The sequence below is a fragment of the Staphylococcus schweitzeri genome (genome assembly GCF_002902405.1).
GTDB lineage: Bacteria > Bacillota > Bacilli > Staphylococcales > Staphylococcaceae > Staphylococcus > Staphylococcus schweitzeri.
In genome coordinates, this window is sequence record NZ_PPQS01000048.1 from 1 (window position 1) to 54,276 (window position 54,276).

The following is a 54,276-nucleotide window of genomic DNA, read 5'->3' on the forward strand; positions in this document are numbered from 1 at the left end:
AGAACCTTTTCTGAACCATACGCATAGCGTATGGTTTTCTTTTCATAATAAAAAACTACGTCATCTTAATTGAAATTAATTAAAATGACGTAGCTATGTTCATATGCGCTATCCTAACTGACAACTATATTATCTATTAATATGTTAAGGTATTGAGAAAAGTTTTGGAAATCTGCCCGTATTCTAATTTAACGGATTTAATGGTACCTCATTACCTGGGCTTTCTATTTGCGGCTTTTCTTCAGTTTGTACCCCTGAAGAAGATGTGTTTCGACTTAGGAAAAGTAATACTTTTTTGATGTTTTCAATTGATTCAGGTTTATCCAAATGAAATTGATATTGATGATGTAAATGATGTGTACCATCATAAAATAATGAATCTACAGGTACCCCTAGTTCGTCTAACTTTTTACTAAATTCAATGTTTTGGCTCTCAAAAGGATCGCTATCTCCTACAGACAAATATGTTGGTGGATAATCAATTGTAGCTTGTTTAACGGTCGACATTTGAGAAACATTTTTAAAACCTTTTTCCCAATCCTGTTCGCCAGTATAGCTTTTCATAAATAACTGTATTCTAGGAAATTCAGTTTTTCTAACAGTTTGCATGTTATAAAATCCACCGAAAAATATAGCCCCTTTAATTTGTGATGGTTTAAATACTTGGTCAAATTGCATTGCTTTTCTTAATTGACTATTCGTTTGAATAGCTGTAAATTGACTAGCTAACTGAGCACCTGCTGAATCACCACCAATGATAACTTGATCAAAGTCGATAGGTAAATTCATCTTATTTTCTTTAATAAACTTAGTGGCTTGGCTCATTTGGATTAATGGTGTTGGATATTTATATTGTGGTGCTAAAGCATAATTTACATTAACTACGATATAACCTTGTTCAGCAATTTTGGCTAGCAATGGATTCTTATATTGTTTATCACCTGCAATGTACCCACCGCCATGCATCCAAAAAATGACTGGCAATTTAGTATTAGAGGACATATCAGATGGCGTAATAATATCTAACTTGCTATTTGGAAATACTCTGTTATATGTAATATTTTGATAAATGTGCACATTTTTATTCTTAATATTGATTTTATCTTTGTTGGATTGGTTCTCTATTGTAGCTTGGTCATAATGTTGTTTTAAATGAAGTGCTAATACTACACCTACGACAGCTATAATGAGTGCTGTGATTATCGTCCATTTGTTATCTCTATTCATTACATCTTACCTCTCTATTTCTATAGACACTAATGTTAGAAGACTTAGTAAATATAAAAAGCAATTCGTCTAATATGGGTAGAGACGAATTGCTTTTAAGGTTAAAACAAAGTGATTCAATTGTAAAGTTTGGAACATTCGTCATACACTATTAAGCAATATGCTTTTTGTCCGCATTTTTACGTTTGAAATATTTTATTATTACGGCTACTACAATAAATAGACCTACATATCCCATTATTGTGTATAGCTTGTTAATTAATTCAGCAAATCCTACGAAACTTAATAAATAACCTGCTACCATCATTACTATAATAAAAATATGATATTTTTTACTATATGGTTCTGTAAAACGCGCTGCAAATGAATACATAAGCCCTAAAATAGTATTATACATAACTGCAAGCATAATAACTGATAACACCGTTGCTATTAATGGGTGAATGTTATTTGCTAATGTCAAAGTTGGAATTGAAGCATTTTTAATTGTAGGGTATTCACTTTGTAAAGCAAAGTTAATCAATGCTAATAATACGGTATAGATAATACCACCAAACATTGCACCTGCACCAGATACTGTACGTTTATCAGTATCTCCGCCAATTGCAACTATAGTACTAAAACCTACAGAAAATGCTAAACCACCATATATTGTACCGAACCAAATACCTTTCCAAATACTAGCATCAGGTACTACTTGGTTTACTTCTGCTAACGATACATGACCTTTAAATAAATAAACGCCAGCAATAAGTACAACTAGCACAATTAAAAATGGTGTAACAATACCAAGTGCACGTACTATTTTGTTAAAGTCCAATAGCAACGTGATATATATCGCTACTGTCATAATTAAAGCACCTAGCCAAGTAGGTACATTATAACTTTCTTCAAATGTTGCACCAGCCCCCGCAATCATAGTTACAGCTATACCAAATAAGAAGAAAATTAAAATATAATCAAAGATTTTACTAAACTTTTCACCGAATACGTATTGTAGCGTCGATTCATGGTTAGTCGATTCAAATGCAGTACCAATTTTTGCTACTTGGCGCCCAATAAAAGCTAAAATAAAACCAGATATAATCACACCTAAATAAGCCCACAAGCCATATTTAGTGAAAAATTGCATAACTTCTTGTCCTGTTGAAAATCCTGCGCCCACTACAATGCCGACGTAGGCAAATCCAATTTTTGTTGCTTCCTTATTCATCATCATGTGAATAATAGACCTCCTTAATTTTGCACAGTGTGCATTATAACGTACTCAAAATTAATTGCAAGTCGCATAGCTTCATTTTCATTTTTATAAAATCGCTCAATCCATTCACATTATCATGTTCAATGACATTTAAAATTTTTATAAATTTTTCCTTTTATAATGCTGTCATGCGAAATTTTTGTATACGCAAACCTATCAGAAAAACACTGTTTTGAAACCTAATTCAAGATATATTTTCAAACTGATTTTACGTGCAAATGATATTTACTTTACCACCGCTATTTTCAATATTGAGATAGAAAATAGTACCTTTACTCCAATTTTATTAAATTCGTATCATTCAATTATATTAATTGGCTGGCAGTTGTATAATATTTTAAAATATTGCATAAAAACATTTTAAGATGCATATTTTCCTAATAACAAAATTTGTGTATTAAAAAAGGCTGGAACCAATGTCCCAACCCAATCAAATGTTAAAACTATTATTAAGCTAATATAATTGAAATAAAATTAACGTGCATTACGTTGGTGCAATTCATTTATATCAACAACAACGTTGTCCATACGTTTGGCAGTATCTTTTAAGACATTACGAGCAACATTATTATTAGGATCTAATTTTAATATTTGTTTGGCGATATCAAAAGCCTTTTTATCTGAAATAACAGGTGTTGGTATCGCATGCAATAATAACATTTGTAACAAACTTTTAACTTCTTTGCCGTCAGTAAGTTTTATGGAAGCGTCTGCATGGTAATAAGCAGAATCCAAAGCACCTTCATATTCACTTAGTGGATACACAAGCAATAAAAATGCTAGGTCATGCATTTCAGATGATTCTTCATGTTTAATCATATCTAAAATACATGTATAAAACATCATGCTTTCTACTTCATGCGCACTTGAAATATATGCTTCTTCAAATTCCATAAAATCTGTTTCGGACATCAATTGTCGTACTAAATCAAACTCGCCATTCAATACATGTTTTTTTATAAGGTGTTGCATGGCAATGTCCTCCTATTTTCTCCAGATTTTATTAAACATTTACATATATACTATCATATTTTTTGTAAAGTTTCATTTGAAAAAGGTTTACTTTTTTCATTATTAGTAAAATTTAACTAAAATGATTGTTTGATTTCGGCTAATGCATCATCAACATTACCTCCAACAGACAGTCTTACAGCTGCAATAAAACTTCCTTCAACAATTGGTGCATCAACTTTAATTACGCGATATTCTCCCTCATACAGTTCAATTGCCATATCAACATTCATCTCAGATGATCCAATGTCGTAAAAACATAAAGCATCATCATCTAAGTCATTCAAAGCTTCTTGAATTAAGTCAAATGAAGTGCCAATGGATCCATCTGCCAATCCTCCGATAGCTAAAATATCAACGTCACCCGCCATTTGTTGTAACAATGATTTCGTACCGTTTGCTATGTCCTTACTATGACTCACTAATATGATTTTAGCCATTATTTTCATCTCCAATCAAAGCGTTTAGTACATAAACCATACTTTGCGCGCCAGGATCTATATACCCTTTTGATTCTTCACCAAAATATGCTGCTCTTCCTTTTGTCGCAACCATATCTTTAGTATTATCTGCTAATTGCTGTAATTGATTCAGTGATAATCTTTCGCCATTTTCAAGCTTTTCAGCAGCACGAGCCACAACATCATACATTGTTTTTTCATTTAAGGTAACTTTTCCACGTGCCGAAATTGCTTCTGCAAATGTTTTAATTAAGGTGATAATGTCTTGGCGATTCATATCATCTTTTGTTACGGAAGCCATTTTCACAAAGCTAAAGCCATATAATGGTCCCGAAGCTCCTCCTACATTAGACATTAATGCCATACCCGTTGATTTTAGTAGTGCTTGCATTGAACTATCATCAATTTTGTCTTTAACACTGCTAAATCCACGAACCATATTTACACCATGATCCCCATCGCCAATTGCTCTATCTAATTCCGTAAGTTCTGATTCATGTGTTTTAAACGTTTCTTCTAATTGTAATAATCGTGTTTTCATATCGTTAACATTCATTTGTGACACCTCATTAATGTATATTTATTCATATTTAATATCATTTGAAATATTGACTTGTTGTTGGCGCTAAAAACGCCTCTAAATATTCTGGTTTATTAGGTAATATCGTAATTGAAAAACCTTGCATGTCTAGTGAAGTCATATAATCACCAACAAACCATTTATTAACATTAACTTTTCTCGTTACTAAATGATGATGTATATATTTAGTAACAATATTTAATTCAGATAATGGCGTTCCACCCATACCATTAACCATCAAAATAACATCATCATAATTTACTTCCTTATATAATTCATCAAACAATGTTTCTACAATATGTTCAACATCTTTTATTTCTTCTCTATGAATACCTTTTTCACCATGTATACCAATTCCTATTTCCATTTTGTCGTCTTCAATATCAAAGCCATATTTTCCAGTTGTCGGAACGAGTGGTGGTTCAATTGCCATACCTATACTTTTTATTTCTGGTAAAAATGCTTCCACTCGAGATTTAATATCTGATAAAGAATGACCTTTCTCGGCAAGGTAACCTGCTAATTTATGCACAAATACTGTACCTGCTACACCTCGACGCTGTTCTTCATTTGCAACAGCGATATCGTCTCGAACAATCACTGTCTCTACTTTGATACCTTCCATTTCAGCAAGTTCTTGTGCCATTTCAAAATTCATGACATCTCCAGCATAATTTTTCACAACAAGTAACACGCCATCTCCAGTATCTACTGCTTTAATCGCTTCTAATATTTTGTCGGGTGTAGGTGACGTAAATACTTCGCCACATACTGCTGCATCTAACATTCCTTCAGCAACGAAACCAGCATGTGCAGGTTCATGTCCGCTTCCACCACCAGATACAATTGCAACACCTTTTTCTTTTTTGACTTTTTTAACTACAACTGTATTTGCAACCACATCTAGTTCTGGATGTGCAATCAATAGCCCTTCAATCATATCAGTTAAAAATGTTTCTTTATTATTGATTAACTTTTTCATCTTGTTGTACCTCCTTGGTTTTGTCAGTCATAGTATAAAACAGAATAAATGAATGCGCTATCATAACGAGTTGTAATCCTACTCTTTGACTTTAAAAGTTTTATGATATCAATCTATTAACCCATCAGTTTCAATTTCTATGACTCATCATTTATAAAATAAAAAACTATGAAAAGCTTTTTGATAAAGAACTTTTCATAGTTATATAGTTTTAATGACACTATACATTTTTTGTTTTGTACATTAAATATAAGAAATATGGTGCACCAATGATTGCTACAACTATACCGGCTGGTATTCCGCCCGGTTGCAATGCAATTTTACCAATTGTATCTGCTATAACTAGTAGACATGCACCAACTAAAATAGCTATTGGTAAAAACAATTGATGGCGTGGTCCAACGATACGCTTCGCTATATGTGGACCCATCAATCCAATAAATGAAATTGAGCCTGCTACTGCTACTGCTGCAGAAGATAATGACACTGCTATAAAGAATAAAATTAATCGTTCTCTACTTAACCTTACACCTAAACCACGTGCAATATTATCGCCCGTATGAATAATATTAAGTGTATTAGATTTAATTAGTAAATATGGAATAATGATGATAATCCAAGGTAAAAAAGCAATAACGAATGGCCATTCATCACCCCAAATATTACCAGCAAACCACGCAGCAATAAATTCAGATTGATTGTCATCAAATTTAGACATAATTGTAATTGAACCACCATATAACGCGGTTTGTAATCCTACTCCGATTAATACCATACTTGCAGGTGTTACGCCTTCATTTTTATTAAAACTGAAAATAAAAATAATCAGCGCTGTAGTAACTCCACCTAATATACTAATTAAAGGTAGTACATAGACGAAATTATCAGCATTAATTTTACCAATCGCAATAAATAACGCGATGGCAAAACCACCCCCCGCATTAATACCTAATATTCCAGGCTCAGCGATTGGATTTTTCGTGACACTTTGCACAATTGCACCACTAATACTAAGTGCTGCACCCGCTAAAATTGTAATTATCATTCGAGGTAATCTAAAATCTAGTAAGATTAACTCATCTGTAGCATCACCTTGTCCAATTAAAGTTTTGAAAAATCTTTCGACAGGAATATTATATTCACCAGAAGTAATACTCCAAGTGCATCCTAGAAAAAGCAAAACGCTAAATACACCAAGAGCAATCCATTGTTTACGTATATTATTTGAATTTATCATATTGTGCGTCCTCCTTTTTTAACTAAATATAAAAAGTAAGGAACGCCAATAAATGAAATAATTGCACCAACTGGCGCTTCTCCTAGATAGCGTGCTATAACATCAGCAACTAATACGAGTAATCCACCTAATAATGCTGTTAATGGAAGTATTTTAGTATAATCTGTTCCAATTAAAAATCGTGCTATATGCGGTACCATTAAACCTACAAAAGCTACTTGCCCCGCAATTGCAACTGAAATGCCTGCAAGTATCATAGCAATAATCAAGCATATCCCTCTAATCACTGTTACATTTTGACCAAGCCCTGTAGCTAATGATTCACCAAGATTTAAAATAGTTAACTGCTTGCTAAACATTAATATAATGAGTAGCGCTATACCTATTAATGGGATTGCCCACTTAAGGTGCGTCCATGTCGTACCTGCTACACCGCCGGCAGTCCAGAATGTTACAGTCTGATTTAGTCTAAAAGTTAATGCAATACCTTGACTTAGCGCAGTTAACATTGCACTTACGGCTGCACCTGCTAAAATTATTCGCATTGGGTTAAACCCATCACGTCTAGAACGTCCCATCATTAAAACGATAGCGCCACCTAAAATTGCCCCTAAAAATCCTGCAAACATTAGTACTAAAAACGAAGTACCTGGTAATAGCGAATACGTTAATGCTAACGCAAACGATGCACCTGAATTTAGACCTATTAGTGCTGGATCAGCAAGACCGTTTCGAGTAACACCTTGTATAATCGCCCCAGAAACCGCCAATGCCATACCTACAATAACTGCCGCAATATTTCTCGGAATTCTAATTTCATTGATAACATTCTGTTGTTGATTAGATGGGTCATAATTAAAAACAGCCTCTAAAATTGTAGAGGCTTGAATTTTGGCATCTCCCATTAATGTGGAGATAAATAATGCTATAACTAATAAAACACTCAAACCTATTACATAGGTTACGAACTTCAATGTGGTTTGATTCTCTTTTTTTGTCATTTTTATTTTCCTTTTAATCATATTAACTTATTTAAGAATAAGCTCTGCGACACAAATCATAAGTTACAAGTAAAGGTTTGCCAGTTTTTGGATCTTTACTTAATACGACATCTATGTTGAAAACTTTTTCTAAAATCTCTTGTGTTAATACATCCTCTGTAGAACCATGAGCAACAATATCGCCAGATTTCATTGCAATAAGATGATCTGAAAATCGAATTGCTTGGTTAATATCATGCAATACCATGACAATTGTACAACCCTGCTCCTGATTTAACTTTTGAACTAATTCAAGGATTTCTAACTGATGACAAATATCTAAATAAGTTGTTGGTTCATCTAAAAAGATAATATCAGTTCTTTGTGCTAAAGCCATCGCAATCCACACACGTTGTCTCTGACCACCACTTAAATCATTAATTGAACGATGACGAAACGCATCCGTACCTGTCACTTCCATTGCCCAATCAATTTCTTTTTTATCTTCTTCTGTTAACCTACCAAATCCTTTTTGATGAGGGAAGCGTCCATATGATACTAATTCTCCGACTGTTAAGCCATCTGCTACTTCAGGTGATTGAGGTAATATAGCAATTTTTTTAGCAATTTCTTTAGTTGATTGTGTGTGAATATTTTGTCCATCTAAAAATACTTCGCCTTCTTTAACTGCTAATAGACGTGACAAAGCTTTTAATAAAGTTGATTTTCCGCAACCATTAGGACCAATAATGGACGTAACTTTTCCATCTGGAATTTCAACATCTAATTTATTTATTATCGTGCTATCCCCATAACCAATTTTAACTTGTTGTCCATGCAAGCGACTCATAATTTCCCTACTTTCATTAAAAATACTTTAACTTTATATAATAATTTCTATTTAAATTTTTATATTATCAAAGATCACTCAATTGATAATGATTATCATGAACATCATTATAACATTTTTCATTCTTATTGCCTAACATTACTTTTAGACTTAGTCTATATATTTGCCTCACGAGTTTTAAAAATTTTTAAATGTAAAGAGGCCACAGCAAAGTTATCATAGGCAGTGAACTTTACTGTGGCACTATATTTAATATAATTCAAAATTTTATTTATTCATCTGCAAGAAAACCATTTCCATAAACATCACGTACATCATGTATAACTAAGAAGGCATCTTTATCTATGTTTTTAATCAATCGTTTAGCTTTTGATACTTGCGTTTTAGAAATAACAACATATAATACATCTTTTTCTTCGCGAGTATAGTATCCGTGACCGTTTAAAATTGTTAAACCTCTACCAATCTGTTCATCAATTGCTTTAGCTAATTTATCAGGATTTGTAGAAATAATTGTCATCGCTTTTTTCGTATTTAAACCTTCGATGACATATTCCATTACTTTTGTACCTATATAAAGTGAGATTACAGTTTCTAATACTTTGTCGAGTGGAATAACTGTAAGTGAAATTGCTACAACAATCATATCAAAAAAGAGCAAGGCATACGGTGTACTTACATCAAGATATTTCGTAGCGATTCTCGCCAAAATCGTTGTTCCAGCTGTCGTACCACCTGCTAGTATAATTACTCCGATTCCTAATCCAACACTTAAACCACCAAAGATAGCATTTACAATACTATTCCCAGTTTCGACTTGCCATGATTCAGTTAAACTCAAGAAAATTGAAATGAGTACTGTAACTAAAATTGTTAAATACATACTTCTTTTACTTAAAAATTTGTAACCAATTACAATTAATACTGCATTTACCACAAAGTTTGTGATGGCTGGGGAAAGATGAAATGCATAATATAAAATAATTGCTAAACCAGTAACCCCGCCTTCACCTAAGTTACCAGAAATAATAAATGCATTCACACCAGCAGCAAAGATAAATGAACCTAAGACAACTAGAATTAAATCTTTAACTGTTTTATTCACGAAACCATCCCCTTTGTTTTTATTAGACTATAAAAATAGTAGCACAACAAAAATACTGTCACAACTCTATTAAAGTAGTTCTACGAAATAGAGGCAACTAAATTTAATATTGCTTTGTATGCTTGAATCAATTAAATACGACAAGCAACATAATAATTAAAAATATTCTGAATTTTTAATTTACTTTCATTTCATTCTCTGCTATAATGTTTTTAACTTCTTCAATAGAGAAGTTATCTCCTTTGTGTTGTTTATAATAACAAAACAAATTTTGCTCGAAGTACTATGACTGTACCTAGTCCTTACTGTCATATGTACAATAATATTCATTTCCCATAAAAGCCAAGTGCATTACCATGTGCACTTGGTTTTTATAATGCTTCAATTTCGGTAACTTTAAAAATATTTAAATATCTTTATATCAATAATAAAAAAGTCCAAGCATCTCACCTATATCAATAGACGACATGCCTGAACATATTTATTAGTTAAAATGTATTATCATAGTCACTCTTCGACATATTACCATGCAAATAAACCAACGAAAGCTGCTGTTAATAATGAAACTAGAATACCTGACAATAGCATCATAGGCACATATTTAGATACAAAGTCTGATGTCTTTTTATCAACAATTCCTTTCAATGTACCGATAATCATACCAATCGTTGAGAAGTTTGCAAATGAAATTAAGAAAGTTGTAATAACCGCACGATGGTGTGGTGTATAAGATGCAATATCTTTAGAAATTTCACCCATAACTACAAATTCATTTGTAACAATTTTCTTAGCCATTTGTTGTGCTACCAACCACGCTTCATCATAAGGTAAACCGAGTAATAGCGCAAATGGATACATAAACACACCTAAAATTTGATCAAGACCAATACTTCCTTTTATGCCTATCCATCCTGCTATCAATCCTGTAATCAAATTGATAAGTCGATCAAAAAGATCAGCTAATGCTACAAAACTAATAACAAAAGCGATGATGATTAATACTAATTTACCTGCTGCTAATACAGAATCTCCTAGGAATGAGAAGAATGGTTGGCGTTCAACTTCATTGTTTTTAAGACTGTAAATAATATCTTCTTTTTCTTCAACACTTACTGGATTCAACAAGCACGATACAATAATCGCGTTAACGATATTTAGTGGAATTGCCGTTAATACCAGTTCACCTGGTACCATTTGCACATACGCACCTACAATAGCCCCTGATACAGAACTCATCGACATCATCGCGATTGTTAATACACGCATTTCATTCATACGTTTTAGTTGCTCACTTGATACGGCTAATGCTTCAGTATTTCCTAAAAACATCATTTCTATCCCAAAGAATGACTCGAATTTAGGTTGTCTTGTTACTTTAGCTAATAACCAACCAATACCTCCAATAATTTTCGGTAAAATATTAAAGTACATTAAGATATCAAATAATGGCACTATTAATAAAATTGGGAATAAAGCTTGTACAGCCATATCCATCATTTTAACATTTGTCAAACTTGCAAATGCAAAACCTGTACCAGCATGCGCTGACTGAACTACCCAAGCGATACCATTGGCTGCTCCTCTTACTGCTTTTTGACCCCAATCAAAATAAATAAAGAACCATGCTAAAAACAGGTTTAAAACAACTAAGATCCCAATTGATTGCCATTGGATATTTTTGCGATCTCTTGAAAATAGTACCGCAATACCAAGAAATACAATTAGACCAATAATGTTGATTAATAAAAACATTTGGCACCCACCTATGATTTAATTTTTTAAAAATTTAGAAACATTGAAATATCAAATATCTGAACCTCAAATTATATAATCAGTTGATTTACACATGTTATATAAAAATAGAGAATGGCGACAATCGGTTACAGTTTTAATATATGTATGTTTGCTTACAACTTGTATTATACCATGCGGTATTTTTTCTTAAAATAACGATTTCATTTATTTAATAATTAAAATGTCACTCTACTTAAAAATATTTAAAATAGACAAAAGCTTGAAGCAAATTGTTAACATTTTCAACTAATAAATTTTAATAACTTTGTTATATTAGTTGTATTCTTGCTTTTGCTCCAAGCTTAGTATTATATTTACATGAAATTAATCTGTTAATTTTTGAGACACAACGAAGTTTTTATACTTCTCATGTGATGCCATTAATTCTGAATGTGTACCTTTACCTGTAACCTGTCCTTTATCCAAGAATATAATTTGACCTGCTTTTTTAATAGTAGATAAACGATGGGCAATAACAATTGTTGTTCTACCTTCCATTAATGTTTCTAATGCTTCTTGGATTTTCAGTTCACTTTCACTGTCGAGATTAGCTGTTGCTTCATCAAGTAGTAAGATATCTGGATTTTTCACAAAACTTCTAGCAATATCTATACGTTGACGTTGCCCCCCTGAAAGTTTCAAACCTCGTTCACCTACGAGTGTGTCGTAACCTTCATCAAATTGCATAATAAAGTCATGACAGTTTGCCAGTTTAGCGTAGTTAATTAGCTCTTCATCAGTTACATGACGATTAATACCGTATAAAATATTATCTCTAATTGTGCCATTCATCATCGAATTGGATTGCATTACATAACCAATTTTACGGCGCCATTTAGATAACGGAATATCATAGACACTTTCAAGACCATATTTAATATCTCCTGATTCAATTTCATACATGCGTTCTATCAAATTGAATATAGTACTTTTACCAGAACCTGATGGCCCTACAAAAGCACTTACTTGCCCTTGCGGTATTTGGAATGAAACGTCATCCAAAATTTTCTTAACATCATATTTAAAATCTACATGTTCAAATGACAATACGCCATCATCTATTAAAACATTTTTAGAATCCTCAAGATCTTCTGTTGGTTCAATAGGTTCTTGCATTATTTCATAAATTCTACTACTTGCACCAACAGCTTTTTTATAATCTGTAACTAATGTCGATAAATTAATCAGTGGCATCGATAATTGAATAACATAAAATATCATTGCAATTAATGTACCTGCAGTGATTGCACCAGTCGCAATTTCTAATGCACCAAAACCTAAAATAATTGCAATTGTTAGCAACATAACAATACCTGAAATTGGTTGTACAACTGCTGCGATTTTAGCCTGTTTTAAACCTAATTTATAGATTTCATTAAGATTTTTATGGGCATTATCCAATTCAAGTCGCTCTGTATTTGATATTTTAACTAGTCGCATTTCAGTAAGTACTCGACCTAGTAACCCACTAAAGTTTGCAATTTCTGATTGTGTACTTGTCGAAATTTTTTGCATTACACGACCTAAAGGAATCATAATAAGCACAAAAATCGGAATTGTTATAAATGTTAATAATGTCATTTTCCAATCTAAAATAAACAACATAATTAGCGATCCAATTAAAGTAACAATTGATGGTAACAAGTTAGGAAGCTTTTGCGAAATAAATTCGTTAATCACTTTTGTATCGTCAGTTAAACGACTCATTAATTGCCCACTTTCATTTTTATCAAAAAATGGCATTTTCAATTGTATAATGTGTTCCCATAAAACTGAGCGAATTGCATAAATAATTTTCTCACCAATTTTACTTAATAAATATAAACCTAATCCGCTTAATAACGCATTGATGACAAAGATACCACCAAACAATGCGATTAGATTCCAATTGATATGGCTCACGGAAAACTTATCTACAATTCGTCCAGTAAATAGTGGTACTAATAGTCCACTTAAACTCCCTAGTGATGAAATAGTTATAGCTGCAACGATAAGACCCACTGGCCATGAAAGTTTTTTAAATAAGAAAAACAATGGATTTTCTCGTTTCATAATAATACCTCTTCTGTTTGAAATTTATAGTTCATTAATGTTAGATAGATACATGTAATCCTATCAATTTCTTTTCTCCCAAGAAAATTTATAAAATAAAATAAAGCGTTACCCCAAATTACCGTTCATAACATTTATATGATAGAATATTTCTATTGCAATTTTTGTAGAACTAACATGTAAAGCTGTTATCACAATATGAAAATTAATTGCTTTTAAGTAATTTTGTTCTTCGTATAAACATTATAACACCTTTAGCTACGTGAGTAATATATTGGGATTATTTTTCAAATTAACTGCAAAAAACTTAATTTACAGCAATTTAATTAAGGTGAAGTGAATTAGCAATGATTTTCATAATTTGGAATGACCATTGCTTCTAGGGAACATTTAAGAATTGGAAAAGGGAAGATTAACGCTTTATGAAAAATTTAATATCTATAATCATCATTTTATGTTTAACAGTAAGTATTATGACACCATATGCACAAGCTGCTAACAGTGACGTAACCCCTGTACAAGCAGCAAATCAATATGGTTATGCAGGATTATCAGAAGCATATCAACCAACTAGTGCAATCAACGTAAGTCAAACAGGACAACTGTTGTATCAATATAATATAGATACAAAATGGAATCCGGCTTCTATGACAAAGTTGATGACGATGTATTTAACATTAGAAGCTGTAAATAAGGGACAACTTTCATTAAATGATACTGTTACAATGACGAACAAAGAATATATTATGTCTACACTACCTGAGTTGAGTAACACGAAACTATACCCTGGACAAGTATGGACAATCGCAGACCTGTTGCAAATTACAGTTTCTAATTCTAGTAATGCTGCGGCATTAATTTTAGCTAAGAAAGTATCAAAAAATACCAGCGATTTCGTTGATTTAATGAATAACAAAGCTAAAGCTTTAGGTATGACGAATACGCATTTTGTCAATCCTACAGGTGCTGAAAACTCGAGATTACGTACATTTGCTCCAACAAAATATAAAAATCAAGAGCATACAGTAACAACTGCTAGAGACTATGCAATTTTAGATTTGCATGTATTAAAAGAAACACCTAAAATATTAGATTTTACTAAACAATTAGCTCCAACTACACATGCAGTAACTTACTACACATTCAACTATTCACTTGAAGGCGCAAAAATGAGTTTACCAGGTACAGACGGTTTAAAAACTGGATCAAGTGATACAGCAAATTATAATCACACAATAACAACTAAACGTGGTAAATTTAGAATTAATCAAGTAATCATGGGTACAGGTGATTATAAAAACCTTGGCGGTGAAAAACAACGTAATATGATGGGGAATGCATTAATGGAACGTTCATTTGATCAGTATAAATATGTGAAAATATTGTCTAAAGGTGAGCAAAAGATAAATGGTAAGAAATATTATGTTGAAAATGATCTTTATGATGTTTTACCAAGTGATTTTAGTAAAAAAGATTACAAACTTGTAGTCGAAGATGGTAAAGTACATGCGGACTATCCAAGAGAATTTATTAATAAAGATTATGGTCCTCCGACTGTAGAAGTTCATCAGCCAATAATTCAAAAGGCAAATGCTGTTGCTAAAAGTATATGGGCAGAACATCCATTATTCACTATCATTGGTGGTGCATGCCTAGTCGCTGGTTTAGCACTAATTGTTCATATGATAATCAATCGTTTATTTAGAAAAAGAAAATAAAACATACTAAAATGGACAAGTTTCACATTATAAAGCTGCGAAACTTGTCCGTTTTATATTTATTTTATAATAATCTATGTTAATTTATCGTTTAGTATTGATAGTTTAATATGATTTATTTAGCATCTTTACCGTATAATTCTTGTTTGATTTTAGTCGTCGAAATGCCTTCTGTACGTTTTAAATAAATGACTTCACATTTATCCTTTAAGAAGTCGAATTCACCTTCCCAATCATGTCCCATAACAAAAACATCTACATCAAATTTTTCGACATCGTCTTCTTTTTGTCCCCAGCCCTTTTCTGGAATGACTAAATCGACATAGCGTATAGATTCAAGCATCATTTTTCGTTGTTCGTAATCATAATATGATTTTTTATGTTTAATTTGATTAAATTCATCAGTTGATAATGCTACTATTAAATAATCGCCCATCTCTCTTGCACGACGAAGCAATTCGATATGACCATAGTGAAGTAAGTCATATGTGCCATATGTTATTACACGTTTCATTAAGTTATCCTCCTCATATTGTCACATCATACGATTGCAGTTTATGGCCATCAATGTACACGTTATCGTTTTAACATTGATTTTGTTCGATGTGCAAACTTTCTCCCTTTAAGTTGTATCAAGAATTTTTTATAAGTCGGCCTATTAATGCCCACTTGAATTAATGTTTGTCGCCACAATTCGTATGTTTCTCTATCCCAATTCCCACCAACAAATTCTATGGTATTTATAATGTCAAACATATTTTGTGATACATAATCAGAATGCTGCATAGACATAATATAGTCTTTTACGAGTTGAATTGTCGTGTGCGTTACTGCTGGGTGTTCATTCATATAATATTTTAATGAATTATTGAATAAAATACGATCAACCATATCACTATATAATATCCTTTGTTCAGGTAATAGTAACATTTCCATGACTCGTTGTCTTATTTTCATAATTTCTGTGATATATCTATTAAAATCTTCATTGTTACTTGTAGCATGTGTATCTATATCGTTATCTCCGACAATCATCTGTGAAACTAAATGTATATCCGTAGCTTTTTGCATCGCTTTGACAAGTATTTCGTGATTGTAAGTGTTAGCTAAGGTTTCGTCACACTGTAATTCAGCAAATTTAGCACTGAATAACTTTCCGTCAAAAGACATCCTTGATAATAAATCAGGTTGTTCTGTTAATGTAACGATTCGATTTTCTTTAATAAACTCATCACCAGTTTTCAATTTCCATTCACCATGGTAATCGTAAGCTCGCTGCCCTATTACCATATCAATATTATCATTATTTTTGAAGGCTGCAGTTAGCCAATCTAATTTACCTGGCAATACGATTGATGTTGGATTTATGACCATAAATGCGTCACTATCATGCGGATCTGTCATTTTGATATCCATCAAACCTTTATTAATACACTTAGCTATCGAAGCATTTTGTAATTGTATTAATGAAATATGCTTGAGTTCTCTTTGTAACTGTTCAATCATAGGAATTGTTTGATCGGTAGAACCACCGTCAATACAAAGTATTCTAAAGTGTTCTTTACTCTCAATAGATATTAACAATTGTCGAATTGTTGCCTCATTATTACATGTAGGTATGATTATCGTAAGCCTCATTTTGTCACCATCTTATCTATATATTCTATGAGCTGATGTAAACTTTTATCAGTATTATACTTATGCCAATCTTTAAATAACGGACTTAATAGATGCTCTTTTTCTTGTAACGCCATTATTAAATCTTCTTCAGTATACACTTTGTAGCTATCCGGTATTACTTTGTAAAATTGGTTCAGGCCTCTCACCTTATCATATTTTCCTTCATCATACACATAAAATATAGTTGGAATATCTAACAAGCTAGCTTCTATTGGCAGCGAACTATAGTCGCTAATAATTAAATCTGACATTAGCATTAATGTAGACGTGTCGATTGAAGATACGTCATCAACGTCTGAACGTTCAATTGATGGATGTAATTTATTAATTAGTGTATATCCTGGCAAACATTTTTCAAAATAATCTTTATCAATAGCCCTATTATCTGCTTTATCTTCTCTATATGTTGGGACATATAATGCCAACTTATTTGTAATTCCATATTTATCCTTTAACTCTGCCTTAACTGTTGCTCTATCAGCTGTATAATATTTATTAATTCTCGGAAGCCCAAAATACAACATTTGCTCTTCTGTTGCACCTAAAGACTGTTTAAAACATTGTGACATTTGTTCACAACCCACTAAGTAAAAATCAGTCGCTTGATAAACATTACGGTACTGCTGAACCATTGCCTTGTCAGACACATCGACTTGATGATCTGTTAAGCCAAAGTCTTTTAATGCACCACTGGCATGCCAGGTTTGAACAATGTGTTGATCAGAAGTCTTTTTATATCCCCCTAGTAATAGGTAATAATTATCAATAATAATCATCCTCGCACTTTTCAAAGCCTTGATTTGTTTTACTAATGTTCGATTAGTCATTTCTATCAAATCAACATCGTCGCTAAGTTCAGATAAATAAGTCGCTTGTTTTGGTGTTGTTAAAACAGTTATCTGATACGACGAAATATTTAATGCTTTGATGATAGGCTTAATATCTTCTGGAAAAGTCATCATAAATACGATATGCGGTTTATCAATCACTTGAGGCGTAATCATTTTAGAAAGTATTCGAACTACCAAATGATAAAATTTCTTTATTAAAACGTTCATAATACACCAACTTAATATGTTATTTACTTAAATTATAAACAAAAATGAACCCCACTTCCATTTATTAATGGTTAGCGGGGTTTCGTCATATAAATATATTACAAGAAATCTGCAAATTGATCTCTATATTTCATGTGTAAATATGAACCAATCGCGAAGAAAATGGCAACAATACCAAAATTGTATAACATTAATTTCCAATGATCCATGAAATACCATTCGTGATACAAAATTGCTGCACGGTATGATTCAGCAATAAAGTATACAGGGTTATATTTCATCATTTCATGAATTAAACCACTTATACCATGGTTTTTCGGCAACCATAAAATCGGTGAAAAGTAAAATAATATTCTTAATATCGCTTGCATTAACATTTGCGTATCTCTAACTAACACACCTAGTGTTGATGTTAATAACGTCACTGAAGCAGTTAAGAAAAAACAAAACGGTACATATATCAATAATTGAATGATATGTATTGATGGATAAATACCTGTAAACATACATGCGATGATAACAAGTAAAAGTAAACCTAAATGTCCATAAAATCTACTTGTAACAATATATGTAGGTATAATCGATAACGGAAAATTCATTTTCGATACTTGATTAAACTTTTGCGTAATAGCTTTTGTCCCCTCTAAAATACCTTGGTTGATGAAGAACCACATACTAATACCAACCAATAACCAATATACAAAAGGTACGCCATGAATCGGTGCATTACTTCTTATCCCTAATCCAAAAACCATCCAGTAAACCATAATTTGCATAACAGGGTTTATTAATTCCCATGCTACACCTAAATAGTTACTATGATTGATAATTTTAACTTGAAACTGAGCCAGTCTTTGAATTAAATAAAAGTTCTTTACATGTTCTTTAAAAACTGTTCCTATTGCTGACATTCCATTAAACCACACTTTCAAATGTTTAACTATTTCTCTACTTAACTAAATAGTATTATAATAATTGTTGTAAATACTATCACTATACATGGGTATTATCAAAATTATTGTCTAGTTCTTTAAAATATTAGTTTATTACAAATACATTATAGTATACAATCATGTAAGTTGAAATAAGTTTAGTTTTTAAATATCATTGTTATCATTGATGATTAAAACTTTGTGTCATATTACCAACTCTGATAATAACAAAATCTTCTATACACTTTACAACAGGTTTTAAAATTTAACAACTGTTGCGTAGTATATTATAATCTAGATAAATGTGAATAAGGAAGGTCTACAAATGAACGTTTCGGTAAACATTAAAAATGTAACAAAAGAATATCGTATCTATCGTACGAACAAAGAACGTATGAAAGATGCACTTATTCCCAAACATAAAAACAAAACATTTTTCGCCTTAGACGATATTAGCTTAAAAGCTTATGAAGGCGATGTGATTGGGCTCGTTGGCATAAATGGATCTGGTAAATCAACGCTAAGCAATATTATAGGTGGCTCATTATCACCTACTGTTGGAAAAGTTGACCGCAACGGTGAAGTAAGCGTAATTGCCATTAGTGCTGGGTTAAGCGGACAATTAACAGGCATCGAAAATATTGAATTTAAAATGTTATGCATGGGTTTCAAACGTAAAGAAATCAAAGCAATGACACCTAAGATTATCGAATTTAGTGAACTGGGTGAGTTCATTTATCAACCAGTTAAAAAATATTCAAGCGGTATGCGTGCAAAGCTTGGATTCTCTATTAATATCACAGTAAACCCGGATATCCTAGTCATTGACGAAGCTTTGTCTGTTGGTGACCAAACGTTTGCTCAAAAATGTTTAGATAAAATATACGAATTTAAAGAACAAAATAAAACTATTTTCTTTGTTAGTCATAATTTAGGCCAAGTGAGACAATTCTGTACAAAAATAGCATGGATTGAAGGCGGCAAATTAAAAGATTATGGTGAGCTTGATGATGTATTACCAAAATACGAAGCTTTCTTAAATGACTTTAAAAAGAAATCAAAAGCGGAACAAAAAGAATTTAGAAATAAACTTGATGAATCACGATTCGTCATCAAATAAATAAATAAATAAGAACCGAGATTATGCTTCCCCAGCAAATACTCGGTTCTTATTTATTATTGTAAGATTATTTAATCTTTTTATTTTTTCTTTTTATCTTAGCTATTTTATACATAAATATTGGAATGCTCTTAAGTCTACCAATTCGTTTCCAATCAATTAATGCTCGGTACACCCACTCAATATTTAATTTTCTGAAGATAAATGGCGCTCTTTTTTTAGCTCCTGCAAATACTTCTAAAGAACCCCCAACTCCCATCATTACAGTAGAAACAAATTGTTGTTCATGTGCCATAATCCACTCTTCTTGTTTAGGGAATCCCATACCTACAAAAATATAATCTGGTTTAAACAATTTAATGCGCTTAACCACTGTTTCATCTTCTAAATCAATATATCCATGGTGATGTGCAAAAGTAATATTTGGGTATCTTAGTTGTAATGCGTATTGCGCCGCTTCAACTATCTCATTTGTTGCGCCAAGTAAAAAAACTTTTTGATGATTTACATGTGCAATTTTTAAACATTCATCCATCAACTCAATACCTGGAATACGTTGAGATAATGAACGATTCAAGCGACGTGAAGCTTTTACTACACCTGTTCCATCCGCAACAATATAACTTGCTCGATTAATTAATTCTAAATATGCTTGATGAGTTGTCGCATAATTTACTATTTCAGGGTTAGCTGTCACTATAAAAAGATTATTTGTTGTTTGGTGTGCAAAAAATGTTTTAATGTTTTCGACCATCTTTAACATTGTTGTATTATCAAAATTGACCCCTAAAATATCAACTTTAGATGTGTTGCTTGTTTCTTCAACAGTCATAAAAGGAATCTCCTATCTTTTATCATTATTATTTTAGTGTAATTAAAATTAACAAGAATTATACTTATCCCATTTATATCGAAATGATTTTGCTTTATTTTAACACATTATTTCCTTCACAAAAATTAAAATTAGTTTAACTAACGTAAGTCTAAAGTCTAACGCCAATTATGGCATTATCCTTTATAATAAGAGAGAATTAATTTTTAATTTACAATCTTATATGAGGTTACACAATGAATTACTTAACTAATTTTCTAAAAACAACAACAGAACTAAATATTTATATCATTGTTTTCGTTGCAATAATCTATATTGTCGTCCATCAATTTAGACATAAACCTATATTGAATTATTTGGATATCATTTTAAATTATATACCTGTTCTTACACATGAGTTTGGACATGTGTTATTCAATAAAATAGCTGGAGGACGAGCAAAAGATTTAGTTATTGTTACAAGCCCAAGAGAACGACAGCTAACTCTACAACAAGGATTTGCTGTTACGCAATCCAGACATTTAGTCGGTCAATGGCTTACAACTCTAGGTGGTTACTTAATGCCCCCAATGATGTTGCTTATAGGTTTAGCATCAAGTCACTATCAAATACCTAGCATATTTATTTTTAGCTATTTATTGATATTTATCTATTTTCTAATATTAACATCTAGAAAAGGTACGCCTATTATTGTTATTACATTAATTTCAATTATGCTTTACTTTATATTAAAAGATGACAATGTTTTAGCAATCCAAATGATTGTCACTATTAGTTATCAATTTATATTAGGTGTTTTACTAGGTGAAGTCCTTCAGTCTAGTTGGACAATTTCAAAATTAACTTTCCAGCGTCCAAGCCCACAATGGGACGGAAGTGCACTTAAAGATCTTAGCCATGTTCCAATCTTTATTTACAGTACAATTTGGATTATCTTTAACCTTTATACAGTAAATATTTTACTTAAATACACACATCTATTAAGTTAATAAAAAGAAGCCTTAAATTACTATCCGTCAATGTCTACTAGTGCATTTACGTTTAACTTTAAGGCTTCTTTATTTTATTTTTCAGCGAACATGTTCATAGCATTTTCATAGCTAATAATTATAACATTGTCATTACGTTTAATAATAATAACTTTATTCATTTCATCTTTAGACACGATTTCAACTTCATTACCTATCGATATATCTTTACTAGACAGGTACACTAACAAATCCGTTTTATCTCTCACACGTTTGATAGTTACAAGATCACCCGGTTCATAATTTAAAATAGTCGTAACATATTTCTCTTTATATTCATTATTTCTTGGTATAACTCCGCCATGGGGACACGTTTCAGGAAAATTCAATAGACTATCTAATCTCTCTACAAATAAATTTGAGATTCGATGTTCTAAAATTTCTGCTTCTTGATGTACTTCTTCCCAATTATATTTCAATATTTCTATTAAAAATAATTCTAATAGTCGATGCCTCTTAATAATATCAAGTGTATGCATTAAACCATCTTCCGTTAATCTAACACCTTTATATGGTTTTGTTTCGACATAACCTGCTTTTTCAAGACGACCTACCATTTCACTTACAGATGGAGGTTTAATATTTAAAAATTGAGATAAGATTTTATTTGTCACAAAATTTTTATCGCCATTATTTGTAAGAATTGCCTTTAAATAATCCTCTTTTTCTTCAGTTAACATACTTTCACCTCACATACATTCACTTTATTATATCACGAATTTACTTGACATGATAAATATTCTCAGTTTATTATACAATTAATTAGGTTAGCCTAAACTTTTAATTAGGAGGTATATACGTTTGTTAGAAACAAAAGATTTAAATTTGTTTTTAGGTAATAAGCATGTACTTAAAAACATTTCTTTATCGATACCAGTTCGCGGTGAAATTATTGGTATCATGGGCCCAAACGGTGCTGGTAAATCTTCGCTAATCAAATCTTTAATTGGCGAATTTAACGCTACCGGTACAAAATTGTTATATAACAAACCTATACAACAACAACTGCAACACATTACATATATTCCACAAAAAGCACATATTGATTTAGATTTTCCAATAAGTGTGGAACAAGTGATTTTATCAGGTTGCTATAAAGAAATTGGATGGTTTAGACGGCCTAATAAATCAGCAAGGGATAAACTCAAACAGTTATTAAGCGATTTGGAATTAGAATCTTTACGTCATCGACAAATTTCAGAATTAAGTGGTGGACAATTACAACGTGTATTAGTAGCGAGAGCATTGATGTCCGAAAGTGAAGTGTATTTTCTAGACGAACCTTTTGTAGGAATTGATTTTAGTAGCGAAAAATTGATTATGACAAAAATAGAAAATTTAAAACAACAAGGAAAACTTATCTTGATTATCCACCATGATTTATCAAAAGCAAAACAATACTTTGATCGCATTATTCTATTAAATCAAACATTACGATACTTTGGTGATAGTGAAGAAGCTATGAGTGTCACTCGCTTAAATGAAACTTTTATGAGTAGTACAGACTGTAGTGACCCTAGTCAAAGGAGCAATATAACATGTTAGAGTTTGTCGAGCATTTATTTACATATCAATTCTTAAATCGTGCATTGATAACTTCAATTATTGTAGGGATTGTTTGCGGTACAGTTGGTAGTTTGATTGTATTACGAGGTCTTTCATTAATGGGAGATGCAATGAGTCATGCTGTATTACCTGGTGTTGCACTATCATTCTTGTTTGGTATACCAATGTTTGTAGGTGCACTTGTAACTGGTATGATTGCAAGTATTTTTATCGGTTATATCACATCTAGTAGTAAAACGAAACCAGATGCCGCGATTGGAATTAGTTTTACCGCTTTCTTAGCTTCAGGGATAATTATTATAAGCTTAATAAACACAACGACAGATTTATACCATATTTTATTTGGTAACTTATTAGCTATCACAAATAGTGCTTTTCTAACAACAATTGTGATTGGTTCAATTGTCCTAATATTAATCATTATTTTCTATCGTCCATTAATGATTTCTACGTTCGATCCAACGTTCAGTAGAATGAGTGGTCTAAATACTACGTTACTACATTACTTTGTGATGTTATTACTTTCATTAGTAACAGTCGCAAGTATTCAAACGGTTGGTATTATTCTTGTAGTTGCTTTATTAATTACACCTGCATCTACAGCATTTTTAATAAGTAAAAAACTGTACTCAATGATGATTATAGCGAGTTTAATAAGTGTCATAAGTTCGATTGTTGGACTTTATTACAGCTATATTTATAACATTCCAAGTGGTGCAACAATTGTACTTTGTACATTTGTAATTTATATCATCACATTATTTTTCACAAAATTTACGAATAGAAAGAAACGAGGAAGTTTAACATGAAAAAATTAATACCTTTATTATTAGCCTTATTGCTTCTAGTAGCTGCATGTGGTACTGGTGGTAAACAAAGTAGTGATAAGTCAAATGGCAAACTAAAAGTTGTAACGACAAATTCAATTTTATACGATATGGCTAAAAATGTTGGTGGAGACAACGTCGATATTCATAGTATTGTCCCAGTTGGTCAAGATCCTCATGAATATGAAGTTAAACCTAAAGATATTAAAAAGTTAACTGACGCTGACGTCATTTTATATAACGGCTTAAACTTAGAAACTGGTAACGGTTGGTTTGAAAAAGCCTTAGAACAAGCTGGTAAATCTTTAAAAGATAAAAAAGTTATCGCAGTATCAAAAGATGTTAAACCTATCTATTTAAACGGTGAAGAAGGCAACAAAGATAAACAAGACCCACACGCATGGTTAAGTTTAGACAACGGTATTAAATACGTAAAAACAATTCAACAAACATTTATCGACAACGACAAAAAACATAAAGCAGATTATGAAAAACAAGGTAATAAGTACATTGCACAATTGGAAAAGTTAAATAATGATAGTAAAGATAAATTTAATGATATTCCAAAAGCACAACGTGCCATGATCACAAGTGAAGGTGCATTTAAATACTTCTCAAAACAATATGGCATTACTCCAGGTTATATTTGGGAAATTAACACTGAGAAACAAGGTACACCAGAGCAAATGAGACAAGCAATCGAGTTTGTAAAAGCACATAAATTAAAACATTTATTAGTTGAAACAAGTGTTGATAAAAAAGCAATGGAAAGTTTATCTGAAGAAACGAAGAAAGATATCTTCGGTGAAGTGTACACAGATTCAATTGGTAAAGAAGGCACTAAAGGTGATTCTTATTATAAAATGATGAAATCAAACATTGAAACTGTACACGGAAGTATGAAATAACTCGCTGAGTTTTAATGAAGTATGATGAATTGATGTTGATGCAACCTAAAATATTGGTTTTTCCAATATTTTAGGCCATACATCAACATAGCAAAGTCGAAGACTAATAGTCCCATATCGTGCGTTAAATATATATTACCCTCCTATTAATATATACCGTTCCCGATCGCACGATATGGTGGTATTAGAACTTCTCTTTGAACGAGAGAGAAAAGCTAGAAGTTCTTATGCAGTTTTGATTTAAACTTTAAACATTTATCACTCTTTGAATAAAAGAGCAAAGCTAAAAGCTTTATGCAGTTTTGATTAAACTGTCGTTCCCTTCATCTCTTTTAACCATAGAGATGCGTTAGAATTTCTTCTAATACAATTTATATAACGCCATTCCCTACACACTCTTTTAAAGAGATTCACACGCGCGAATAAATTGTATTACATACTAACTTTAAAAAGGCTTTTCTTAATCGTAGTAACAAAGTTTGAGGTTCTTATGTGATTGGACAACTGTTCTCCCTACTAGACTTTTAGCATAGCTGGTTAAAAGTACTATTACAGATTGTTCAATTGTATGCCCCTTTCCTTTGAACGGAATACTAAAAGTTATGTGCAGTAACTTTTAGTAGGCATACCACTTTTGCATCAAGCTATAAATAATCGCATACTTTGATATTTAATCTGGCCTATCAAAGTAAATATCTATGGTTTCCTCCCCCCATAGATCCTCAAGCCACACTCATCCGATGTCATATGAGTGTGGCTATTTTTATGTAAATTAACTTCTCACCTTCTTTAAATGACATAGCAAATCAACTTAATACGAGTTCTCCATCAAATGTGGTGAGTATATAATTTAAAGAACTATTTTAAATTACAACTTTTAGAGTTTTTATTATTAGATAGAGGCAATTGCGCTTTTTGTGTATTAAAAAAAGCAGGAAGTTTTACCTTCCCACCATAAAAGATGAAGTACCTTAATACGCAACTCATATTTAAAAGGGATTGATGAAAAGCCATTATGTTTTTCATCAATCCCTTTTAGCATAGTTACGAACTACGTCATACTATCTACAATAACCATTTCATCATAATTGATTGCCTCTCTTAATTTCAAAGCAGTACCTTCAGATACCTCATCTGTATCAATCAATTCACGTAAAATGCGACGTTGTTCTCGTAAAGCATTTAATTTAATTTTAGTAATCGTATCTTCACTTGCAGAGTTGAAGAAATTAGATGGTGTTAAGTTTTCAATTCTCATTAAATAACCATCACAAACCATCCCTACTTCTAGTGTGTTATCTTTCGTCGTCTCTTTAGATAATCGACTGACAACATTATAATGAACTAACTTATTGATTTTATTTAATTCCATTAAGTTATCTGTAACACTTAACGAAGAAGCAGAATTGACTTTCGTTTGAACTCGTCGTTTTAATAATGCACCACGTAATAAAACTATCATTCTTCTAATTAATGAAGCCTGTTTATATACCTGCGTTCTTTCTGCATAACGCATATAGTTTTCAAGTACACTATTTGTAATTTGTCCTTCATCTACTAAAGATTCTAGCGTTTTCGTTTCAACATTAAACGCAATTTTTTGCAATCGTTCTAATTCTTTTGAGTTTTCATCATCTTTTTCTACTGTTTTTAAAAATGCTAACTTATCATGATACTCTTTAATGACATTACCATATTTATAACTTGTTTCAAAAGTTGATTTCTGATTTAAGTAGTCAATAACATGTTCGAGTATATAAATTCTAGCGACTTTAAACGACATATTGCCAATAACAGTTTTAGGTGCTGGTTTTGTTAACATTGGTAACAAAACTTGAGCAACTACTAAACTAATAATTACCATTCCTGATGCTATAAATAATAAGTCATTTCGATAAGTAAACTCATGGTGCCCAGCTAAAAAGTACGGTAATGTTAAAGCAATTGCTAATGATATTGTCCCATGCACACCACATAAAGTCATAATTAAAGCATATAAACTACGCTTCGGTGGCTTCTCAGTCGTTGGATTATCATCATCATTTTTAGACATCATTTTTTGGAATGGACTGATGGCTAAATAAAAATACGGATATAAGACATAAACCCAAACAAATCTAAATAAGTATACGGCAAATGCAACAACAACTGTTATACCAATTAAAAAGATCAAATTGTGTGGTTCTGTTTTAATAATTTTAATGACAACTTCAGGAACTAAAAAACCTAGTATTGAAAAGACAAAGCCATTCAAAACATAGCCTAAAATATTCCACGTATGATTGTAACTCATTTGTAATTGTGTACGTACTTGCATAATTCTATCTCGTTCAAATCCATGTACTAGACCAGCAACTACTGCTGCAATGATACCTGATGCATGGAATAATTCAGCAATTAAATATGTAACGAACGGTGTTAACAATTGAATTATCGTAAACATATTTATGTTTTCATAGCCTCGACGCATCAATGTCAATCGGAATCTTACTAATGCCATACCTATAAGCAAACCAATGACTGCACCACCTAATGATGCAACTAAAAATAACTGGACTGCATCTACAAGTGAAAATGCACCTGTTACTAATACGCCAACAGCTATTTTAAAAGAAATGATACCAGCAGCATCGTTTAATAATGATTCACCTTCAAGGATAGTCATTGCGCCTTTTGGCAATACTTTTCCTTTAGTGATTGCTTGTACAGCTACTGCATCAGTTGGGCAAAGTATTGCTGCAATAGCAAATGCTGCCCCAATAGGTAAATCTGGCCATATCCAATGTATAAATAAGCCAACGCCTATGACTGTAGTTATTACTAAACCTAATGCCATCATCATTACTGGTTTAATGTACTTTCTTAAATGTACTCTTGATACATTAACACCTTCTACAAATAATAAAGGTGCAATCATTGTTACCATAAATAATTCAGAATCAAAATTAAATTGAACAGGGATTGGGGTAATAAATAGTAACATGCCCAAGAAAATTTGTATAAATGCTAGGGGTACTTTAGGTATGAAAGTATGGACGAAAGAACTTAGTATTACAACAGCTATAAATATAAGTATTGTTTCAAATATTTCCAAACTTTCACCTCTCTAAAAAGTATTGTTTAATTGAAAATTAAGTATCACATCTCGTTGTAATAATACTTTTGAGGATAATTTAATTAACGACCACTAAAGTAATTAAATATAGATTTTGTTCTACGATTGCAGTACTCAAATTTGCAATTATTTAATTTTATTTTATCACTAATTGTTTGAATAAATAAACATCTTGCTTTCTGTGTACCGTATCATTACCAGTGAGTAATTAACAAAATGAGCACTTCGACATAACATTAAATGTCTCGAAGTGCTCATTTGATTATTTATTTTAATAAAATAAGTGGGATTACCTATCTTCTCATTATATTCATCTGTCTTTTTGGTACCATGATTTTCGATGCGCTTCTCTTTTTTTGGCACGAGCTTTTAATGCGTCGCTAGAATTTTGTTCATTAGAACTTAATAGTATAGAAGTATGTGTTTGCTCATCATTTTTTCTATACATGTAAGCCCCATTTCGATATGCAGCTCGAGCTACTAAATGCATCCCTACAGGTGAAGTTAAATTTATAAAAACAAGAGAAAGTATTAATCTTACACTGAAAAAACCTGTATTTACAATAAAATAAATGAACACTCCTATTAACGTTAGTAACACAGAAAGCGTTGAACTTTTAGTAGCAGCATGGCTTCTTAAGAATACGTCTTGAAATTTCACAATTCCTATTGCACTAATAAGCGCAATAATACTACCTAGCAACAACATCACGGCGGCGATAAGACTAAAGATTTCTTTTGTTATTTCCATTAAACACATACCCCCCACCAATAAATCTAGAGATAGAAACAGAACTAACAAACGAAATTATGGCGATTAGCATGATGGAATCTAGAAAGGATACCGTATCCATTAACACACTTAACACTCCAACGATTGACATAACCACTGCGCTAGTAGTATCAAATGTAACTACTCGATCTGCTGTAGTCGGACCTTTTATTAGTCTAAATAAACAAATGATTAATGCGATCCCAAAAATAATGAGCGCGCTAATTATCATCATATTTGTTATTGACTGAATCATCGCGACACCTCCAATATTAAGTCTTCATAATGCTTAATACTTCTTACTAGACTTTCTTTTTCATTCTCAGATACATCAATACTATGAATAAAGAACTTTTTAGAGTCTTGAGAAATTCTTATAACAGTAGATCCAGGTGTAATGATAATTAATATGGTTAAAAATGTAATTGCCCAATCACTTGAGAGCCTTGTTTCATAGGACAATAATCCTGGATTCATATCTTTAGTTTTGAAAAGAATATAATTAATTGTGCTGATACTAGATGTCAATAATTGATATAAATAAACACCTACAAATTTAATTGCCACCCATATTTTTCGAACATAAAAATCATCACTAAAAAATCTGTGTAATATATATATGACAATTAAACCAATTAGATATCCAGAAAAGAAAGTGGAGAATTTAAAATGATCTTCATCTTGAAATAACACCCATAAGAATGCAATGATAATATTTAAAACAATTTGATTCATTTAGTCTTCTCCTTTCAAATGTGGATTAACAAGTTGATGATATAATTGATCATTTGTATTAAGTTCCGTTGCCTCATTTGTAATTTTTAATAATATTGGTGCAGCTATTCCGATAGCAATTACAGCAATGACTAAAATGCTAAGTATACCTTTACGATATTTTGGGATTTTCTTAAAACGAACTTCTTCACCGTCTTTATCTCCAAAATACATATAAAATAAAATTCTAAACAAACTATACATAGCAATTAAGCTTGTAATAATCATCAAACCTAGTCCTACATAATTGCCATTTTGCAATGCACCTTGGAAAATAAGTACTTTTCCTGGGAATCCACTAAACGGTGGTACACCACCAATTGCAAATATCACTATAATAAATGCGACACCAAAAAATGGTTCTTTTTTAGCTAACCCATTTAAATATTGATATTGACGAAAACCTGTAATGTAAACTAAGCTACCAATAATAAAGAACAGTAATGTCTTTACAACAATATCGTTAACTAAATAAAAGATTGCACCGTTAATACCTTCAAAAGTATTTGTTCCTAACCCCAAAATAATAAACCCTATAGAAATAACAACTTGGTATGCTGCAATCTTTTTAATGTCTTTATATGCTAAAACCCCTATCGATCCTATAATCATTGTTATCGAAGCCATAACAGCTATTAACGGATGTATCAAATTGTTGTGCTGGTCAAATATTAATGTAAAGAAACGAATCAATGCATATGCACCAACTTTAGTCATTAAAGCTGCAAACAATGCCGCTAATTCAGTATTTAACACTGCATATGCTTTAGGTAACCACATAAATAAAACAAGTGCTGCTTTACTACTAAATGCGACTAAAAAGATTAGCGAAATTATCGCAACTGTTTTATTATCACCCAGTTCATTTAAGCGTAATGCAATATGTGAAAAATTAAGTGTGCCTACAGTCTTATATAACAATCCTATTCCTAATAAAAACAACCATGAACCGATAATGTTTAATACAACATAGATAATAGCTGCCCTTAATTGCTCAACAGATTGCCCAAGTGTAATTAATACAAATGAAGCGAGTAACATAATTTCAAACATAACATATAAATTAAATAAATCAGATGTTAGAAATGATCCAATCACACCTACACTTAAAAATAATATAAAAGATGGTAAGTGATAGCGATTTGCTTTCTGTTCTCCACGACCAAATCCGTATGCCATGATTAATGTTATGACAAAAGAAGCGGTCGTAACCATAATTAAACTTAAAGAATCTCCTAAAAATTGTATGCCAAATGGTGCTGTCCAACCACCAAAATCTAATGTAATCGGTCGATGATTTTGAACATAAATTAATAATAGTAATGAAATCAATGTTGTAACAGTCATCGTACCTAGATATAAATATTTAGAAATCTTGTCATTGTTTTTTAAAAATACAAGAATCAAAGCACATAGGAATGGTAATAGCATCGGTAAAATCAGTGCATTACTTAGCATCATCATCCCCCCTTAAACCATCAATTTCATCTTCTTTCGTTACTCTGTAGGTTCTATAAACAAGTACAAGTAAAAAGGCAGTCATACCAAATCCAATAACAATCGCAGTAAGTACAATTGCTTGCAGTAATGGATCTACAAATAATTGATTTCCACTTGTAATCAATGGTTCTGATTTGTTAGAACCGTATGTCCCCATGCTCATTATAATTAGATTACCTGCATGCGTGTAAATTGAAATACCAATAACAATACGTATTAAATTAATAGATAAAATCATATAAGTGCCAATAAACACTAAAAACCCTATAACTAATAATAATATTAAATTCATGACCTACCTCCACTAAGTGACAACATTACAGTGACAATAACACCCACTACAGAGAATAATATACCTAATTCAAACAGCGTTATTGTGGACACATGGATATGTCCTAAAATTGGAAGCGCCCATGTTGTTTCATATTGAGACAAGAACGGCTTTCTAAAAAATGTCGGTATAATAGCTGTCATAGAAGATACCAATGCTCCAACTATCATTAATACTCTAAAATCAATTGGCAAACTTTTTAATACTTCATCAACATCAAATGCAAGAAACATTAATATAAATGCTGAACTAAATATCAATCCACCAATAAAACCGCCACCTGGATTATTATGACCGGCAAAAAAGACATAGAATCCGAATGTCAATAATATAAATACAACTAGTTTAGTAACCGTTTTTAGTACAACATCATTCTCTTTCATCTTGTCCCCTCCGATCTTGATAATTTAATAATGTGTATATACCTAGTCCAGTAATGATCAATACTAATCCTTCAAACAAAGTATCTAGTGCTCTAAAATCACCTAGTATCGCATTTACAATATTTTTACCACCTGTTAATTTATCAGCTGTATGGTAAAAATCTGATATAGATGATAGACCATCTGCTTGTTGCGCAATAAAAATAAGTGATACAACTATAATTGCCATCAGCAGAGATACAATAATTTTGATAGTTTCTCTTTTTACATTCGCTTTAGACCTTGGTACGTTTGGCAACCTTGAAAAGCTAACAATAAATAATATTGTCGTAATCGTTTCAACTACAAGTTGAGTCAATGCTAAATCTGGTGCCTTCATAACGATAAAGAATAACGTTACAACAAAACCTATAACACCATTTAAAATTACCATAGTCAGTCTTTGACGGATAAAAATCAATGACATACCTATAATGACAGTGACAATTGCCAAAATAATTTCCATAGGACCAAATTCAGAAACATGTAATTGATGTACTTTAGGAAATCCTATACGGATATAGCCATATCCGATAATAATCATAAAAATAGATAAAGTAATAATAATATATTGATTTAAGCGATCTTGCATGATTAGTTTAAAGGTATTCGTAGCAAATTTTTCAAAATGTCGATAAACAAGTTCATATCCTTTTGAAACTGAAATCTGTCTTATCTTTCCGGATATAATTCTTTTCCAGTCAACTTTTAACGCCATCACAAGTCCAACTAAAATAATTATTAACGTTAATACAAATGGTAAATTAAATCCATGCCATTGTGATATGTGCGGTGCGTATTGATCAATTTGAGGTCCTACTCCAGAAACCGCTCTTAATGCCGGAACAATGATTGCTTGACCAAAAATGTTTGGAATGAAAAATATTAAAGGTATAAGTACTGTTAATACGATTGCTGGAAAACTAAATGGCAATGGTTCATGTATATTTTTTTTAGTACAAACTGAGATGTCGTATTTCCCCCAAAATACTTCTTTAATCATGTAAAGGGCATATGTGAATGTAAAAATACTCGCAATAACACCGATAATAACTAACACAATCTTCAGTACGAAGTTAAATTGAGGTAATTGAACTGCTTGTGTTAAAACATCTAAAAACATTTCTTTACTTAAAAATCCATTTAAGAATGGTATACCTGCCATAGATAAAGCAGCAATTGTCATGACTATATTCATTTTTGGGAATAGATGACGCATCCCGCTTAAAATTCTGATATCTCTAGAACCCGCTTCATGATCTAAAATACCAACACCCATAAATAGTGCACATTTAAAAATTGCATGATTCATTAAATGGAATAACGCTGCAAACAAGGTAAATGAATAAATTGTAGTCACTTCATCATGTGGATGTTGTGCAAAACCGCCACCAATGCCAACTAAAGCCATAATCATACCTAACTGGCTAATGGTAGAATAAGCTAAAATCCCTTTTAAATCCCATTGTTTTAAAGCTATAATCGATCCAAATAACATTGTGGTTAAGCCAACAATCGTCACAATATATATGTACAAATTACTTAGCCCTAATACTGGCGTAAATCTGAGTAATAAAAATATACCTGCTTTAACCATCGTGGCAGAGTGTAAATAAGCACTCACAGGTGTCGGTGCAGCCATAGCTTTAGGCAACCATATGTGAAACGGAAATTGTGCAGACTTTGTAAAGGCTCCTAGTAAAAACATGAAAATTATTGGAATAAATAAAGCATGATTTTTAATATGATCTGCTTGAGCTAATATATCGGATATAGTGTTGGTTCCAGTCACTATATATAACATGATAAAGCCAATTAATAATGCTAATCCTCCAAATACAGTAATCATAAATGATTGCAATGCACCAAATTGACTGTCACCATTGTTATACCAATATGAAATTAAAAGAAATGACGAAACACTAGTTAATTCCCAAAATACATACATCATTATCGTATTATTGGACAACACAATGCCAATCATACTAAACATGAACAGCGTTAAATAAAAATAAAATCTTGGTAAATTATCTTTTCGAGAGGATAAATACTGTGTTGCATAGAAAAAAACAGCGATTCCTATCATTGAAATAATAAGCGCAAACATTAAACTCAAACCATCTAAGCGTAATTCTAAATTAATATCTAATGTAGTAAGCCACGGTATGGAAACAGAAATATATTGTTGCTTTATCACAGATGGTATTTGAATTAAAAAGTAAAAAGATGATATAACTGGTGCAATAATCGCGATATAACCTGCATAGTTAGCCATAGATCGATGACTAACAGTTACTAAAATCATTGCCATAATAACTAATATTGCTATTAATAAATAAACCAAACTCATTATTTGCCTCCCTTTTTATAAATTTAATGTGATATAAATACTGTGTTCACTTTCATTTTCTACCCCTATAAAATTCAATGTTTCTATAGTTGATTGATGTCCTAAATATTTTTGAATAATCACTATTGGTATTCCCTTTTGATATGCGTGGAAAGCAAATGTCTTACGGAGTGTCGTTAAACCAACATGCTCAATGTTAGCTTCTTTTGCAGCCTTATGTATAATTCTATACGCTTGTTGTCTAGAAAGTACTTGATTTGTTCGTAATGATTGGAATAGAAAATCTTCATTTGATAAATTTTTCTGCTTAATATAATGCAGTAATTCCTTCGATAATGATTCTGGTAATTTTATTTTAATTAAGGAATGATAATGTACTTTACACAATTCCGATAGTCTACAATTATCAATAAGAACATTTACTTGTTCAACTGTGAGTGCTAATAAGTCAGACATTTTTAATCCACTATGTATAGCTAGCTTAAAAAATAAATAATCCCGTTCTGACTTATGTTTGAGTACTTGATACATTTTGATAATATCTTCATTTTTCTTTATCGCTTCTACTTTATTCATTGTTGCCTCCTCACTTGAAGTGTCTTAATCATAAACAAATGATATTTTAGTCACATATATCTATTTCCTTTTTTATAGATTTTAAACATAAATAAAATAATTAACCCTTTTTAAAACGCATTTCGATATATAAAGTGAAAGGAGGTATAAAAATGAATAAAACCAATCGCATTACAGTTGTCTTATCAATGTCAACAACGGACGCAAATGGCAAACAAATAGAATATAAACGTCGATTTGCCAACATTAGCCCTGAGTCAACAAATGAGCAAATCAAAGCATTTAGCAAAATCATCGAAAGACTTACTGGAGAATCTTACAGTAATATCGAAGTTATCAAATCTTTCTCAATTTAACTAGGAGGTGTCATTAATGACCAAAACACTTGAATTAAGTTTTAAATCTGCATCTGACAAACCAGTCAAATTGCTATTACCACAATTAAATAATCTCGTAACAGAGCAAATTGCACGAGATAATATGAACGCTTTAGTAAGTTTAAATATATTACAATCTAATAGTGGTTCAATTACAAAAGTACATGCTGCTCAAATTGTTGATAAAACAACAACTGTATTATTTGAAGAAAAGAAATAGCACTTTGATGACATAATGATATAAATGGTCATAATAACACCGCAGATTTTCATAATGAAAGTCTGCGGTGTTCTTTGATATCATTAATTTAACTCTTAAAACATAGTTGTATATTCTAACATTAATGGTAAGGTATTCTTATCGTTCATTTATAAAATAGAAAGCGTGGTTTATCAAATATGCTCTTACTTTATTTTTTAGGCATTATTGTTGGAATGCTTATCCCTATTCAAACATCAGTTAATTCGAGATTATCTCTTTATACTAAATCACCTTTCTATACTTCATTAATTTCATTTTCAGTTGGGACATTGTGTTTAGTCATTTTAAATATTGTAATTAATCCAGAAGTATTTACGACTCATTTTTATAGTAATCAAACGTTTAATTACACATGGATCGTTGGCGGGATATTAGGCGTTAGTTTTTTAACTGGAAATTTATTATTATTACCGAGATTAGGTGCAACATTAACTGTTATTGCCACTGTAGCAGGCCAAATTATAATGGGTGTCCTTATTGATACCTTTGGCTTATTCGGTGCTTCTATTCATGAATTTAATTTAATAAAAGCATTTGGAGTATTATTGTTACTTTTCGGGATAATATTAATGAACCAATTTAATAAAAAAAACTTATTATTAGTAAACCAAAATCATATAATATTATGGTTAGTTCTCGGCTTTATATTCGGATTCCTACCACCGATTCAAACAGCCATTAATAGTACCCTTGCCTACAATACGCATTCACCAACATTCGCTTCACTCGTTTCTTTTTCAATCGGGACGATAACGTTATTTATTTTAACAATAATTTTTAATCGCTCATTAAAAATAACTACAAAACATGAACAAATTGGAAATTTGAAACTCATTTATTTCGTCGGTGGAGTTCTTGGAATGGCATTTGTAACAGCTAATATTATATTGATGCCCCACCTAGGCGCAGCATTGACTACAATGATTGGTATGTTCGGACAAATTCTAATGGGTATATTGATTGATTATTTTGGATTATTTGGTTCACCCAAAATAAATATGACATTAAAAAAATCGATTGGTTTGTTAAGTATCATATCCGGTATTATACTTTTGAGATTATTTTAAAATTTAGTCTAGTTTATCATTTTAACTTGTAATTTTTTCTAAAAATGATAAGCTATTTTTTTGTGCTCTAAAAATGTTTGAATAAGCTATGATTCTAAATCAAATGATATGTAACAACTATTATTAATTTGTAGATTTTAATAGACAACTCATTCTTTAGTCCTAAATTTATGTTATTTTGCAATAATGTGAACCATATTAATAGCAAAATTTATGTTATTCGTGCTAATATTTCATAGTTGGTTATTCAATTAATTAAAAATAAGTCAAAATATGCAACAATTTATAATTCATTGAGTCGAAATTATAAATTGAAGATGTTCTTAACATTTATAATTATCGTACTATCTACTATTGATTCCTAAGTATCAATCGGATTACCAATTAGTTACTTTAACGTGCTATAGTTTGATTTTTTGATGAAAATTAAAGCGTTTTCTTTTAAATTGAACTACTATGGGAATTACTAAATTAAAAAAATTATAATAAATTTTCTTTTTTAGTGATAAAAGTTTGAAAAATGGGTATAAATAGTAGAAGAAGTTAACTTGAAAGAAAGATTCTATAACAAGAGATTACTTAGATTCACATTGAGTATTGGAACATTTAATTGCGCTAAATCGTTTCATTAAAAAAATAACCTTTTCAAGCTTATTAAATTAAGGCAAATTTTAAAAAAAGGTGATATTTTTGACTGTACAAATTGCTACCTCAAAAATACAATCAATGTATCTAATGAATAATTTGTTTTATAAACACTTTTTTGTTTACTTCTCATTTTTAATTAGTTATAATTAACTAAATAATAGAGCATTAAATATATTTAATAAAACTTATTTAATGTAAAATTATGACTAACATATCTATAATAAATAAAGATTAGATATCAATATATCGGGCAAATGTATCGAGCAAGATGCATCAAATAGGGAGGTTTTAAACATGGCAATTACAAAAATTAATGATTGCTTTGAGTTATTATCAATGGTAACTTATGCTGACAAATTAAAAAGTTTAATTAAAAAGGAATTTTCAATTAGCTTTGAAGAATTCGCTGTATTGACATACATCAGTGAAAACAAAGAAAAAGAATACTATCTTAAAGATATTATTAATCACTTAAACTATAAACAACCACAAGTTGTTAAAGCAGTTAAAATTTTATCACAAGAAGATTACTTCGATAAAAAACGTAATGAGCATGACGAAAGAACTGTTTTAATTCTTGTTAATGCACAACAACGTAAAAAAATCGAGTCATTATTAACTCGAGTAAATAAACGAATCACTGAAGCAAATAACGAAATTGAATTGTAATTTTGTTTAGCGCAATTTGGTGAAGTTTGATAGATGATAAATTCTATTAAACTTCCTTTTTTTATACCCTTTTTTATCTTTGAGTGGCAAAACTTTAGTAAGATTTTCATATACGCTTATAATTTAAACAAAAATATCATATTCACATATGAATACATTTTGGATAACTTGAATAAAATCCACACAACACTCTCTTTTTCTCTTAATCAACGAAAATTTTACCGCATAAAAATATCCCCCATAAATTAGATAATAATCTAACTTATGGGATACATGTCACATATCACGATATGTCTTTAATAAAATTCAAATAGTAATCTAAAAATGCTTTAGGCTCTTCAATATGTGGTGCGTGACCAGAATGCTCAAAGATTTTTTTAGTTACATTTAAAAAGTGTGATTCTAATTTAAAATGCAATTTATCTTGAATTAATGGATCATGTTCACCATTAATTAATAAAGTTGGTACGCACGTGCGCTTTTTCATATATATTGGTTCATCTTTGTGTAAAATTAATGAACGAATTGCCACCGCACTATCATCTTCAGACTTAGTACTATATATTTTTTGCTTTTGATACCATTTCATCGTATTTTCTTGATTTTTAAACAACTTTGAAAACAATAAAATATAAGCTTCTGATTTATTAAAACCAGCTACTTCATCTTGGTATTTAATTAATAACTGTGTAAAACTGTGAATCAAATCATCCTTTTTTGCAGCTATGGTGGTTAATGATTTGACACGATAGGCATATTTATCTGTAAACAGCTTAGCGACGACACCACCTAAATCATGTCCAAGTATGTGTGCCTCATGAATATTTAATTTCTCCATTAAAACTTTCAAATCCTCAACGTGATCGTTTAATTCATATGACTCACTTTTAGAAGACTTACCGTGACCTCTTAAATCATAACTAATAACTTTAAATGATGTTGCAAGTTGATGTTGTAAATCTTCAAATCCAGCTAAATTACCATCTAAACCATGTAACAAAATAATTGGTTCCCCTTTACCCTTCATTTGATAAGTTAATTGGATTTGAGGATTAATAGTGACTTTATTCATTGTGACACCTCCCTCAATAAACTATATACCCAACCTGCTTTCTAAATACGCTTTCATTTTATAAACAATTTTTTTAAATTATTTATAAATTTCTAAATACTACTCCACTATTAAAAAAACTATTCATCTAAATTTATACATTAAATCAGACGAATAGTTAATTAATATTTATACTCTTGTACGTGAAGATAAACGAATTGTAAAATAAATAACTAGAATAACTAGTAAGATCCATATTATGAGTGAAAAAACTTGTGCAGTTTGCGGATTATGAATCATTGCATCAATCGTTTTTTGACAGAAAAGTAATCCGATTCCTGAAAATTCAAGGTGTTTATAAAAAATACCGACAATTACTAAAATAATACCAACAAAAAAGAAAAATTGATGTCCAAAATTAGTAATTGGTATAACTCCCCATGCAACATTAAACGCTTGTAGTACAATTAGAAATAATGAAATAATAGCGATTACTGTTCCCATGATCATTTCTAATTTATTACTACGCAAATAGTTCTTTTTCGATACCCTTAAACAAACAACGATTGTCATCGGAAAAATAATTAAACAATAAAATAAACTCATACCTGTTATGGCTTGAAATTGCACATATTGCTTATCATATAAATATGAAATAAGGATAAAGTTAAGGATAAAGAATATAACTGGATTCAACTGTAGTGCAAATAAATTTCTTTGAATCATTAATATTATTTGAGCCGGTGATTTACCCTTATATTCTATATAATCTTGATCTTGCTTTTCAGAATTTTTAATATCTGTATTTACTTTCTCTTTAATATCATCAATCAAATGCGGTGATAAACCCTTATGATTAAAGTAATCTTCTATATTATCTAGTAAAATTTTATCATTAATGCGCATTGGTAATACTCCTTTAAAATGAAACATCTTTATTTATTCTATCCTTTGAATATCCCCTTCGTAAAACACAAAAAATTTAGCATTCACTGTAGTATTATGACATGTAAAAAAATAACCGACAAGCATTGCGATTTAACTTGTCGGTTAAGCACGATTTATTTAATTATTATTTTTCCAGATCAATACGATATAATTTTATGTTTTTATCTTTTGGTGCTGAGGCAAATTGATAAGTCGTTTTCCCTTTTTCAATATAGCCAAAATTACCAGTAACTTTACTATATTCAGTATGTGTTACTGCTTTGCCAACATAATTTTTAACAGCTTGATATGTTGGGCCGTTTGCATCGTTATACATCATTGATACGCGTATAACTTTACCGTCATTTTTCTTACCATCAGTTGTTACTAGTAACATACCTTTGTTAGTGTGGAACTCATAATAATGTTCAGTTCCATTTTCATTGTAAGAGTACATTGGATTTTTGTACTTAGTTAAAACACCTTTAATAGATTCGCCAATTTTCACTTTTTCTAATGACTGGTCACCCTTAGTTAATTGTTTAACAGTATCAATAGAGTTGCCACTTGCTGCTTCAGCGTTAGTATTTACTAAGCCTACTCCCAATACAACAGAACATGCAATTATACTTGCCGTTAGTAGCTTTTTCATAAGCACTCTCTCCTTTTATTTATATCGTCTTGTGCTCACAACCATTATACAACAATCATTTCTAAAACAACAGTCATATTACAATTATATTACAAATAATAATCACTACTTTTATATTTCACTTATTGCCAAAAATTAAACATGCTTATTTTCATGATGTTCACTGATAAACATTGTTGCATCCTCAACAAATTTTTCTTGTTCTTCCACAAATGGGAATGCACTTGATTCCTCATATACTTTAAAATCAACATTTTGTATTAAATCAGCAACTTCTTTAGCTTCAAGTCTTGTTGTTCTTTCACCAAATTCACCTGCTACTATCATTGTAGGGACTTCAACATCACTAAAGACTTTTGAAATGCCCTGTCTTTTAAATACATCTTTAACAGCTTGTATTTCTTCTTTAGTTGAAATTTCATTTGTATCTTCAACATGTTTAAGAAATCGGTTCATTTTGCGAGGACGATAATACTTACGTTTATTTAAAAATTTATCTTGCTTTTCAGGATCCCAATTGCGAATAATATGTGCATATTTCCTAAATAAACGTTCTTCAGGTAATTCTCCTTCAATTGAAGTTGGATTTACTAAAACAAGTGACGATGTATGTTGTGGATATCGTTCTGACATATCCGCGCCTATAAAGCTAGCCATTTCATGACAAATCACTGCTACTTCGTCAATATATAAATATTTTAGTAACTCTACTATATCATCGGCAAAGTCATGTATATCAATATAACGTGGCTTATCAGAATAACCATGTCCTCTTAAATCTATTAATACAACTTGAAATGATTTTGCAAGTTCTGCTGCTAGTTTGTTAAATACTGAATAATTATCAAGCACAGTATGAATCAACACGATAGGATAACCTTCACCTAACGTACTATAATGTAATGAAGTTCCATCTTTTCTAGTAAATAGATCCATAATTTTCTCCTTTATTGTCATTTTTTATAGGTAAAATAGTTAATAATTGTTCCACTGTCGTTATTGTGAAATCCACTTCTTCTTCTAGTGGTTCAATCTCCGCATCTTCTTGCTTATACCAAACACTGACCATACCCATCGCTCTTGCTGGCGCTACATCATTCAATGCATCATCACCCACATACATAATATCTTCAGGTGAGACATCCAATTGATCAATCATATCTTCAAATATTTTAGGGTGCGGTTTACGAAATCCTACTGTTTCTGAAGTTGATAAATAATTAATAACATGCATTAGACCTAATGAATGTAAACGGAATTGTTTAATTTTTGATTTGCCATTAGCTATAACACCTATTTGAAAGCCTTCTTGAGACAACTTTTCTAACGTATATAACGTATCGTAATACGGAAATACATAACGATAAAAATGCATTTCAAAATCACTAAAGAGATCTTTCCAAGTCAATCTATCTACATGGAATCGTTTAATGATTTCTTTATATAAATCAGGTTTATCATTATCTTCATCGTCATCAAGCTCTATAAATGCCTTTTTAAAATCTGCAAGTTGAACATGGATTAAATAATCATGAAATCTTTCGTATTGTTCTTCTATAAATTTCTCCCTTGACTTAACCCTATCCAACAAAGTACCTTCTAAATCAAATACTACTGCTTTAATTTGATTCAAATCCATCGTTTATGCCCTCTTTATGTTTATAGTTAATCTTATTTTAGCAAATGTCATGTACTAGTGTAACTGTTTCGACTGAGATATTAACATGTAAAATAAAACTGGTATACCGATTAGTGCAATAATAATACTGGCTGGTATTTGTATCGGTGATAATAAATGACTTCCTATAAAATCAGCTATAACCATTGTTTGTCCACCAATGATACTATTCAAAGTTAACTGTCGTCCTAAAGTCTGTCGCCATTGCCATTTTCTAATTAACTGTGGAATAATCATGCCAATAAATCCAATAATACCAACATAAGCAACATTAATTGCGGTCATCATTGAAGCTAAACATAACGCTATAAATGTAATACTTTGTACATTTAAACCTAATGACTGGCTTTTCAACTCTCCTAATTGTAGTAATTTAAGCTGATTGAGTATTAAAATAATGCCACATAGTCCTACTATAAATACAATTGTAATCACTGATACATTTGAATATTCAGCATCACCAAAACCACCAAATAAATAATTGGCAATCGTATTTAATTGTCGTGGTTTTAATAAAATTAGAAAATACAGTAAAGAATTAAATAAAGCACCAATCATTAATCCGCATAATATTAGTATTCTTATCGGATACCCACGGCTTAATATTGAAGTTATGAAAAGGACGATAAATAATGTCATAAAGCTAAATACTACAGAAAATATGGGAATCCATAATGCAGTTAATCCTAGGAATAGTGCCAACCCTGAACCAAATGTTGCACCACTTGCTAAACCTAACGTAAAACTATCAGCTAACGCATTATTTAATACTGTTTGAAAAATTAATCCTGAAACTGTTAATATCATACCTGTTAACAATGCCTCGACAAGCCTTGGCAATCTCACATTCATTAATATGGATTGATTAAATGGGTCATTGATATTGCCTAATTGCCAAAACAAATATATGCCCGATGTTACAATTAATATAACAATCCAACTTAATATAGTTTTATAAAATGTCATAGTATACCCTTTTCTTTAATAGATAATTACATACATTATAGCAATCACTCACAAACGTTTCTATGTATGGTGAAAATATATTTTAAAATCCCTTATAACTATACACAAGCGATTTTATGTAGCTATAAGGGATTCTTAATTATGTTTTATTTTCTATAGATTGCATCTCTTAATTCTTTTAAACCTTCATCTATACGCGGACCTGGTCTTGATACTTCATTGCCATTTACAACTTCGATACGTGTGTTTTTGGCAGCATTAATTTTATTGAAGCCACCTCTTTTTTTGATGGTATCCATATAATCTGATCTTGTCTTAGCTTCAGTCGAAATTAATATGTCTGGATTCTTTTTAATAATGCTTTCCTTCGTTACAGGATTCCAACCATTAATGTCACTATAAACATTTTGAGCTTCTAGTTTTTCTAACATATCATTAAAAAATGTATGCTTCCCTGCTGTATATATTTCAGGCTTTGATGAAACTTCAATAAATACTTTAGACTTTTTATGATGTGCTGGAATCGAGTCAATTATTTTTGCAACATTATCTTTAGTTTCCTCGACAAGCTGTTCAGCCTGTTTGTCACGATTAGTTAATTTACCAATTTGTTTAAACGTATTATATGTTTCATTAATCGATTGAGCATCTTTTACATAAACAACTTTAATACCTTGCTTTTCTAATGATGATAATACTTTATTGGCAGTTGCTTTTTGCGACTCATGCGCAAGAATTAAATCTGGCTTTGCCTTTAAAAGGTCTTCTTTATTAAGATTCAAGGCATCAAATTGTTTTTTACCATTTTTAACATCTTTCGGATAATCGTCAACAGTAGATACACCTACTATGTAGTTACCCAATCCTAGTTCATACAAAATTTCTGTATTACTAGGTATTAACGATACAATTCTATGATAAGGCGTTTTAGACGCATCCCTCTTATCACTTACATGTTTGTCATTATTATTACCACAAGCACTCAAAACAAGTACTAATATTAATATAAAAGCAATTAACGATTTCTTCACACTATCACATCTCCTTTTTAGAGCCCCTTATTAATTTATTAATTAGGGGCTCTTATGCAGCTGGTGCGTTAGCAAGCAACTGTAATCCTTTTTAATCCCACTTTTCGCTTTAGCGATTAGAGGGATTTATGCAGTTGTGCTCAAGCATCCAACTGTGTTCCTCTTCACCTTTAGCGATTAGAGGCTTTTATGCAGTTGTGTAGTAGCACCAACTGTAGTACTTTATTCACATCTATTTATTATATAAGTCCACATACTAAAAGAAAATAGTAAATTATTGTTTATATTTCATATTTACACAAGCAACTAACTTCACAGCGTTTAATTTTTAAAATAAGGTTCTAAAAAGTCATAATTCTTTATATCTTTATCCCTAAAGTAATACTTGCCAAATACATCTAACAGAGCATGAAACTCCTTAGCATCTTGATTGGTAAAATGATTTGGTAATGTGACTGCCTTTTTAAATTGATTATAACTTTTAGTGTTTTCATATCCTAACTTATCATATATTTTTCTTGTGTAGCTATCTGGAATAAATTCAATACGTCCGAATATATAGACAAGTAAAACATCTGCTGTTTCACTTCCAATACCTTTCAAAGATAATAATTCACTTCTTAATTTACCTTTATACCGCTCATTAATCTCTTGATAATTAAAATGATGTCGTGATAACCATGTTAATAATGTTTTAATCGTAAATGATTTACTTTTATAAAAGCCACTTGAACGAATCAATGTTTGTAACGTTTCAATATGTAGTTCTAATATATGTTTTGGATTAAATTGTGTTTGCTCTTTAATTTGATTTAATGCTATTTCAGCATTTCGCCATCTTGTATTTTGAACTAAGATTGCGCCTAACATCATTTCAATATCATTATCAGCAGGCCACCAATTTTGAGGCCCCATATGCCTATATAACAATTTATACAATTCATCAGTTCCTAACATATACATCCTCCCTTTTAGAGCCCCTTGAGCTTTAGCGATTAGGGGCTCTTATGCAGTTGCGTTACCAACTGTATTCTTTAACCCCCTTGAGCTTTAGCGATTAGGGGCTCTTATGCAGTTGCTGCGCAAGCAAGCCAACTGTATTCTTTAACCCCCTTGAGCTTTAGCGATTAGGGGTGCTTATGCAGTTGTGCGTTTGCAAACCAACTGCGTTCCTCTTAACCTTTTTCACAAATCGCTTTTTCAACAAACGACCTACTTCAACCTAAAAAAAAACCCCAACACAAAGTATCTTTCGAGAAACTCTACGCTGGGGTGTATATAAATGTTCTTACATTGATTCAGGTGCGCTTACGCCAACCATTGCCAATGCATTTTTCAATGTAATTCTGACTGCTTCAATCATAGCAACATGTGCTTTTGTTTTTTCAATATCATCAGTTAATACTTTTTCAGCATTATAGAATTTATGGAAATGAGAAGCTAAATCTTGAATATAATTAGTAATTCTATGTGCTGATCTATGCTCAGCAGCACTTTCAATTGTAGGTTCGAAATCAGCTACTTTTTTCAACAATTCAATCGCTTTTTCATTTGTAATCGTTGTAAAATCATTCGTAGCAGCAACTTCAATTCCTTGCTCTTTCGCTTGTTTTAAAATTGAACAAATACGCGCATGTGCATATTGAGCATAGTAAACTGGATTGTCTTGAGATTGCTCTTTCGCTAATTCCATATCAAAATCAAAGTGACTATCAGGACTACGCATAGTTAAGAAATAACGTGCAGCGTCAACGCCAACTTCGTCCATAATTTCTCTTAATGTAATCGCATTACCAGTACGTTTACTCATCTTCACTTCTTTACCATTTTCCATTAAACGAACCATTTGCATGATTTGAATTTCTAAACGATTACTATCTACACCAAACGTTTCAAGAGATGCTTTCAAACGATTAATATAACCATGATGATCAGCACCAAATAAATCGATTAAAATGTCATTACCACGTTTAACTTTATCGAAGTGGTACGCAATATCTGGTAAGAAATACGTATATGTACCGTCATTTTTAATTAATACTCTATCTTTGTCATCTTTAAAATCCGTTGTACGTAACCATGTAGCACCATCAGCTTCATACGTATAACCTAATTCTTTCATTTTAGCTAAAACTTCAAGAATTTCACCTTTTTCATATAAAGATGTTTCACTAAACCAATTATCAAAATGCGTATTGAACTCTGTTAAATCATTTTTCAGTTTAGCCATTTCGTATTCTACGCCTAATTTTCTAAATTCTTTCAAACGTGCTTCTTCAGAATAATCTTTAATTTCAGGGTGTTTCTCTGCTAAATCTTTACCTATTTCAATAATATCTTTACCATTATAGCCATCTTCTGGCATTGAATAACTATTGTCACCTAAAGCTTCAAAGAAACGTGTTTCAATTGAACGCGCTAAGTTAGTAATTTGATTACCAGCATCATTAATATAATATTCACGTGTTACATTATAGCCAGCTGCAGTTAAAATATTAGCTAAAGCATCACCAACTGCTGCATTCCGAGCATGACCAATATGTAAATCTCCTGTAGGGTTAGCTGAAACATACTCAAGCAATACATTTTGACCTTTTGATTCATTTACATGTCCAAATTGGTCACCTTTTTCAATTGCTTCAGGAATAATTGCTGTTAAATACTGATTATCTAAGTAAAAATTAATGAATCCTGGACCAGCAATGTCAATTTGTTTTACATGTGCTTTTTCAGTATCTAAGTTATCAACAATCGCTTGAGCAATTTCACGAGGATTACGCTTTGCAATCTTAGTCAGTACCATCGCAATATTAGTAGCATAATCTCCATTTTTTGTATCTTTAGGAACTTCAATTTTAATATCAGGAATCTCTTCTGCTAATCCTGCTTTGTTAATACTTGCTGCAATTTCTTCTACTAATGTTTGTTTCACTTGATCAATAATATTCATTCGCCTATCTCCTTATAGTTAATTTCATATTGATAAGAACCCATTTTTTCATTATCTTGATATAATTCATAATGAATCTTTAGCTTGCCACCGTCTCCACTTACGAAATGTAAAATGCGTAATGTTTTAACTTCTAGTGGAATTCGTCCAGCCGATATATCGTAAAAAGTTGTTGTCGTTTGTCCTTCAATAAAATGCAAATTCATATTAATGTCGCCCTTACGAATCAACTTAACGCTATCATCATCCACTTTTATTGTAACATTAACTGTTGCATCCTCAATTTGTTCTACATACCGAATAAAATTAGATTGTCTTTGTTGCCAAGTACCTTCAGTAGTAAATTCAAATTTTTCTTTTTCGTTGTGCTGTTTCAACACTTGCTTTGTTTGAATGCTTACTTTTTTATCCAATTTACTACTCACCTTAATCTTCGCATAATAGAAATATTATAGCATAAAATAAGGTCATCTTGTTATGCCTTCTTAAAGCTAAATAAGTTCAATTAATTAACAATTCCATTCTTAATCAACGCTTCATATATGTAAGCCATTTGATAATATTCAAACAACATCTCAAAACCAAAAAACACGAGATTTTCACTATCTTTCATGAAAACCTCGTGTTTGATTATAATGATAGTGTTCAGTGCACTACCTTCTTTATCTATAAAGTCATTTGATATTTTTAAAATTTAATAACCATTCTACCAGTTATCGTACCATTTTCCATTTCTTCAAAAATATCATTGATTTCTTCTAATTTTCTTAATTGAACTTTAGGTGTTACTTTATTTTCAGAAGCAAATTCAAACGCTTCACGCAAGTCTTGTCTTGTACCAACAAGTGAACCTACTACTTCAATACCATCAAGTACTAATCTTGGGATATCTAAGTTCATTTTATCAACAGGTAAACCAACGGCAACAACTCTTGCACCAGCTTTTACAACATCAACCGCTTGGTTAAATGGCGTCTTAGCAACTGAAGTTACTACTGTTGCATCTAGCCCTTTGTTATCAGTTAATTTCATAACTTCTGCAACTGGATCAACATTTTTAGAATTAATAATAGCATCTGCACCTAATTCTTTCGCGAATGCTAACTTATCATCATTGATGTCGAAGGCAACAATTTTAGCCCCCATAACGTTTTTAGCATATTGTAAAGCTAGGTTACCTAAACCACCTATACCAAAAACACCTAACCATTGTCCAGGTTTTACATTACTTACTTTTACAGCTTTATAAGTTGTCACACCTGCGCATGTAATAGAAGACGCTGCTGCTGGATCTAATTTTTCAGGCACTTTCACAGCATAGTCTGCAGTAACAATAACTTGTTCAGCCATTGCACCATCTACTGTATAACCAGCATTTTTTACACTACGGCAAAGAGTTTCGCGACCTGTTGTACAATATTCACATCTTCCACAGCTTTCGAACATCCAAGCGATAGACACACGGTCTCCAATTTTTAATGATTCTACATCTTCTGCAACTTCGATGACTTTACCAATACCTTCATGACCTAAAGTAACGCCAGTAACATCACCAAAATCGGCATTCTTAACATGTAAATCAGTATGACAAACGCCACAATATTCCGTTTGTACTAATGCTTCACCAGGTTTTAAAGCTCTTAACTTTTTGTCCTCAATACTTACTTTGTGATCTTTCGTTACAACTGCTGCTCTCATAATAATGTCCTCCTTATAGTCAATCCAGTAGGTATGATATTAATTGTCGATTGCTTTCAAAAAATGAAAACGAATAATTATAGATAAATTTTTATTTGTAATAGACGCCAGATTAAAACATACTACTGTGACCTTGTTTTTAGTTAGATATCAACCGTAAACTTTTAACGTTTCCCTAGTTAATATGTTAAAAGAAATGACATAATCGATATGCTAACGTGTAATTTTTACTTCACATATATTTATTTAAAGATAAAGTTTATTAATCTTATCTTCATTTCTATTATAATGTGAATTAATTCACAAAGTATATAGCTATAATCAAAAAATTGTGTCAGTTATTCAAAATTTTTATTAACTACAGATTAATTTAATTTCAAAAAAATTAAAAAAATCCCCAATCAATCTAAGACTTCATTTTCACCTCACGATTTACATCGTCAATGAGAAATGAATCATATCTTTATAGATTAATTGGGAAATTTTAGTTTCTAATATTTAATTAAATGCTTGATGTAAAGCATCAGAAGAATGCTTCCACATACCTTCATCATGGTTCATTAAAAAGTCTTTTAAAATAGCTTTATTCTCGTCACCAATTTGATCAATGATAATATGATGTTTCATTGATTTATCCATCATATTAACATGTTCAGGCATACTTTTATAACCACGACGAATTGCTTTATTCACTAATAAATAGCACGCTGTTAAACCAGCATAATATGGTCCTTGTTCATTACGTTCTGTTGTTACCCAACACAACCAATATTCTTTAGCTTCATCGCCTTCAACAGCAGCTTTATCAGTAATCCATTTCACACCTTTTTCAACTTTGGCACGAGCATGCATGCCTCCAATATCAATAAATGCTTCTTTGTTAGCAACATCGATAAAAACTGGTGCAATATTGTCTAAGCTAATTGAACCAATATTTGTACCTTTATGACCATCTAGAGGGTCATTTTTTATGATATTAAAATTAAAGCCTTTTTTCTCAGACAATGATATAACCTCCATATTTAACGATAACAATTTTAGCCCTGTTTAATTAAGCTCATTAATCAAATTTTCAATAGCTTCTCTAATTGTCTTATCTTTAATCTTTGCAACCATTTCTCTAGGATAATATAATTTATAGTCTTGGCGATTAATGCCTGTAATACTATGAATGACTAAAGATTGATTGCTTATTTCTCTAATCGTACCATCTTGTCTTAATAAATGAATCGGTTTGCGATTTGACCCCGGTCGATCATAGTCATATGGTAAATCCGAAAATGCTTCACTCACAAAATAATAATCTGGATTAATACCACCTGCTTCAAACAGTTCTTGCAGTTCTGATATTGTAATAATTGAGCCATCAAATGGAATATATTTAAATAAGTCTCGATTAATAAATCGACTTGCTAAATCACTTAAAATGGCATCATCTTCTTTTGTCCATTTTTCCAAATAATACGTAACTACCGCTTCATCGAGTTCAACATATTGTTCAATCGTAACTGTCTCTTCAAAAAATGGAATAAAATCATGTGGATGCAACTTAAATTCATAGCCTTCATTATAAAGCTGTTTTGCGCGTTTCAAACAATTATTAAGCAGCACTTCTCCACCACGACTAACTGGGTGGAAATAAATCTGCCAATACATTTGATAACGACTCATAATAAAGTTTTCAACTGCATGCATACCACTTTCTTTGATTAGTACTTCATCTTTAGAAGGTCGCATTAATCTTAAAATACGTTCCATATCAAAAGCACCATATGATACACCTGTGAAATACGCATCACGTTGTAAATAATCCATTCTATCCGCATCGATTTGTGACGAAATCATCGAAATGACCAATTTATTATGATGCGTTTTATTAATTACTTCCGCAACTTCTCTTGGAAACTCAGGCGATACTTTACGTAATACAGCATTCACCTCAGTATCTCCAGTAATAATCGCTTGTGTGTATGCTTCATGGTCTGTATTAAATATTTTTTCAAAACTATGCGAAAATGGACCATGTCCTAAATCATGTAATAATGCAGCACATAATGCCAACGGTCTATCTTTATTGTCCCATGCATCATGACCAATAAATGACTCATCAATTAATCGTCTAACTATTTCATACACACCTAAAGAATGTCCAAAGCGACTATGTTCTGCTGTATGAAAAGATAGGTACAGTGTTCCTAGTTGTCTAATTCGACGTAACCTTTGGAATTCCTTAGTTTTAACTAAATCCCATATCAATTGATCTTCAACATGAATATATCGATGTATCGGGTCTTTAAAAACTTTTTCTTCTACTAATTTTAAATCTACATATGCGTTAGTCATTATTCCCCTCCTTTTCGTTTAATATAATATTTAATTTACTTAAAATGCTTTGTACATAAGTGCTAAGTCTAACTTTTCGCCATACATTTCTGGCTGATAAGAGCGTAAGATTGTAAAACCTTGCTCTTTATAGTAAGCTACTGCTTCTTCATTTTTATTATCTACTTCTAAGTAAACACCTTCAAATTTATCTTCAAAACGTGATAATCCTTCATTTAACAATGCTGTACCGTAACCTGTATGTTGCGATTCTGGTTTAACATAATGAGCTGATAAATATAATTCTTCACCGTAAATAAAGTTAGCAAAGCCAACGATGTCATTACCTTCTTCAACGACTAAGAATAATTGTTCTTGAAGTCTTTTCTTTAAATGATGTTCATTATATGAAGCTTCTAACAAGTGATTAACTGTTGTCGCAGCGTATATATTTAAGTATGTATTAAACCAAGCTTTAGTTGCGACATCTCTAATTTGAACAACATCTTTTTCAGTTGCTTGTCTTACCTTGAACATGACTTTCTCCCCTTATTAACAAGTTTTAATAACGGCATTATACCACAACTTGCTCAATACTTAATAAACAATGATTGTCTATTCAATTTATATATTTATATTTTCCGTTAAAATTTAAAATAAAAAATAACGAAGCAAAAAATCACTTCGTTTAGTATGAGGTATGTCTTATTGCAATATACTATTCCACTCAGTTGCACGTGCTAAGGCATAGTTGTCTTTCATGATGTCACCAGGCTTTTCAGCAGTTCCAATAATATAACCATTTAAAGTGGCACCTAAAAAGTCTAAACTATATTTCATTTGCGTAATTGCTGGCTTCGCTTTTATTTTTGGGCAATCTCCACCAACTAAAATAACTCTAAAATCCTTTTCGGCCATTTGTTCCTTAAAATTAGGGTATCGTTTATCTTGTAATGTTTCTGACCAATGTTCGATAAATGCTTTCAATGGTGCTGAAATGCTATACCAATACACTGGTGAAGCAAAAATAATTGTATCACTAGCCAATATTTTATCTAGAATCGGCAAATAGTCATCGTCATATGAATTAATAGTCTCTGCTGTATGTCTCACGTCACGTATCGGTTTAAACTGATGTTGTGTCACGTCAATCCATTGATACTCTAAATCTTGCAAAGCGAATTTTGTTAATTGTGCAGTATTACCGTTTGGTCTACTCCCACCAAACAAAACAGTAATCATTTTAGCCTAACCTCACTTTTGATTAATAAATATCTGTGTTTTTCGTTACCTAATTATACTATCATAAGCTTTGCCTACCGGATAGTAAAACGCTTACAACTTTTATATAAATTTGACGAAATTTCGTCATGCCTTATATAACCTCGTTTTTGATACGTGGCTAATTCATGATGAATTAGATACATATGTCACCATTAAATACAATTCATTTAGTCTTCAATTGGAAACAGTTCATCGATATATTGAATCTCATCATCTGATAAAACGATATCTGCAGCTTCAATATTTTCTATGACTTGTTCTGCACGTTTTGCGCCAGGAATAATCACATCGATAGCTGGTCTCGTTAAATAAAATGCTAATACAATGTTCGCAATTGAAGTTTGATGTGCTGCAGCTATGCTTTCCAAAGCTTTTACGCGACGCACACTTTCTTCAAATACACCTGGTTTAAAATCACGACGTGTAGTACGATGGTCACTAAATTTAGTGTTCTCATCATATCTTCCAGCTAAAATACCGGATGCTAATGGGAAATATGGAATAAATGTGATTTGGTGATCAACACAATATTGTAATACTGCCTCATTTTCGCGATGCAATAAATTATATTCTAACTGTACAACATCAACGTAACCATCTTTATTTGCTTCTTTAAGTTGATCTAATGTGAAATTTGATACACCAATGGCTTTAATCTTCCCTTGTTCCTTAAGCTCTTGTAATGCTGCAACTGCTTGATCTTTCGGAGTGTTGTCATCCGGAAAATGAATATAATATAAATCGATATAATCAGTTTGTAGACGTTTCAAACTATTCTCAACTTGTTGTTTTAAATATTCAGGTTGATTGTTCTGATGTACTTCTTGATTTTCATCAAATTCATGAGACCCTTTTGTAGCAATTTTAATTTGCTCTCGCGGATATTCTTTAACAACTTCTCCAACCAATTCTTCTGATCGTTCTGGCCCATAAATATATGCCGTATCTAATAAATTAATACCATGATTAATGGCTTGACGAACAACATCTTTTCCTTGTTCTTCATCTAAGTTCGGATATAAATTATGCCCACCTACTGCGTTCGTCCCAAGTGCGATTGGAAACACTTCAACATCAGATTTACCTAAGTTTACAAATTGCTTCATTAGACCCAGCTCCTTATCTTTATAACTTTTCCACTATCACACTACCATGATTTAATACAACTTCCAAATGTTAGAATTAGGGTTTGAATTTAGGCGGTGTTTTAGAAAAACGTTATGTAGAACTCAGTTAAAATAAGTATTGTTTAAGTTGATATTCACATAGCACGATTGCTCGTTAGCCTTTAAATTACATGTACTTTTGTATCAGAAATTGAAAAACATTTAAGAACGACAACATTAAAGCCATTACAAATTCAATTTGGTAATTTCTATTGGTTTTTAAGTATGACATAAATGTTTTTATCTATAATTAAAGCTATATTCACTAGAAAAAAACCCATTAAAACTGCAATCCAAGCAAAATATACTATTATATTTTGGTAACTCATTGATAATAGAGCATTTAGGAATAGCATAGTCAATCCGCCAAATAAAACATATCCAAATAATGTGAAACAAACATTTTTTAGTGTAGGTATTAAAAAAATTTTTGACCTTTTATTTTTAGTATTATAAATATTTAAAGATGATTTTTTAAT

General features: G+C 31.3%; 55 protein-coding genes and 1 pseudogene. 10 read left to right on the forward strand and 46 right to left on the reverse strand.

The features are described 5' to 3' along the window. Positions 1-183: 183 nt before the first annotated feature. The 13 genes from CD116_RS11700 to CD116_RS11760 all read right to left on the reverse strand — a co-directional run bounded on the left by CD116_RS11700 (position 184) and on the right by CD116_RS11760 (position 13,540). Complete coding sequence (locus tag CD116_RS11700; RefSeq protein ID WP_047550027.1) at positions 184-1,227, reverse strand: alpha/beta hydrolase; 1,044 nt, start codon at positions 1,225-1,227, stop codon at positions 184-186. Positions 1,228-1,378: 151 nt separating this feature from the next. Beyond that, positions 1,379-2,446 (reverse strand): YkvI family membrane protein, encoded by a 1,068-nt coding sequence (locus CD116_RS11705; protein WP_047550030.1) that lies wholly within the window; start codon positions 2,444-2,446, stop codon positions 1,379-1,381. Positions 2,447-2,962: 516 nt separating this feature from the next. Continuing rightward, a complete protein-coding gene (locus tag CD116_RS11710; RefSeq protein ID WP_001164083.1) occupies positions 2,963-3,460 on the reverse strand; it encodes a hypothetical protein in 498 nt (165 codons plus the stop codon). Between the two features lie 116 nt (positions 3,461-3,576). Further along, the gene (gene dhaM, locus CD116_RS11715; protein WP_047550033.1) at positions 3,577-3,939 is read right to left on the reverse strand and encodes a dihydroxyacetone kinase phosphoryl donor subunit DhaM; all 363 of its coding nucleotides are present in this window, start codon (positions 3,937-3,939) and stop codon (positions 3,577-3,579) included. Beyond that, the gene (dhaL, locus tag CD116_RS11720; protein WP_047427575.1) at positions 3,932-4,516 is read right to left on the reverse strand and encodes a dihydroxyacetone kinase subunit DhaL; all 585 of its coding nucleotides are present in this window, start codon (positions 4,514-4,516) and stop codon (positions 3,932-3,934) included. The genes dhaM and dhaL overlap by 8 nt, the downstream gene beginning before the upstream one ends. Before the next feature lie 40 nt (positions 4,517-4,556). After that, entirely contained in the window at positions 4,557-5,522 is a 966-nt protein-coding gene (gene dhaK, locus CD116_RS11725; RefSeq protein ID WP_047449767.1) for a dihydroxyacetone kinase subunit DhaK, read from the reverse strand. A gap of 220 nt (positions 5,523-5,742) precedes the next feature. Further along, on the reverse strand, positions 5,743-6,759 hold the full coding sequence (locus tag CD116_RS11730) for a FecCD family ABC transporter permease (RefSeq protein WP_047427580.1): 1,017 nt from the start codon (positions 6,757-6,759) through the stop codon (positions 5,743-5,745). Next, positions 6,756-7,760, reverse strand: coding sequence for a FecCD family ABC transporter permease (locus tag CD116_RS11735; protein WP_047449770.1), 1,005 nt, complete (start codon positions 7,758-7,760; stop codon positions 6,756-6,758). The genes CD116_RS11730 and CD116_RS11735 overlap by 4 nt, the downstream gene beginning before the upstream one ends. A 31-nt stretch (positions 7,761-7,791) precedes the next feature. Next, entirely contained in the window at positions 7,792-8,589 is a 798-nt protein-coding gene (locus CD116_RS11740; RefSeq protein WP_000088638.1) for an ABC transporter ATP-binding protein, read from the reverse strand. 271 nt (positions 8,590-8,860) lie between these two features. Continuing rightward, complete coding sequence (locus tag CD116_RS11745) at positions 8,861-9,694, reverse strand: YitT family protein (protein WP_047550036.1); 834 nt, start codon at positions 9,692-9,694, stop codon at positions 8,861-8,863. Between the two features lie 175 nt (positions 9,695-9,869). Continuing rightward, complete coding sequence (locus tag CD116_RS11750; protein WP_031787475.1) at positions 9,870-9,962, reverse strand: hypothetical protein; 93 nt, start codon at positions 9,960-9,962, stop codon at positions 9,870-9,872. A 254-nt stretch (positions 9,963-10,216) separates the two neighbouring features. Continuing rightward, a complete protein-coding gene (locus CD116_RS11755) occupies positions 10,217-11,446 on the reverse strand; it encodes a NupC/NupG family nucleoside CNT transporter (RefSeq protein ID WP_047550040.1) in 1,230 nt (409 codons plus the stop codon). A 366-nt stretch (positions 11,447-11,812) separates the two neighbouring features. Further along, positions 11,813-13,540: an ABC transporter ATP-binding protein gene (locus tag CD116_RS11760; protein WP_047427593.1), complete on the reverse strand. Its 1,728-nt coding sequence runs from the start codon at positions 13,538-13,540 to the stop codon at positions 11,813-11,815. Between the two features lie 422 nt (positions 13,541-13,962). Here CD116_RS11760 and pbp4 point away from each other — a divergent pair, with 422 nt between their 5' ends. Continuing rightward, positions 13,963-15,258 (forward strand): penicillin-binding protein PBP4, encoded by a 1,296-nt coding sequence (pbp4, locus tag CD116_RS11765; RefSeq protein WP_047550043.1) that lies wholly within the window; start codon positions 13,963-13,965, stop codon positions 15,256-15,258. Between the two features lie 115 nt (positions 15,259-15,373). Here the strand turns inward: pbp4 and tagD are convergent, their stop codons facing one another. From tagD to tagG, 4 genes are all read right to left on the reverse strand, one after another. Next, positions 15,374-15,772 (reverse strand): glycerol-3-phosphate cytidylyltransferase, encoded by a 399-nt coding sequence (gene tagD / locus CD116_RS11770; RefSeq protein ID WP_000832260.1) that lies wholly within the window; start codon positions 15,770-15,772, stop codon positions 15,374-15,376. 62 nt (positions 15,773-15,834) lie between these two features. Further along, complete coding sequence (locus CD116_RS11775; RefSeq protein ID WP_047550048.1) at positions 15,835-16,896, reverse strand: glycosyltransferase family 2 protein; 1,062 nt, start codon at positions 16,894-16,896, stop codon at positions 15,835-15,837. Next, entirely contained in the window at positions 16,893-17,996 is a 1,104-nt protein-coding gene (gene tarB / locus CD116_RS11780; protein WP_047530276.1) for a teichoic acid glycerol-phosphate primase TarB, read from the reverse strand. Before tarB ends, CD116_RS11775 begins: the two co-directional genes overlap by 4 nt. A 98-nt stretch (positions 17,997-18,094) precedes the next feature. Further along, entirely contained in the window at positions 18,095-18,907 is an 813-nt protein-coding gene (gene tagG / locus CD116_RS11785) for a teichoic acids export ABC transporter permease subunit TagG (protein WP_047427604.1), read from the reverse strand. A 346-nt stretch (positions 18,908-19,253) separates the two neighbouring features. Here tagG and tagH point away from each other — a divergent pair, with 346 nt between their 5' ends. Further along, the gene (gene tagH / locus CD116_RS11790) at positions 19,254-20,048 is read left to right on the forward strand and encodes a teichoic acids export ABC transporter ATP-binding subunit TagH (RefSeq protein ID WP_001103232.1); all 795 of its coding nucleotides are present in this window, start codon (positions 19,254-19,256) and stop codon (positions 20,046-20,048) included. A 67-nt stretch (positions 20,049-20,115) separates the two neighbouring features. Here the strand turns inward: tagH and tarA are convergent, their stop codons facing one another. Next, a complete protein-coding gene (gene tarA, locus CD116_RS11795; RefSeq protein WP_047550051.1) occupies positions 20,116-20,880 on the reverse strand; it encodes an N-acetylglucosaminyldiphosphoundecaprenol N-acetyl-beta-D-mannosaminyltransferase TarA in 765 nt (254 codons plus the stop codon). 236 nt (positions 20,881-21,116) lie between these two features. Here tarA and CD116_RS11800 point away from each other — a divergent pair, with 236 nt between their 5' ends. Further along, the gene (locus CD116_RS11800; RefSeq protein ID WP_047550054.1) at positions 21,117-21,869 is read left to right on the forward strand and encodes a M50 family metallopeptidase; all 753 of its coding nucleotides are present in this window, start codon (positions 21,117-21,119) and stop codon (positions 21,867-21,869) included. Between the two features lie 74 nt (positions 21,870-21,943). Here the strand turns inward: CD116_RS11800 and CD116_RS11805 are convergent, their stop codons facing one another. Further along, positions 21,944-22,588: a metal-dependent transcriptional regulator gene (locus CD116_RS11805; protein ID WP_047530269.1), complete on the reverse strand. Its 645-nt coding sequence runs from the start codon at positions 22,586-22,588 to the stop codon at positions 21,944-21,946. 121 nt (positions 22,589-22,709) lie between these two features. Here CD116_RS11805 and CD116_RS11810 point away from each other — a divergent pair, with 121 nt between their 5' ends. The 3 genes from CD116_RS11810 to mntC are packed head-to-tail and all read left to right on the forward strand — an operon-like array spanning position 22,710 to position 25,209. After that, positions 22,710-23,453 carry a metal ABC transporter ATP-binding protein gene (locus CD116_RS11810; RefSeq protein ID WP_000894464.1) on the forward strand — a complete coding sequence of 248 codons (744 nt, stop codon included), beginning with the start codon at positions 22,710-22,712 and terminating at the stop codon, positions 23,451-23,453. Further along, a complete protein-coding gene (locus CD116_RS11815) occupies positions 23,447-24,283 on the forward strand; it encodes a metal ABC transporter permease (RefSeq protein ID WP_000889254.1) in 837 nt (278 codons plus the stop codon). Before CD116_RS11810 ends, CD116_RS11815 begins: the two co-directional genes overlap by 7 nt. After that, positions 24,280-25,209 (forward strand): manganese ABC transporter substrate-binding lipoprotein MntC, encoded by a 930-nt coding sequence (mntC, locus tag CD116_RS11820; RefSeq protein WP_047427620.1) that lies wholly within the window; start codon positions 24,280-24,282, stop codon positions 25,207-25,209. Before CD116_RS11815 ends, mntC begins: the two co-directional genes overlap by 4 nt. Positions 25,210-26,260: 1,051 nt before the next feature. Here the strand turns inward: mntC and CD116_RS11830 are convergent. The 9 genes from CD116_RS11830 to CD116_RS11870 all read right to left on the reverse strand — a co-directional run bounded on the left by CD116_RS11830 (position 26,261) and on the right by CD116_RS11870 (position 35,049). Then, a complete protein-coding gene (locus CD116_RS11830) occupies positions 26,261-28,303 on the reverse strand; it encodes a cation:proton antiporter (protein WP_047427624.1) in 2,043 nt (680 codons plus the stop codon). A 331-nt stretch (positions 28,304-28,634) separates the two neighbouring features. After that, on the reverse strand, positions 28,635-29,075 hold the full coding sequence (gene mnhG2, locus CD116_RS11835) for a Na+/H+ antiporter Mnh2 subunit G (RefSeq protein WP_047550056.1): 441 nt from the start codon (positions 29,073-29,075) through the stop codon (positions 28,635-28,637). After that, positions 29,050-29,352 carry a Na+/H+ antiporter Mnh2 subunit F gene (gene mnhF2 / locus CD116_RS11840; protein WP_047427630.1) on the reverse strand — a complete coding sequence of 101 codons (303 nt, stop codon included), beginning with the start codon at positions 29,350-29,352 and terminating at the stop codon, positions 29,050-29,052. Before mnhF2 ends, mnhG2 begins: the two co-directional genes overlap by 26 nt. Next, positions 29,349-29,831, reverse strand: a complete 483-nt coding sequence (gene mnhE2 / locus CD116_RS11845) for a Na+/H+ antiporter Mnh2 subunit E (protein WP_047427633.1) — start codon at positions 29,829-29,831, stop codon at positions 29,349-29,351. The genes mnhF2 and mnhE2 overlap by 4 nt, the downstream gene beginning before the upstream one ends. Next, positions 29,832-31,328 carry a Na+/H+ antiporter Mnh2 subunit D gene (mnhD2, locus tag CD116_RS11850; RefSeq protein ID WP_047427636.1) on the reverse strand — a complete coding sequence of 499 codons (1,497 nt, stop codon included), beginning with the start codon at positions 31,326-31,328 and terminating at the stop codon, positions 29,832-29,834. Next, on the reverse strand, positions 31,318-31,662 hold the full coding sequence (gene mnhC2 / locus CD116_RS11855; RefSeq protein WP_001048984.1) for a Na+/H+ antiporter Mnh2 subunit C: 345 nt from the start codon (positions 31,660-31,662) through the stop codon (positions 31,318-31,320). The genes mnhD2 and mnhC2 overlap by 11 nt, the downstream gene beginning before the upstream one ends. Beyond that, positions 31,659-32,084, reverse strand: coding sequence for a Na+/H+ antiporter Mnh2 subunit B (mnhB2, locus tag CD116_RS11860; RefSeq protein ID WP_047530263.1), 426 nt, complete (start codon positions 32,082-32,084; stop codon positions 31,659-31,661). Before mnhB2 ends, mnhC2 begins: the two co-directional genes overlap by 4 nt. Then, positions 32,071-34,473, reverse strand: coding sequence for a Na+/H+ antiporter Mnh2 subunit A (mnhA2, locus tag CD116_RS11865; RefSeq protein ID WP_047550061.1), 2,403 nt, complete (start codon positions 34,471-34,473; stop codon positions 32,071-32,073). The genes mnhB2 and mnhA2 overlap by 14 nt, the downstream gene beginning before the upstream one ends. 15 nt (positions 34,474-34,488) lie before the next feature. Beyond that, positions 34,489-35,049 (reverse strand): tyrosine-type recombinase/integrase, encoded by a 561-nt coding sequence (locus tag CD116_RS11870; RefSeq protein ID WP_047427647.1) that lies wholly within the window; start codon positions 35,047-35,049, stop codon positions 34,489-34,491. Positions 35,050-35,201: 152 nt separating this feature from the next. Between CD116_RS11870 and sroA the strand changes: the two genes are divergently transcribed. The 4 genes from sroA (at position 35,202) to sarA (ending at position 38,072) form a co-directional block, all read left to right on the forward strand. Further along, a complete protein-coding gene (sroA, locus tag CD116_RS11875; RefSeq protein WP_047427648.1) occupies positions 35,202-35,405 on the forward strand; it encodes a sigS mRNA-stabilizing protein SroA in 204 nt (67 codons plus the stop codon). Positions 35,406-35,421: 16 nt separating this feature from the next. Beyond that, positions 35,422-35,646 (forward strand): DUF2922 domain-containing protein, encoded by a 225-nt coding sequence (locus CD116_RS11880; RefSeq protein WP_047427651.1) that lies wholly within the window; start codon positions 35,422-35,424, stop codon positions 35,644-35,646. Positions 35,647-35,825: 179 nt separating this feature from the next. Continuing rightward, complete coding sequence (locus CD116_RS11885) at positions 35,826-36,755, forward strand: DMT family transporter (RefSeq protein ID WP_047550064.1); 930 nt, start codon at positions 35,826-35,828, stop codon at positions 36,753-36,755. Between the two features lie 942 nt (positions 36,756-37,697). Continuing rightward, a complete protein-coding gene (sarA, locus tag CD116_RS11890; protein WP_001018678.1) occupies positions 37,698-38,072 on the forward strand; it encodes a global transcriptional regulator SarA in 375 nt (124 codons plus the stop codon). A 283-nt stretch (positions 38,073-38,355) separates the two neighbouring features. Here sarA and CD116_RS11895 read toward each other — a convergent pair whose 3' ends face one another. From CD116_RS11895 to CD116_RS14000, 18 genes and pseudogenes are all read right to left on the reverse strand, one after another. Further along, positions 38,356-39,144 carry an alpha/beta fold hydrolase gene (locus CD116_RS11895; protein ID WP_047530254.1) on the reverse strand — a complete coding sequence of 263 codons (789 nt, stop codon included), beginning with the start codon at positions 39,142-39,144 and terminating at the stop codon, positions 38,356-38,358. 168 nt (positions 39,145-39,312) lie between these two features. Next, entirely contained in the window at positions 39,313-40,029 is a 717-nt protein-coding gene (locus CD116_RS11900) for a hypothetical protein (RefSeq protein ID WP_047427660.1), read from the reverse strand. 166 nt (positions 40,030-40,195) lie between these two features. Then, entirely contained in the window at positions 40,196-40,702 is a 507-nt protein-coding gene (locus tag CD116_RS11905) for an SA0570 family protein (protein WP_047427663.1), read from the reverse strand. Between the two features lie 135 nt (positions 40,703-40,837). Beyond that, positions 40,838-41,638 carry an alpha/beta fold hydrolase gene (locus tag CD116_RS11910; RefSeq protein WP_047427666.1) on the reverse strand — a complete coding sequence of 267 codons (801 nt, stop codon included), beginning with the start codon at positions 41,636-41,638 and terminating at the stop codon, positions 40,838-40,840. Continuing rightward, a complete protein-coding gene (locus CD116_RS11915) occupies positions 41,622-42,341 on the reverse strand; it encodes an HAD family hydrolase (protein ID WP_047427668.1) in 720 nt (239 codons plus the stop codon). The genes CD116_RS11910 and CD116_RS11915 overlap by 17 nt, the downstream gene beginning before the upstream one ends. A gap of 54 nt (positions 42,342-42,395) precedes the next feature. After that, positions 42,396-43,346, reverse strand: a complete 951-nt coding sequence (locus CD116_RS11920; protein WP_047550067.1) for a FecCD family ABC transporter permease — start codon at positions 43,344-43,346, stop codon at positions 42,396-42,398. Between the two features lie 146 nt (positions 43,347-43,492). Beyond that, positions 43,493-44,377, reverse strand: coding sequence for an ABC transporter substrate-binding protein (locus CD116_RS11925; protein WP_047550070.1), 885 nt, complete (start codon positions 44,375-44,377; stop codon positions 43,493-43,495). A gap of 321 nt (positions 44,378-44,698) precedes the next feature. Continuing rightward, a complete protein-coding gene (locus CD116_RS11930) occupies positions 44,699-45,334 on the reverse strand; it encodes an endonuclease III domain-containing protein (RefSeq protein WP_047550074.1) in 636 nt (211 codons plus the stop codon). 331 nt (positions 45,335-45,665) lie between these two features. Continuing rightward, positions 45,666-47,327 (reverse strand): arginine--tRNA ligase, encoded by a 1,662-nt coding sequence (gene argS / locus CD116_RS11935; protein WP_047530237.1) that lies wholly within the window; start codon positions 47,325-47,327, stop codon positions 45,666-45,668. Beyond that, positions 47,324-47,740, reverse strand: coding sequence for a YwiB family protein (locus CD116_RS11940; protein ID WP_047530235.1), 417 nt, complete (start codon positions 47,738-47,740; stop codon positions 47,324-47,326). The genes argS and CD116_RS11940 overlap by 4 nt, the downstream gene beginning before the upstream one ends. Before the next feature lie 92 nt (positions 47,741-47,832). Beyond that, positions 47,833-47,940 carry a hypothetical protein gene (locus CD116_RS11945; protein WP_047427683.1) on the reverse strand — a complete coding sequence of 36 codons (108 nt, stop codon included), beginning with the start codon at positions 47,938-47,940 and terminating at the stop codon, positions 47,833-47,835. Positions 47,941-48,014: 74 nt separating this feature from the next. Then, positions 48,015-49,025, reverse strand: a complete 1,011-nt coding sequence (gene adhP, locus CD116_RS11950; RefSeq protein ID WP_047449813.1) for an alcohol dehydrogenase AdhP — start codon at positions 49,023-49,025, stop codon at positions 48,015-48,017. Between the two features lie 498 nt (positions 49,026-49,523). Next, positions 49,524-50,045: a YwhD family protein gene (locus tag CD116_RS11955; RefSeq protein WP_001788287.1), complete on the reverse strand. Its 522-nt coding sequence runs from the start codon at positions 50,043-50,045 to the stop codon at positions 49,524-49,526. 27 nt (positions 50,046-50,072) lie between these two features. After that, the gene (locus tag CD116_RS11960) at positions 50,073-51,368 is read right to left on the reverse strand and encodes an HD domain-containing protein (protein ID WP_047550077.1); all 1,296 of its coding nucleotides are present in this window, start codon (positions 51,366-51,368) and stop codon (positions 50,073-50,075) included. 39 nt (positions 51,369-51,407) lie between these two features. Continuing rightward, positions 51,408-51,884, reverse strand: coding sequence for a GNAT family N-acetyltransferase (locus CD116_RS11965; protein WP_000477505.1), 477 nt, complete (start codon positions 51,882-51,884; stop codon positions 51,408-51,410). 168 nt (positions 51,885-52,052) lie between these two features. Continuing rightward, the gene (locus tag CD116_RS11970; protein ID WP_047550080.1) at positions 52,053-52,589 is read right to left on the reverse strand and encodes a flavodoxin family protein; all 537 of its coding nucleotides are present in this window, start codon (positions 52,587-52,589) and stop codon (positions 52,053-52,055) included. Positions 52,590-52,798: 209 nt separating this feature from the next. Next, positions 52,799-53,737: an aldo/keto reductase gene (locus CD116_RS11975; protein WP_047550083.1), complete on the reverse strand. Its 939-nt coding sequence runs from the start codon at positions 53,735-53,737 to the stop codon at positions 52,799-52,801. A gap of 269 nt (positions 53,738-54,006) precedes the next feature. Further along, a pseudogene (locus CD116_RS14000) lies at positions 54,007-54,276 on the reverse strand (DUF443 family protein); the annotation flags it as partial.

Coding starts and splice junctions, on each gene's coding strand:
- CD116_RS11700 (WP_047550027.1), bottom strand. CDS start 1,227: ATGAATAGAGATAACAAATGGACGATAATCACAGCACTCATTATAGCT.
- CD116_RS11705 (WP_047550030.1), bottom strand. CDS start 2,446: ATGATGATGAATAAGGAAGCAACAAAAATTGGATTTGCCTACGTCGGC.
- CD116_RS11710 (WP_001164083.1), bottom strand. CDS start 3,460: ATGCAACACCTTATAAAAAAACATGTATTGAATGGCGAGTTTGATTTA.
- dhaM (WP_047550033.1), bottom strand. CDS start 3,939: ATGGCTAAAATCATATTAGTGAGTCATAGTAAGGACATAGCAAACGGT.
- dhaL (WP_047427575.1), bottom strand. CDS start 4,516: ATGAATGTTAACGATATGAAAACACGATTATTACAATTAGAAGAAACG.
- dhaK (WP_047449767.1), bottom strand. CDS start 5,522: ATGAAAAAGTTAATCAATAATAAAGAAACATTTTTAACTGATATGATT.
- CD116_RS11730 (WP_047427580.1), bottom strand. CDS start 6,759: ATGATAAATTCAAATAATATACGTAAACAATGGATTGCTCTTGGTGTA.
- CD116_RS11735 (WP_047449770.1), bottom strand. CDS start 7,760: ATGACAAAAAAAGAGAATCAAACCACATTGAAGTTCGTAACCTATGTA.
- CD116_RS11740 (WP_000088638.1), bottom strand. CDS start 8,589: ATGAGTCGCTTGCATGGACAACAAGTTAAAATTGGTTATGGGGATAGC.
- CD116_RS11755 (WP_047550040.1), bottom strand. CDS start 11,446: ATGTTTTTATTAATCAACATTATTGGTCTAATTGTATTTCTTGGTATT.
- CD116_RS11760 (WP_047427593.1), bottom strand. CDS start 13,540: ATGAAACGAGAAAATCCATTGTTTTTCTTATTTAAAAAACTTTCATGG.
- pbp4 (WP_047550043.1), top strand. CDS start 13,963: ATGAAAAATTTAATATCTATAATCATCATTTTATGTTTAACAGTAAGT.
- tagD (WP_000832260.1), bottom strand. CDS start 15,772: ATGAAACGTGTAATAACATATGGCACATATGACTTACTTCACTATGGT.
- CD116_RS11775 (WP_047550048.1), bottom strand. CDS start 16,896: ATGAGGCTTACGATAATCATACCTACATGTAATAATGAGGCAACAATT.
- tarB (WP_047530276.1), bottom strand. CDS start 17,996: ATGAACGTTTTAATAAAGAAATTTTATCATTTGGTAGTTCGAATACTT.
- tagG (WP_047427604.1), bottom strand. CDS start 18,907: ATGTCAGCAATAGGAACAGTTTTTAAAGAACATGTAAAGAACTTTTAT.
- tagH (WP_001103232.1), top strand. CDS start 19,254: ATGAACGTTTCGGTAAACATTAAAAATGTAACAAAAGAATATCGTATC.
- tarA (WP_047550051.1), bottom strand. CDS start 20,880: ATGACTGTTGAAGAAACAAGCAACACATCTAAAGTTGATATTTTAGGG.
- CD116_RS11800 (WP_047550054.1), top strand. CDS start 21,117: ATGAATTACTTAACTAATTTTCTAAAAACAACAACAGAACTAAATATT.
- CD116_RS11805 (WP_047530269.1), bottom strand. CDS start 22,588: ATGTTAACTGAAGAAAAAGAGGATTATTTAAAGGCAATTCTTACAAAT.
- CD116_RS11815 (WP_000889254.1), top strand. CDS start 23,447: ATGTTAGAGTTTGTCGAGCATTTATTTACATATCAATTCTTAAATCGT.
- mntC (WP_047427620.1), top strand. CDS start 24,280: ATGAAAAAATTAATACCTTTATTATTAGCCTTATTGCTTCTAGTAGCT.
- mnhG2 (WP_047550056.1), bottom strand. CDS start 29,075: ATGGAAATAACAAAAGAAATCTTTAGTCTTATCGCCGCCGTGATGTTG.
- mnhF2 (WP_047427630.1), bottom strand. CDS start 29,352: ATGATTCAGTCAATAACAAATATGATGATAATTAGCGCGCTCATTATT.
- mnhE2 (WP_047427633.1), bottom strand. CDS start 29,831: ATGAATCAAATTGTTTTAAATATTATCATTGCATTCTTATGGGTGTTA.
- mnhD2 (WP_047427636.1), bottom strand. CDS start 31,328: ATGCTAAGTAATGCACTGATTTTACCGATGCTATTACCATTCCTATGT.
- mnhC2 (WP_001048984.1), bottom strand. CDS start 31,662: ATGAATTTAATATTATTATTAGTTATAGGGTTTTTAGTGTTTATTGGC.
- mnhB2 (WP_047530263.1), bottom strand. CDS start 32,084: ATGAAAGAGAATGATGTTGTACTAAAAACGGTTACTAAACTAGTTGTA.
- mnhA2 (WP_047550061.1), bottom strand. CDS start 34,473: ATGAGTTTGGTTTATTTATTAATAGCAATATTAGTTATTATGGCAATG.
- CD116_RS11870 (WP_047427647.1), bottom strand. CDS start 35,049: ATGAATAAAGTAGAAGCGATAAAGAAAAATGAAGATATTATCAAAATG.
- sroA (WP_047427648.1), top strand. CDS start 35,202: ATGAATAAAACCAATCGCATTACAGTTGTCTTATCAATGTCAACAACG.
- CD116_RS11880 (WP_047427651.1), top strand. CDS start 35,422: ATGACCAAAACACTTGAATTAAGTTTTAAATCTGCATCTGACAAACCA.
- CD116_RS11885 (WP_047550064.1), top strand. CDS start 35,826: ATGCTCTTACTTTATTTTTTAGGCATTATTGTTGGAATGCTTATCCCT.
- sarA (WP_001018678.1), top strand. CDS start 37,698: ATGGCAATTACAAAAATTAATGATTGCTTTGAGTTATTATCAATGGTA.
- CD116_RS11895 (WP_047530254.1), bottom strand. CDS start 39,144: ATGAATAAAGTCACTATTAATCCTCAAATCCAATTAACTTATCAAATG.
- CD116_RS11900 (WP_047427660.1), bottom strand. CDS start 40,029: ATGCGCATTAATGATAAAATTTTACTAGATAATATAGAAGATTACTTT.
- CD116_RS11905 (WP_047427663.1), bottom strand. CDS start 40,702: ATGAAAAAGCTACTAACGGCAAGTATAATTGCATGTTCTGTTGTATTG.
- CD116_RS11910 (WP_047427666.1), bottom strand. CDS start 41,638: ATGGATCTATTTACTAGAAAAGATGGAACTTCATTACATTATAGTACG.
- CD116_RS11915 (WP_047427668.1), bottom strand. CDS start 42,341: ATGGATTTGAATCAAATTAAAGCAGTAGTATTTGATTTAGAAGGTACT.
- CD116_RS11920 (WP_047550067.1), bottom strand. CDS start 43,346: ATGACATTTTATAAAACTATATTAAGTTGGATTGTTATATTAATTGTA.
- CD116_RS11930 (WP_047550074.1), bottom strand. CDS start 45,334: ATGTTAGGAACTGATGAATTGTATAAATTGTTATATAGGCATATGGGG.
- argS (WP_047530237.1), bottom strand. CDS start 47,327: ATGAATATTATTGATCAAGTGAAACAAACATTAGTAGAAGAAATTGCA.
- CD116_RS11945 (WP_047427683.1), bottom strand. CDS start 47,940: ATGAAAGATAGTGAAAATCTCGTGTTTTTTGGTTTTGAGATGTTGTTT.
- adhP (WP_047449813.1), bottom strand. CDS start 49,025: ATGAGAGCAGCAGTTGTAACGAAAGATCACAAAGTAAGTATTGAGGAC.
- CD116_RS11955 (WP_001788287.1), bottom strand. CDS start 50,045: ATGGAGGTTATATCATTGTCTGAGAAAAAAGGCTTTAATTTTAATATC.
- CD116_RS11960 (WP_047550077.1), bottom strand. CDS start 51,368: ATGACTAACGCATATGTAGATTTAAAATTAGTAGAAGAAAAAGTTTTT.
- CD116_RS11965 (WP_000477505.1), bottom strand. CDS start 51,884: ATGTTCAAGGTAAGACAAGCAACTGAAAAAGATGTTGTTCAAATTAGA.
- CD116_RS11970 (WP_047550080.1), bottom strand. CDS start 52,589: ATGATTACTGTTTTGTTTGGTGGGAGTAGACCAAACGGTAATACTGCA.
- CD116_RS11975 (WP_047550083.1), bottom strand. CDS start 53,737: ATGAAGCAATTTGTAAACTTAGGTAAATCTGATGTTGAAGTGTTTCCA.